General features: G+C 65.6%; 44 protein-coding genes, 8 pseudogenes and 1 other annotated feature (2 of these 53 cut by a window edge). Of the genes and pseudogenes, 32 read left to right on the top strand and 20 right to left on the bottom strand.

Annotated elements, in window-relative coordinates:
• The 7 genes from ABC728_RS10960 to ABC728_RS10930 form a co-directional block, all read left to right on the top strand.
• Positions 1-1252, top strand: partial view of a nitrite/sulfite reductase gene (locus ABC728_RS10960; RefSeq protein WP_416621625.1) — the 3' portion only. It extends 464 nt beyond the left edge of the window; the window shows 1252 of its 1716 coding nt (coding positions 465-1716); the start codon falls outside the window, past its left edge; the stop codon is at positions 1250-1252.
• Positions 1239-1748 carry a DUF934 domain-containing protein gene (locus ABC728_RS10955; protein ID WP_416621626.1) on the top strand — a complete coding sequence of 170 codons (510 nt, stop codon included), beginning with the start codon at positions 1239-1241 and terminating at the stop codon, positions 1746-1748. The genes ABC728_RS10960 and ABC728_RS10955 overlap by 14 nt, the downstream gene beginning before the upstream one ends.
• On the top strand, positions 1745-2473 hold the full coding sequence (locus tag ABC728_RS10950; protein WP_416621627.1) for a phosphoadenylyl-sulfate reductase: 729 nt from the start codon (positions 1745-1747) through the stop codon (positions 2471-2473). The genes ABC728_RS10955 and ABC728_RS10950 overlap by 4 nt, the downstream gene beginning before the upstream one ends.
• On the top strand, positions 2473-3288 hold the full coding sequence (gene cysD / locus ABC728_RS10945) for a sulfate adenylyltransferase subunit CysD (protein WP_416621628.1): 816 nt from the start codon (positions 2473-2475) through the stop codon (positions 3286-3288). Before ABC728_RS10950 ends, cysD begins: the two co-directional genes overlap by 1 nt.
• Before the next feature lie 18 nt (positions 3289-3306).
• Positions 3307-5262 carry an adenylyl-sulfate kinase gene (cysC, locus tag ABC728_RS10940; RefSeq protein ID WP_416621629.1) on the top strand — a complete coding sequence of 652 codons (1956 nt, stop codon included), beginning with the start codon at positions 3307-3309 and terminating at the stop codon, positions 5260-5262.
• Positions 5263-5485: 223 nt separating this feature from the next.
• Positions 5486-6292, top strand: a complete 807-nt coding sequence (locus tag ABC728_RS10935; RefSeq protein ID WP_416621630.1) for an aspartate dehydrogenase — start codon at positions 5486-5488, stop codon at positions 6290-6292.
• 64 nt (positions 6293-6356) lie between these two features.
• Positions 6357-7097: a GntR family transcriptional regulator gene (locus ABC728_RS10930; protein ID WP_416621631.1), complete on the top strand. Its 741-nt coding sequence runs from the start codon at positions 6357-6359 to the stop codon at positions 7095-7097.
• Positions 7098-7300: 203 nt separating this feature from the next.
• Here ABC728_RS10930 and ABC728_RS10925 read toward each other — a convergent pair whose 3' ends face one another.
• The 4 genes from ABC728_RS10925 to ABC728_RS10910 all read right to left on the bottom strand — a co-directional run bounded on the left by ABC728_RS10925 (position 7301) and on the right by ABC728_RS10910 (position 11411).
• Positions 7301-7957 carry an exopolysaccharide biosynthesis protein gene (locus tag ABC728_RS10925; protein ID WP_445376454.1) on the bottom strand — a complete coding sequence of 219 codons (657 nt, stop codon included), beginning with the start codon at positions 7955-7957 and terminating at the stop codon, positions 7301-7303.
• Between the two features lie 206 nt (positions 7958-8163).
• Complete coding sequence (locus ABC728_RS10920; RefSeq protein WP_416621633.1) at positions 8164-8727, bottom strand: DUF2076 domain-containing protein; 564 nt, start codon at positions 8725-8727, stop codon at positions 8164-8166.
• A 198-nt stretch (positions 8728-8925) separates the two neighbouring features.
• Positions 8926-10536 (bottom strand): FAD-dependent oxidoreductase, encoded by a 1611-nt coding sequence (locus tag ABC728_RS10915; protein WP_416621634.1) that lies wholly within the window; start codon positions 10534-10536, stop codon positions 8926-8928.
• A 182-nt stretch (positions 10537-10718) separates the two neighbouring features.
• Positions 10719-11411, bottom strand: a complete 693-nt coding sequence (locus ABC728_RS10910) for a GntR family transcriptional regulator (RefSeq protein ID WP_416621635.1) — start codon at positions 11409-11411, stop codon at positions 10719-10721.
• A gap of 236 nt (positions 11412-11647) precedes the next feature.
• On the opposite strand from ABC728_RS10910, the gene ABC728_RS10905 reads away from it, so the two are divergent.
• The 3 genes from ABC728_RS10905 (at position 11648) to ABC728_RS10895 (ending at position 14975) form a co-directional block, all read left to right on the top strand.
• Entirely contained in the window at positions 11648-12463 is an 816-nt protein-coding gene (locus ABC728_RS10905; protein WP_416621636.1) for a TauD/TfdA dioxygenase family protein, read from the top strand.
• Between the two features lie 465 nt (positions 12464-12928).
• A complete protein-coding gene (locus tag ABC728_RS10900; protein ID WP_416621637.1) occupies positions 12929-13720 on the top strand; it encodes a DUF4198 domain-containing protein in 792 nt (263 codons plus the stop codon).
• A 145-nt stretch (positions 13721-13865) separates the two neighbouring features.
• Positions 13866-14975: a hypothetical protein gene (locus tag ABC728_RS10895; RefSeq protein ID WP_416621638.1), complete on the top strand. Its 1110-nt coding sequence runs from the start codon at positions 13866-13868 to the stop codon at positions 14973-14975.
• A 57-nt stretch (positions 14976-15032) separates the two neighbouring features.
• Here the strand turns inward: ABC728_RS10895 and ABC728_RS10890 are convergent, their stop codons facing one another.
• Complete coding sequence (locus ABC728_RS10890) at positions 15033-15557, bottom strand: cupin domain-containing protein (RefSeq protein ID WP_416621639.1); 525 nt, start codon at positions 15555-15557, stop codon at positions 15033-15035.
• An 86-nt stretch (positions 15558-15643) separates the two neighbouring features.
• Positions 15644-16864, bottom strand: a complete 1221-nt coding sequence (locus ABC728_RS10885) for an FAD-dependent oxidoreductase (protein ID WP_416621640.1) — start codon at positions 16862-16864, stop codon at positions 15644-15646.
• A 338-nt stretch (positions 16865-17202) separates the two neighbouring features.
• Here ABC728_RS10885 and ABC728_RS10880 point away from each other — a divergent pair, with 338 nt between their 5' ends.
• Positions 17203-17544: a non-heme iron oxygenase ferredoxin subunit gene (locus ABC728_RS10880; RefSeq protein WP_416621641.1), complete on the top strand. Its 342-nt coding sequence runs from the start codon at positions 17203-17205 to the stop codon at positions 17542-17544.
• A 110-nt stretch (positions 17545-17654) separates the two neighbouring features.
• On the opposite strand, the gene ABC728_RS10875 is transcribed toward ABC728_RS10880, so the two are convergent.
• Positions 17655-19457 carry a gamma-glutamyltransferase family protein gene (locus ABC728_RS10875; protein ID WP_416621642.1) on the bottom strand — a complete coding sequence of 601 codons (1803 nt, stop codon included), beginning with the start codon at positions 19455-19457 and terminating at the stop codon, positions 17655-17657.
• Positions 19458-19619: 162 nt separating this feature from the next.
• On the opposite strand from ABC728_RS10875, the gene ABC728_RS10870 reads away from it, so the two are divergent.
• Together ABC728_RS10870 and ABC728_RS10865 are read left to right on the top strand one after the other, a co-directional pair.
• Positions 19620-20606: a bile acid:sodium symporter family protein gene (locus ABC728_RS10870; protein WP_445376453.1), complete on the top strand. Its 987-nt coding sequence runs from the start codon at positions 19620-19622 to the stop codon at positions 20604-20606.
• Positions 20607-20771: 165 nt separating this feature from the next.
• Positions 20772-22256, top strand: a complete 1485-nt coding sequence (locus ABC728_RS10865; protein WP_416621647.1) for an NAD-dependent succinate-semialdehyde dehydrogenase — start codon at positions 20772-20774, stop codon at positions 22254-22256.
• A gap of 58 nt (positions 22257-22314) precedes the next feature.
• Here ABC728_RS10865 and ABC728_RS10860 read toward each other — a convergent pair whose 3' ends face one another.
• Together ABC728_RS10860 and ABC728_RS10855 are read right to left on the bottom strand one after the other, a co-directional pair.
• On the bottom strand, positions 22315-23616 hold the full coding sequence (locus tag ABC728_RS10860; protein ID WP_416621644.1) for an MFS transporter: 1302 nt from the start codon (positions 23614-23616) through the stop codon (positions 22315-22317).
• A 156-nt stretch (positions 23617-23772) separates the two neighbouring features.
• Positions 23773-26037, bottom strand: coding sequence for a TonB-dependent receptor (locus ABC728_RS10855; protein WP_416621645.1), 2265 nt, complete (start codon positions 26035-26037; stop codon positions 23773-23775).
• A gap of 217 nt (positions 26038-26254) precedes the next feature.
• Between ABC728_RS10855 and ABC728_RS10850 the strand changes: the two genes are divergently transcribed.
• Entirely contained in the window at positions 26255-27877 is a 1623-nt protein-coding gene (locus ABC728_RS10850) for a tannase/feruloyl esterase family alpha/beta hydrolase (RefSeq protein WP_416621646.1), read from the top strand.
• Positions 27878-27937: 60 nt separating this feature from the next.
• On the opposite strand, the pseudogene ABC728_RS10845 reads toward ABC728_RS10850, so the two are convergent.
• Positions 27938-28108: pseudogene (locus ABC728_RS10845) on the bottom strand (IS110-like element ISCARN57 family transposase); the annotation flags it as partial.
• A 143-nt stretch (positions 28109-28251) separates the two neighbouring features.
• Here ABC728_RS10845 and ABC728_RS10840 point away from each other — a divergent pair.
• Positions 28252-29228 (top strand): annotated as a pseudogene (locus tag ABC728_RS10840) (IS3 family transposase); the annotation flags it as partial.
• A 58-nt stretch (positions 29229-29286) separates the two neighbouring features.
• Positions 29287-30550 (top strand): annotated as a pseudogene (locus tag ABC728_RS10835) (IS256 family transposase).
• A 28-nt stretch (positions 30551-30578) separates the two neighbouring features.
• On the opposite strand, the gene tnpC reads toward ABC728_RS10835, so the two are convergent.
• From tnpC to tnpA, 3 genes and pseudogenes are all read right to left on the bottom strand, one after another.
• On the bottom strand, positions 30579-32156 hold the full coding sequence (tnpC, locus tag ABC728_RS10830; protein ID WP_416622351.1) for an IS66 family transposase: 1578 nt from the start codon (positions 32154-32156) through the stop codon (positions 30579-30581).
• A 42-nt stretch (positions 32157-32198) separates the two neighbouring features.
• Positions 32199-32546: an IS66 family insertion sequence element accessory protein TnpB gene (gene tnpB / locus ABC728_RS10825; RefSeq protein WP_094453379.1), complete on the bottom strand. Its 348-nt coding sequence runs from the start codon at positions 32544-32546 to the stop codon at positions 32199-32201.
• Positions 32543-32872 (bottom strand): annotated as a pseudogene (tnpA, locus tag ABC728_RS10820) (IS66-like element accessory protein TnpA); the annotation flags it as partial. The gene tnpB and the pseudogene tnpA, both read right to left, overlap by 4 nt.
• Positions 32873-32928: 56 nt before the next feature.
• Here tnpA and ABC728_RS10815 point away from each other — a divergent pair.
• The 8 genes and pseudogenes from ABC728_RS10815 to ABC728_RS10780 all read left to right on the top strand — a co-directional run.
• A pseudogene (locus ABC728_RS10815) lies at positions 32929-33860 on the top strand (IS3 family transposase); the annotation flags it as partial.
• Positions 33210-33326 (top strand) — a sequence feature (AL1L pseudoknot). It overlaps the preceding pseudogene by 117 nt.
• A gap of 47 nt (positions 33861-33907) precedes the next feature.
• Complete coding sequence (locus ABC728_RS10810) at positions 33908-35314, top strand: IS30 family transposase (RefSeq protein ID WP_445376422.1); 1407 nt, start codon at positions 33908-33910, stop codon at positions 35312-35314.
• A 4-nt stretch (positions 35315-35318) separates the two neighbouring features.
• Positions 35319-35621, top strand: a pseudogene (locus tag ABC728_RS10805) (integrase core domain-containing protein); the annotation flags it as partial.
• A gap of 46 nt (positions 35622-35667) precedes the next feature.
• Positions 35668-36350: pseudogene (locus tag ABC728_RS10800) on the top strand (IS5 family transposase); the annotation flags it as partial.
• A 237-nt stretch (positions 36351-36587) separates the two neighbouring features.
• Complete coding sequence (gene galE, locus ABC728_RS10795; protein ID WP_416622306.1) at positions 36588-37571, top strand: UDP-glucose 4-epimerase GalE; 984 nt, start codon at positions 36588-36590, stop codon at positions 37569-37571.
• Between the two features lie 113 nt (positions 37572-37684).
• A complete protein-coding gene (locus ABC728_RS10790; protein WP_416622307.1) occupies positions 37685-39136 on the top strand; it encodes a DUF6212 domain-containing protein in 1452 nt (483 codons plus the stop codon).
• Positions 39137-39165: 29 nt separating this feature from the next.
• Entirely contained in the window at positions 39166-41808 is a 2643-nt protein-coding gene (locus ABC728_RS10785; RefSeq protein WP_445376421.1) for a glycosyltransferase, read from the top strand.
• 8 nt (positions 41809-41816) lie between these two features.
• A pseudogene (locus ABC728_RS10780) lies at positions 41817-42077 on the top strand (NAD(P)-binding protein); the annotation flags it as partial.
• A gap of 20 nt (positions 42078-42097) precedes the next feature.
• Here the strand turns inward: ABC728_RS10780 and ABC728_RS10775 are convergent.
• From ABC728_RS10775 to ABC728_RS10745, 7 genes are all read right to left on the bottom strand, one after another.
• The gene (locus ABC728_RS10775) at positions 42098-42919 is read right to left on the bottom strand and encodes an IS5 family transposase (RefSeq protein WP_445376420.1); all 822 of its coding nucleotides are present in this window, start codon (positions 42917-42919) and stop codon (positions 42098-42100) included.
• Positions 42920-43180: 261 nt separating this feature from the next.
• Positions 43181-44173 carry an ornithine cyclodeaminase family protein gene (locus ABC728_RS10770; RefSeq protein WP_416621448.1) on the bottom strand — a complete coding sequence of 331 codons (993 nt, stop codon included), beginning with the start codon at positions 44171-44173 and terminating at the stop codon, positions 43181-43183.
• Positions 44173-44934, bottom strand: a complete 762-nt coding sequence (locus tag ABC728_RS10765) for an SDR family NAD(P)-dependent oxidoreductase (protein WP_416621449.1) — start codon at positions 44932-44934, stop codon at positions 44173-44175. Before ABC728_RS10765 ends, ABC728_RS10770 begins: the two co-directional genes overlap by 1 nt.
• Positions 44935-44948: 14 nt before the next feature.
• A complete protein-coding gene (gene argS, locus ABC728_RS10760) occupies positions 44949-46991 on the bottom strand; it encodes an arginine--tRNA ligase domain-containing protein (RefSeq protein ID WP_416621501.1) in 2043 nt (680 codons plus the stop codon).
• Positions 46984-48015, bottom strand: coding sequence for a 4-hydroxy-2-oxovalerate aldolase (dmpG, locus tag ABC728_RS10755; RefSeq protein WP_416621450.1), 1032 nt, complete (start codon positions 48013-48015; stop codon positions 46984-46986). The genes argS and dmpG overlap by 8 nt, the downstream gene beginning before the upstream one ends.
• A 5-nt stretch (positions 48016-48020) precedes the next feature.
• Positions 48021-48917, bottom strand: a complete 897-nt coding sequence (locus tag ABC728_RS10750) for an acetaldehyde dehydrogenase (acetylating) (protein ID WP_445376419.1) — start codon at positions 48915-48917, stop codon at positions 48021-48023.
• Positions 48914-50947, bottom strand: coding sequence for a carbamoyltransferase family protein (locus ABC728_RS10745; RefSeq protein WP_416621452.1), 2034 nt, complete (start codon positions 50945-50947; stop codon positions 48914-48916). The genes ABC728_RS10750 and ABC728_RS10745 overlap by 4 nt, the downstream gene beginning before the upstream one ends.
• 179 nt (positions 50948-51126) lie before the next feature.
• Between ABC728_RS10745 and ABC728_RS10740 the strand changes: the two genes are divergently transcribed.
• The 8 genes in view from ABC728_RS10740 to ABC728_RS10705 are tightly spaced (at most 11 nt apart) and all read left to right on the top strand, a layout consistent with a single transcriptional unit that may run on beyond the window.
• Positions 51127-51888 carry a phytanoyl-CoA dioxygenase family protein gene (locus tag ABC728_RS10740; protein ID WP_416621453.1) on the top strand — a complete coding sequence of 254 codons (762 nt, stop codon included), beginning with the start codon at positions 51127-51129 and terminating at the stop codon, positions 51886-51888.
• Positions 51889-51899: 11 nt separating this feature from the next.
• Positions 51900-52952 (top strand): hypothetical protein, encoded by a 1053-nt coding sequence (locus ABC728_RS10735; protein ID WP_416621454.1) that lies wholly within the window; start codon positions 51900-51902, stop codon positions 52950-52952.
• A gap of 4 nt (positions 52953-52956) precedes the next feature.
• Positions 52957-53520, top strand: a complete 564-nt coding sequence (locus ABC728_RS10730) for a hypothetical protein (RefSeq protein ID WP_445376418.1) — start codon at positions 52957-52959, stop codon at positions 53518-53520.
• A 2-nt stretch (positions 53521-53522) separates the two neighbouring features.
• The gene (locus ABC728_RS10725) at positions 53523-54218 is read left to right on the top strand and encodes a glycosyltransferase family 4 protein (RefSeq protein WP_445376417.1); all 696 of its coding nucleotides are present in this window, start codon (positions 53523-53525) and stop codon (positions 54216-54218) included.
• Positions 54215-55117, top strand: a complete 903-nt coding sequence (locus ABC728_RS10720; RefSeq protein ID WP_416621456.1) for a cupin-like domain-containing protein — start codon at positions 54215-54217, stop codon at positions 55115-55117. The genes ABC728_RS10725 and ABC728_RS10720 overlap by 4 nt, the downstream gene beginning before the upstream one ends.
• The gene (locus ABC728_RS10715) at positions 55114-56340 is read left to right on the top strand and encodes an 8-amino-7-oxononanoate synthase family protein (protein ID WP_416621457.1); all 1227 of its coding nucleotides are present in this window, start codon (positions 55114-55116) and stop codon (positions 56338-56340) included. Before ABC728_RS10720 ends, ABC728_RS10715 begins: the two co-directional genes overlap by 4 nt.
• Positions 56337-57227, top strand: coding sequence for an HpcH/HpaI aldolase/citrate lyase family protein (locus tag ABC728_RS10710; RefSeq protein WP_416621458.1), 891 nt, complete (start codon positions 56337-56339; stop codon positions 57225-57227). The genes ABC728_RS10715 and ABC728_RS10710 overlap by 4 nt, the downstream gene beginning before the upstream one ends.
• Positions 57224-57671, top strand: partial view of a MaoC family dehydratase gene (locus ABC728_RS10705; RefSeq protein WP_416621459.1) — the 5' portion only. It continues 38 nt past the right edge of the window; 448 of the gene's 486 nt are visible here — the first part of the coding sequence; the start codon lies at positions 57224-57226; its stop codon lies off the right edge, out of view. Before ABC728_RS10710 ends, ABC728_RS10705 begins: the two co-directional genes overlap by 4 nt.

The following is a 57671-nucleotide window of genomic DNA, read 5'->3' as shown; positions in this document are numbered from 1 at the left end:
GGCGGATGAGCTGGTGGACCCCCGCGTCTATGCCGAGATCCTGCGCCAATGGTCCACGGCGCATCCGGAATTCACCTATCTGCCGCGCAAGTTCAAGATCGCCATCACGGGCAGCCCCGACGACCGGGCCGCCGTGCAGGTGCATGATATCGGCCTGATCGCCCGCCGGGACGACCAGGGCCGCACGGGCTTCACCGTCTATGTCGGCGGCGGGCTGGGGCGCACCCCCTATCTGGGCGTCAAGGCGCGCGATTTCGTGCCGGTGGAAGAGATCATCGGCTATCTGGAAGCCGTGCTGCGCACCTACAACCAGCTTGGCCGCCGCGACAATATCTACAAGGCCCGCATCAAGATCACCGTGAACGAGATGGGGCCGGAGAAGTTCATCGGCCTGATCGAAGAGGAATATGCCCGGCTGCCGCGGCAGAAATTCCATGTCGATCCGGCCATCGTGGATGCCATCCGCACGCATTTCGCGCCACCGCCCTTCGCCGACCTGCCGGCGGTGTCCGACGGGTTCGAGGCCGCGAGGCAGGCCGATCCGGCCTTTGCCCGCTGGGTACGCAACAACCTGCACCCGCACCGCCAGCCCGGCTATGCCATCGCCACCATCTCGCTGAAGCCCATCGGCGGCATCCCCGGCGATATCGAGGCGGACCAGATGGAAACGGTGGCCGACCTGGCCGACCTTTACAGTTTCGGCGAGGTGCGCGTGACGCACGAGCAGAACCTGGTGCTGGCCCATGTCCGGCAGGATGACCTGTACGCCCTGTGGCAGGGGCTGGAGAAGGCGGGGCTGGGCACGGCCAATGCCGGCCTGATTTCCGACATCATCGCCTGTCCGGGGCTGGATTATTGCGCGCTGGCCAACACGCGGTCCATCCCCATCGCCCAGCAGATTTCCGAGCGGTTCGCCGACCTGGACCGGCAGCACGACCTGGGGGCGCTGAAGATCAAGATCAGCGGCTGCATCAATGCCTGCGGCCACCACCATGTCGGCCATATCGGCATCCTGGGCGTGGACAAGAAGGGCGAGGAGTTCTTCCAGATCCTGCTGGGCGGCAATGCCGGCACCAACGCCGCCCTGGGCGAGATCGTGGGGCCGGGCTTCGGCTATGACGAGATCGTGGACGCCGTGGAAACGGTCGTGAACACCTTTGTCAGCCTGCGCCGGCCCGGCGAGATTTTCATCGACACGCTGGCCCGCACCGGCCATGCGCCGTTCAAGGAGGCCCTCTATGCCCGTGCTTGACCGCGGCCTGCCCATCGACGACCGCTGGACCGATCTGGCGGACGACCAGCCCCTGCCCGCCGACGGCGCCGTCATCGTGTCGCTGGAACGCTGGCGGACCGACCGCGAGGCGCTGACCTCCCGCGGGGCCGCCGTGGGCGTGCGGCTGAAATCATCCCAGCTTGCCACGGAAATCGCCGGCGACCTGGGGTCGCTGTCGCTGGTGGCGCTGGAACTGCCGAAATTCCGTGATGGCCGGGCCTTTTCCGCCGCCCGCGAACTGCGCGAGCGGTTCGGCTACAAGGGCGAGATCCGCGCCTTCGGCCATATCATCCCCGACCAGTACCTGTTCCTGACCCGCGTGGGCGTGGACACGGTGGTGGTGCCGGAGGACAAGGCCGGCCCGGCCTGGGCCCAGGCGCTGAAGGAGATGTCGATCGCCTATCAGCCGGCCCTGGAACCGGACGCCCCCGTCTCCCTGCTGCGCCGCCATCTGAAGGGGCGGGTGCCGGCATGAACAAGGCGCTGCTGACCCGGGCGCGCGAACTGACCGCGCGCTATGGCAACCTGGAAGGGGCCGACCTGCTGCGGCCGCTGGCCGGGACGGAGTTCAAGGACAAGCTGGCGCTGGTCTCGTCCTTTGGCACGGAAAGCGCTGTGCTGCTGCATATGGTGGCCCAGGCCGATCCCGGCCTGCCCGTGCTGTTCGTGAACACCCGCAAGCTGTTCGGGGAGACGCTGCGCTATCGCCGCATGCTGGTGGAACGGCTGGGCCTGACCGGCGTGCGCGAATTGTCGCCGGCCGCCGAGGCGGAAACGGCGCACGACCCCGACGGCATCCTGTGGCGCCGCGACGCCACCGCCTGCTGCGATTTCCGCAAGGTCCGCGTGCTGGATGCGGGGCTGGCGCCCTTCAGCGCCTGGATCACGGGGCGCAAGCGCTATCAGGCGACGACGCGCATCGAACTGCCCCTGTTCGAGGCGGGCAGCGACGGGCGCATCAAGATCAACCCGCTGGCCAATTACACCCGGGCCGACGTGGAAGCCTATCTGGACCGGCACGACCTGCCGCGGCACCCGCTGGAGGAGGATGGCTATCTTTCCATCGGCTGCATGCCCTGTACGGACCGCGTGGCGCCGGGCGAGGATATCAGAGCCGGCCGCTGGCGCGGCCAGGACAAGACGGAATGCGGAATCCACCTGCCGCTTCCTTCATCAACGAACCTGGTGGGAGCCTCCTGATGAGCAGCACCGATCAACATCTCGACCATCTGGACCAGTTGGAAGCCCAGAGCATCTACATCCTGCGCGAGGCGCGCGTGCGCCTGAAGCGCCTGGGCCTGCTCTGGTCGCTGGGCAAGGACAGCAACGTCCTGATCTGGCTGTGCCGCAAGGCGTTCATGGGGGAGCTGCCCTTCCCCGTGGCGCATCTGGATACCGGCCTGGAATTCCCCGAAAGCTATGAATTCCGTGACCGGTACAGCCAGGAATGGGGCCTGAACCTGATCAAGGATGAATGCCCCCCCATCGAGATGACGGACCCGACCCTGCCGCCCGGCACGCGCATCGCGGCCCGCAAGTCGCTGGGCCTGGCCGCCGCGCTGGAGAAATACCAGTTCGACGGGCTGATCACCGGCATCCGCCGCGACGAGCAGGCGACCCGCGCCAAGGAGCGCGTTTTCAGCCCGCGCGGCCTGGACGGCGCCTGGCAGGCCGCCCACCAGCCGCCCGAATTCTGGGACCAGTATACGATCGAGCGTGCGCCCGGCACCCATACCCGCGTGCATCCGCTGCTGGCCTGGACCGAGGTGGATGTGTGGCGCTATATCAAGCGGGAGGAAATCCCGCTGGTGCCGCTTTATTTCGCCCGCGACGGCAAGCGGTTCCGCTCGCTGGGGGAAATCGGCATCACCTTCCCCGTCGACAGCAATGCCAGCACCATCGACGAGATCATCGACGAGCTGGAGAGCACCCGGACGCCCGAGCGCGCCGGCCGGTCCATGGACCATGAGGCCGAAGATGCGTTCGAACGGCTGCGTGCCGGTGGCTATCTCTAAGGATCGGATATAAAGATCATGGCGAATGTCGCTTTGCGGGCCGGCAAACCGTCGGCCCCGACGCCCTCCCCTGCTGTCACCAACACCAATGGCAATGGTCTGACCGTGAAGAAGGCCCCGCTGGCGCCCTATCCCATCGTCATCGTCGGCCATGTCGATCATGGCAAGTCGACCCTGATCGGCCGCCTGCTGCACGACACGGACAGCCTGCCGGAAGGCCGGCTGGACGAGTTGAGGAAAGTGTCCGAGCAGCGCGGCCTGCATATGGAATGGTCCTTCCTGCTGGACGCCCTGCAGGTGGAGCGTGACCAGGGCATCACGCTGGACACGACGCGCATCTGGTTCAAGACGGCCAAGCGCCCCTATGTCATCATCGATGCGCCGGGCCACCGCGAATTTCTCCGCAACATGGTGACGGGGGCCGCATCCGCCGATGCCGCCGTCCTGGTCACCGACGCGGAGCGCGGCATTTCCGAACAGACGCGCCGGCATGCCTATCTGCTGTCGCTGCTGGGCGTGCGCAAGGTGATCGTGGCCGTCAACAAGATGGACCTGGTCGGCCATGCCGAGGAAGCCTGGAAGGGCGTGGCCGGCGATGTCAGCGACTATCTGGAAAAGCTGGGGATCGAGCCGCTCTACGTCATCCCGCTGTCGGCCCGGCATGGCGACAATATCGCCGGCCGCAGCGACAAGATGGGCTGGTATCGCGGCCCGACGCTGCTGGAGGCGCTGGACCTGCTGAGCCTGCCGGGCGCCCATACCGAAACGCTGCTGCGCCTGCCCATCCAGGATGTGTACCGCCGCGGCGACACGCGCCTGGCCGTGGGCCGGATCGAAACGGGCCGCCTGCGCGTGGGCGACAAGGTGGAGATCGCCCCCACCGGCCAGCCCGCCACGGTGGCCGGCATCGATGCCGGCAAGGGCCAGGTGAAGGAGGCGCGCGCCGGCCAGTCCGTGGCCGTCAACTTCATCGAGGATGCCGCCCTGGCCCGTGGCCAGATCATCGCCCCCGCCGGCCAGATGCCGCATATCGCCATGTCGGTGCGCGTGCGTGCCTTCTGGCTGGACCCGGAAAGCCTGACGGCCGGCAGCCGCATCACCCTGCGCCTGGGCACGGCCGAACATTCCGTCGTGGTCGACCGGTTCGAACGGCTGGTCGATGTGCAGAACCTGACCGACGGCGCGGGCGAGGAACTGGGCCAGGGCGGGATCGCGGAGCTGGTGCTGCGCGCCGCGTCGCCCATCGCCTTCGACCCGCATGCCGACCTGCCCATCACGGGCCGCGCCGGTCTGGCGCGGGGTGGGCGCATCGTCGGCGGCTGCGTGATCCTGGGCACGGCACAGCCGTCCAGTGTGACCGGACCGGTCACGGCCGTCACCAGTTCCGTGGACCGCACGGCGTTCGAGGCGCGCAACGGCCATCGCGGCGGCGTGGTCTGGCTGACGGGCCTGTCGGGTGCCGGCAAGTCCACCTTGTCCATGGGCACGCAGCGCCGGCTGTTCGATGATGGGTGGCGCGTGGCCGTGCTGGATGGCGACAACCTGCGCAAGGGCCTGAACAAGGACCTGGGCTTCAGCCCGGCCGAACGGCTGGAAAATGTCCGCCGCGTGGCGGAGGTGGCGAAGCTGATGGCGGAAACCGGCACCGTCGTGCTGGTCAGCCTGATCTCCCCCACCGTGGAACTGCGCGACCTGGCCCGCTCCATCGTGGGCGACGGGTTCAACGAGGTCTGGGTGAAGGCCGACGTCGCCACCTGTGCGGCCCGCGACCCCAAGGGCCTCTATGCCGCGGCCCAGGCCGGGAAGATCCAGCAATTCACCGGCGTGTCCGCGCCGTTTGAAACGCCGGTGAACCCCGAACTGGTGCTGGACACATCCGAAATGGACATCCCCACCAGCTCGGAAGTCCTGATCGCCCATATCCGCCGTCACCTGGCCCTGTCCCAGGCCGACGGGCACGCGGTCGGCATCTGATACTGCTTTGCATTGATCAGACCCTATGGTCCTGATCAATGCATCCCTCATGCGCCGGGCGCCGCCATCCGGCGCCTTCGGGCCTGCGCCTGAAGCCCCCCTTCCCCTCGGGAGGGGGGCTTTTGCGTTCTGCCGGCGGCGTGTGGCCGGCAACAACAGGCTTTCCCCTTTTCCCAGTATATAATATTGTCCGACAATCATACTTTTAAACGGAGAATGCCGCATGTCGGGCAGCCGGACTTTCGCCATGATCGGGTACGGGGCCATCGGGGCCGAGATCGCCGCCACGCTGGACCGGATCGGGGAGGCGGACAGCCTAGTGGCCACCCTGGTCCGGCCGGGCCGGGAGGCACCGGCCGCGGTGGCGGATGCCGATGCCCTGCTGGCTGCCCGGCCCGGCATCGTGCTGGAATGCGCCGGGCATGGGGCCGTGGCCGAATACGGGCCGGCCGTGCTGCGCGCCGGCATCGATCTGGTCATCTCCTCCGTCGGGGCGCTGGCCGATCCGGTGCTGGCCGGGCGGCTGCGCGAGGCTGAACAGGCCGGCGGCGGCCGGGCCCTGTTGCCGGCCGGGGCGATTGCCGGGCTGGACGGGCTGGTGGCAGCGCGGCTGATGGGGATCAGTCAGGCGACCTACACCTCCTACAAGCCGCCACATGCCTGGCGCGGCACGGCGGCGGAAAAGGTGCTGGACCTGGACCATGCGGAGCCCGAGCGCACCTTCTTTCAGGGCAGCGCGCGTGAGGCGGCGCTGGCCTATCCCAAGAATGCCAATGTCTCCGTCGCCGTGTCGCTGGCCGGGATCGGGCTGGACCGCACGCGGGTGCGGCTGGTATCGTCCCGCCATGTCACCGACCCGCTGGGGGTGATCGAGGCGGAAGGCGAATTCGGCCTGTTCCGGTTCGACATCCTGGCCCGCGCCTCGGCCGACAATCCCAAGACCTCGGCCCTGACGGCCTATTCCCTGCTGCAATGCGCCCGGCTGGGCAACGGGCTGCCGATATCACGGCTGTTGTCTGATCTCATATGATATTCGTTCTCAACGCCGGCCGCGGAACTATGGTAAAAGACCCCTGGCAGTCGTGTAACAAATCATGTCAGAGGCGTACCCCGTGGACTACAGCGACCTGAAGATCATCGACAATCCCATGCTGGTCCGCGATCACGCGCTGGACCGGCTGCGCACGGCCATCAGCACGGGGCTTTATCCGCCCGGCACGCGGCTGGTCGAACGCGAATTGTGCGAGGCGCTGGGGATCAGCCGGACATCGGTGCGCGAGGCGCTGCGCCAGCTTCAGTCGGAAAGCCTGATCGAGGTGGGCAAGCGCCGCAACATCGCGGTGGCCATCGTCACGGCCCAGGACGCGCACGACATCTACACCGTGCGGGAAATGCTGGAAACCGACGCCGTGCGCCGTCTGGTCGACCGCAACGACCCGGAAACGGTGAAGCGCCTGACCCGCATCCACAAGGACCTGCAGAAGGCGCTGAACAAGGGCAATGTCCAGCAACTGGCCGCCATGGCCGGCACCTTCTATGAAACCATCCTGCAGGGCTGCGGCAGCAAGGTGATCCACGACGTGGCCCGCCCGCTGCTGGCGCGGGTCAATTACCTGCGCCTGCGGTCGATGGGGGAACCGGGCCGGCTGGAACAGGGCATCCAGGAATGGGACCGGCTGATGGAGGCCATCCAGGCCGGCAATGCCGATGCCGCCGTGGCCGCCATGCGCGACCATCTGATCAATTCCCGCAAGGCCATCGTTGCCAAGCTGGAAGCAGAGAACGGGACCGCCACAGCCGCCGACGCCCCCCCGCGGCGCGGCAGTGCCGCCTGATATCTTATACTATTTTGCGGTGATCAGGACCTGTTGGCTCTGATCACCGCCCAATCGCCGGCGCCCACATGCGTGGGCATGCGCCGGCGCCCACATCCGTGGGCATGCGCCAGCGCCAACATCCGTTGGCTTGGCTGCGCCGCACGAGCGGCGCGGCGGCAGTCGCCGGCCGGGCAGCAAGTTGCCGGCGGGGACCGGTGGGATCAGTCGAAGGCGTGGGCCATGATGAACAGGGCGCTTTTGATCAGCGCGTAAAGCACGCCCCAGACCAGCCCGACCGACAGGATCGCGGCCAGCAGGCCGGCCAGGATCCACACGCCGTCGCGTTCCAGGATGCCCAGCGAGAAAAGGCAGATGGCCAGCGCCGGCATCATGTTGCCCAGCGGGATGGGCAGGAACAGGATGACGGCCAGCAGGAAGCAGAACAGCCCCACCAGATATTCCGCCGGGGGCCGGGACAGCACACCCAGCCGGGGCCGCAGCAGCCGTTCCGCCTTGGCCAGCCAGGGCGCCGTGCGCGTCACCAGGGCCGCGAAATCGGCCCGCGCGATGGACCGGTCGGCAATGACCCGGGGCAGCCAGGGCGAACGGCCCAGCGCCAGTTGTGCCGCCAGGAAGATCAGCGGCGCGCCCAGCACGGCCGACGTGCCGGGCGGCGTCGGCAGCACGTTGGGCAGCGCGAAGATGAACAGCAGCGCGCCCAGGGCGCGGTCCTTCATGATGGCCAGAAGGTCCTTGATCGCGATCCGCTCGCGGCTTTCATCCCCGGCAATGGCCCGCAGGATGTCGGACAGCCTTTGCTGCGGGGCGGCGCCACCCGTGGCGGTCCTGGACGGGTGGTCGGTTTCTGCGGTGGCCATCATCTCGCTTGAGTTTGGGGTGGTCGGGGGACGGCGGGGGATCGGGGGGATGATACAACCTTTGCCGCCCGGATTCCGCTGTCTGGCTTGTGTGGAACCGGCCCCGGACGGAATTGGTTTTCCAGTGTGGCATGCCCGCCGCGTTTGCCGGCCGGCATCAAGGGGGCGGACGAACGGCCCGGCGGTGGGGACGCCGGGCCGCCGGATCAGAATTCCATCTCGTCGCTGCCGAAATCGAAGCCGCCATCATCCATGCCGGGATCGTCCGCCGGGGCGTCGTCCGCCGGGGCGTCGGCGGCCTGGGCGTCGCCCGCGAACATGCTGCCCACGGCATTGGCCAGCAGCACGCCGCCCGCCACGCCCATGGCGGTCTGCGCCGCACCGGCCAGGAAGCCGCCGCCGCGGCCGGGCTGCTGCTGCATGCCCGGCTGCATGCCCGGCGGCATCCGTCCGCCGGGGGCCGCGGCACGCGGGGCCGGCGGCGGGGTGGCGGGACGGCTGGCACCGCCGCCGAACAGGCTGGCCAGGAAACCGCCGGCCGGGCGCTGCTGCGCCTGCTGCTCCAGCGCCTCGATCCGGCGCTGGGCATCCTGCATGGCGTATTCCTGCATGATGACGGTCTGCGCCATGTAATAGGCGGCACCCGGCTGGCTGGCCAATTGCCGCGCGATGAAGGCTTCCGCCTCGGCGTCGCGGGGGCTGCCCTGCTGCTCAAACGATCCCAGGCGGTGGAACAGGCCCTCGATGGCCTGCCGGTCCTGCTGATCCATGGTCTTTTCACTCCGTTGTTATCTGCCGGGGCGGCCTGCCTGCCGCCGTCGCGCCTGCGGCGCCCCCTGGAGATAAGGTGGCGCGGGCCGGTATGTAAGGGGAAATGGTGTCGCGGGGGGCACGCGCCGCAACCGGGGCCGGCTTTTCTGCCTTGTTGCCCCCTGACGGCTGCGTGCGCGCCCCCGGCTCCCTTCGCGTCAGGCGCTGTGCGCCAGCCGCCCCTGCAGGTGGTCACCCAGCCGCAGGCTGAGCGCCACGATGGTCAGTGTCGGGTTCGCCCAGCCGGAGGTGGGGAACACCGAACTGCCGGCCACGAAAAGATTCTCCTTGCCCCACACCTTGCAATCGGCGTCCACGACGCCGGTGCCGGGGCTGTCGGACATGCGGGTGGTGCCGATATGGTGGTGGCCGCCCTGCAGGATATCGTGATGATCGCCCGCGCCGGCCACGGTGGGCCAGCCGTCGCCGCCATCATGCAGCCATTCGTCGATCTCCACCCGGCCCAGGCCCGTGCGCGCCAGTTCCCGGCCCACCACCTCGGTCACGGCCTTGGCCGACAGCTTGTCCAGCGGCGACAGGCGCCAGTCCAGGTCGGCCCGGCGCTTGCCCAGCGGATCGCGCCGGGGCGACAGGCGGACCCGGCTTTCCGGGTTGGGCGCCTGCTCGCCGCGCACCAGCAGGTAAAGGGCCTTGGGCCGGGCGATGGGCGCGCGGCGGCGGACATAGCGCCGGGCCAGGTTGGCCGGCAGCGACGGCAGCACGGGCAAGAGGCGCAGCAGGTTGCGCCCCGCCCCCTCGGGCCAGAGCTGGCCGCGCTTCCAGGCGGCGTTCAATTCGGTCGCCGCCTCCGTCACCCCCGGCCAGGACCGGTAATAGAGCGCGATGGAACTGTTCAGCACGCCCATGTTCGCCTGTGTATCCTCCGACAGGACCAGGCTGGGGCACAGCGGCGGCAGCCCGCGCGGATAGGTGGTGCGCAGCCGTTCCAGCAGCCCGATCGGATCGGGGCTGTGGACGCGCGCCGTGCGGCATTTGGGATGTTCCATGAAGAAACGGCCGACCAGGTCATGGCCATTGCCCACGCCCGCCGTTTCCACATCGTCGGATGCCAGCATCAGGCGCGCATTCTCGATTCCGCCGGCGGCCAGCACGTAATGGCGGGCCGTCACGCGGTGGCCCGTGCCGTCCGGGGTGGCCAGGGCCAGCCCCGTGACGCTGCGCGTGTCACCGGCCAGACGGATGCCCGTCACGGTGCCGTGCAGCAGCACCTGCACCCGCGCGCTGGCCTCCAGCTCCTGGCGGAAGGCCTCGCCGAAGCGCTGGGCGTTCAGGCGCCAGAAACGGGTCTGCACGTGATGCGGGTCGAAGCCGGGATCTTCCAGCCCCGCTTCCCGCCACAGGTCGGTATAGACGGCGTCGCCCACGCCGCAGAACACCGACGCTTCCCTGTAGCCGGCGGCCAGATCCTCGCGCGTGATGGGCCAGCCGCTGTGCGGCACCCAGTTGCGGCGGCGGAAATCGATGGGGTCCAGCGGCACGCAGCGCCCCGACCAGGTGGCCGTCGTCCCGCCCAGCACGCGATTGCGCGTGACATCCAGGGAATAATAGGGAAGGCCCGTATTATCGCCCTCGTTGAAGGCCTGCAGTTCCGCCTCCAGCGCGGTGCCGCCGCTTTCGATCAGGCAGACATGGGTACCGGCACGGGCCAGCCGCAGGGCCAGCGCGATGCCGGCGGCACCCGCGCCGACAATGGCCACGTCGGCCGTGTATTCCTGGGGGGCCGGATTGTTCAGAAGATCGATCAGCATGGGCGGGGATGTCCGCTGGGGGTGGCGCATACAGGTCGTTTACGCGCCAGCCCCCGCCCTATTCCCCGTCCGGCAATTCATTCGCGGGGATGCAGCCCTGCGCACAGGGGCCCTTGAAACGGGGCGCACCCGTGCCCAGGCCGGGCCCGGCCACCCTCATCCCTCACCCCTCATCCTCTCCCCTACCGCTCCCCCGACCCGTCCGCATCGGCCGGGCCGGGACCGGCAGCCGCGAAATACCGGTCCAGCGACCCCAGGAAATCACCCATCGCCGCTTCTGCCGCATCCGGGTCGCGGTTCTGGATGGCGGCCAGCAGCCGTTCATCGCAGGACAGCGTGATGGCGCGGTTTTCCGGCGACTGGTGGATCTGGTTGCGCATCATCTGGAACACATCATCGACCATGCCGGCGCAGCGGCCCAGCAGCAGGTTGCGGCACATGGCGCGCACCATGGCACGGAACTGGTTGTGCGCCTCGATGAATACCTTGGCGCGGCCCGTCTCATGGGCCGTGCGGGCGCGGTTGAAGATGCGGGCCAGGGCCTTCACCTCGTCCGCCGTGGCGTCGGTGGCGGCGTGGCGGACAAGCCGGCAATCCAGCAGCCGCCGCACCTCCAGCCGGTCCACGACATCCTTTTGCGTATCCAGCGGCACGATATAGCCGCGGTCATGCGGGGCCAGCAGCCCTTCGCGCGACAATTGCAGCAACGCCTCGCGCACGGGCGTGCGCGACACGCCATAGCGGGTCGCCAGGTCCAGTTCCACCAGACGCTGGCCGGGCTTGAGCTGTTCACCCTGAAGCTCGTCGCGGATCTGGGCATAGACCTGATCGCGCAACCGCGTGCCCTGACCGATGATGCGGCTGCCACGGACCATTCTCGTCCCACTCCCCTGCAAATCCCGCCGAAACGGCACCCTTATAGACCGCCGCCCCCATTGTGCGTACCGCCTTGTCGGAAAGTCACACGGGATCAGGGCGATAAGATGCTTTTCATTGCATACAGTATGCCGTATGATCCGTTCACAAGCCGCACAAATCCAATGTGTTCCTGCGGTTTGTGCCGCGCAAACCGGAATGTATGACAAAATAGAACCCGGCAAGGAGAAGTGAATTGGCCTATGAAACGATCACCGCGGCACCCTTGACGCCGCGAATCGGCGCGGTGATTTCCGGCATCGACCTGACCCGGCCGCTCAGCGACATCCAGGTCCGCGACCTGAAGCAGGCGCTGGCCGACCATCAGGTGATCTTCTTCCGCGACCAGCGGCTGGACCCGGCCTCGCTGAAGCGCGTCGGCCAGCATTTCGGGCCGTTGCAGGCCCATGCGCTGAAGGGCCTGCCCGACCATCCGGAGGTGCGCAAGCTGCACGCGGACGAGACGTCTAAGCATGTGGCGGGCGAGGAATGGCACTCGGACATGACCTGCGCCAAGGTGCCGCCCATGGGCAGCATCCTTTACATGCACACCCTGCCCCCGCTGGGTGGCGACACGGTGTTCGCCAGCATGTATGCCGCCTATGACGCCCTGTCGGACCGGATGAAGACCTATCTGGAAGGGCTGACGGCCACCCATGACGGCAAGCTGGCCTTCGGCCGCTTCGACCCGACGGGGACGTTCCCGGTGGCCGTGCATCCCGTCATCCGCACCCATCCGGTGACGGGGCGCAAGGTGATCTTCGTGAACCGCGGCTTCACCTCGCACATCAACGAGCTGTCCAAGCCGGAGAGCGAGGCCATCCTTCAGTTCCTGTACCGCCATTGCGAGGACAATTATTTCCAGGTCCGCTTCCGCTGGGAACCGCATTCGGTCGCCTTCTGGGACAATCGCTGCACCCAGCACCTGGCCATCTGGGACTATTACCCCCAGGTCCGGTCCGGCTTCCGCGTCCAGGTGGAGGACACCGCCGTCACGGGCGAGGCCGCGTAATGCCAGCGGCCGAAAATCTTGACCGATGGTCAAGGTTTTCGGCACCACGAAGCGCCGGGCGCCGCCATCCGGCGGCGTGGGCTTGCGGCGCATGGGCGCCGGGCCGGCAGTCGCCGGCCTATACCAGGGGCATGAGTCATAAATTCATGCCCCTGGCATGATACTGCTTTGCGGTGATCAGAACCTGTTGGCTCTGATCACCGCCCTCAGCGAAATGCCGGCGCCAACATCCGGTGGCTTGGCGACGCCGCACGAGCGGCGCGGCGGCCAGACCCTGTCCGTCACACCGCCGTCACCCATGCTGCGGCCGGGGTGACGGGAGAGAGCTGAAAAGGCCCTCCTGTCGCGGCACGGCGAAGCTGTGCAGCCCGGCGGCGCCATGATTTTCCCCGTTGCGCCTGATCTGATATTGATAATCACTATTAATATCATATGATGGCGCGCTTTCAAGCCAACGGGAGAGACATGATGCGCGCAACCCTGGCCGCCGCGGCGGCGCTGACGATGCTTGTGGGGCTGGCCGGCCCGGCCCTGGCCCATACGGCTTACATGAAGCCCAACTATTTCACGACGCCCCAGCGCGGGCATGTGACGGTGGAAGCCTCCTTCGCGGAGGAATTCTTCGTGCCCGACTTCGTGATGAAGGCCGATGACTACCATGTCGTCACCCCGGCGGGGACAAAGGTGAAGCTGTCATCGGTCACCTATCTGCGGGATCTGGCCCTGTTCGAGGTGGACCTGCCGGAGAACGGCACCTACCGCATCTCCACCGGCGTGCGCGAGGGGGCAAAGCGCCCGATGGCGCTGGTGAATGGCCAGTGGCAGCCCGTGCGCGAGCGCGACGGCGCGCCCGCCGGCGCCCGCGTGGCCGAAGCGCAGAGCATCACCCGCGCCGATGTCTATGTCAGCAAGGGTCCCGCCAGCGACACCGCACTGGCCCCCACGGGCGCGGGGCTGGAGATCCAGCCGCTGGCCCATCCCAACCGGCTGGATGCCGGCGGCACGCTGCCCGTGCGCCTGCTGCTGGACGGCAAGCCGGTGGCCGGCGCCACGATCAGCCTGCACGGCCCCGGCCTGCCGGACGAGGAGGACGAGAAGGCCGTGGCCGTGACCACCGACGCCGACGGCCGGGCCGGCATCGCCCTGCCGCAGGCCGGCGGCTTCGTATTGCTGGCCCGCCACCGGGTGGAGGTGGCCGGCGGCCCCGTGGCCGTGAAAAGCCATTCCGTCACGCTGACCGTCAACGTGGAGGGCTGATACCGGATCCCGGTGAGAGCAACTCACCGGGATCCCGTACGGCGGCGACCGCCGCCGCGCCGCCCATGGGCGCGACATTCGGCATATACCGGCCGGCCATCCCTTTCTGCTATAGGTTGGGAAGTCCGGGGCGAGAGATGTGGCGATGTTGACGGGAACGGGCGGCCTGCTGCGGCTGCTGAACAGCGGGGATGCCAGGGGGACCGCCGTCGTTGTGGACCTGCGGGAGGTGCCCTATGCCGAAAACCCGCTGTTCCGGCAATCCATCGTCGACCTGCTGGACCGGTTCGCCAGGCAGTACCACCCCGAAGTGATCGATGTCGGCCGCTTTACCCAGGTCTTCCTGTTCGAACAGGGGGATGCCGCGCCGTTCGTGGCCAAGCTGCGGGCCGTGGCGGCCGATTTCGCCGACCAGCATATGGGCGCGCCGCGCTTCACCATCTATCACCTGCCGCGGGAGGTGCCGCAACTGACCGCGCAATTGCGGCGCGTGGAACCCGAACAGGCGGCGGACCAGCCGCCCCCGGCCCTGACCCCGCTGGAACAGCAGCAACTGGCCGGGGTCCACAAGCTGGCCGTCTATGAACAGGTGCTGTCGGGGGCCGATGTGTCGGCGCTGGTGCGGGAATCGCCCGTCTGGCGTCAGGGAACGGATGCAGCCTGGTCGCTGGAATTTTCCGAGGTCACGGTGGCCATCGACCATCTGGAACGCGCCGTGGGCACGCCGCTGCGCCGCGACCCCTGGCTGTTGCAGCAGATCACCCCCATCCTGGACCGGCGCATCATCCGGCATTTCCAGCATGAACAGTCACGGCTCTACACACCGCACAGCGTGAACCTGCGCTGGCAGACCGTGGTGGACGGGGTCTTTCAGGAATTCGTGCGCGAGCTGACCTATGACCACCGGCGCAACCTGATCGTGGAAATCTCCGCCATCGATCCCGACCTGACGGAGAACGGGCTGGGCGAGGCGGTGGACGTGCTGCGCCTGTGGGATTGCCGCGTCGCCATCGACCATCTGTCCCTGCGCCATGCCGATGCCGGCTATCTGCCGCTGGCCGCGGTGGATTATCTGAAACTGGATATCGGCGGCCTGACGCTGGACGCGGACGGCAATGCCCCGCCCCTGCCCGGCTGGATGCAGGATTTCGGCGCCGACCGCATCGTGGCCATCCATCCGCGCGACCAGCGCCTGCTGTCGGCCTGCCTGGGCATCGGCCTGCGGCTGGTGGAATGCCGCGACCGGCCGGGTTGACGCGGGCCGTTCCCCCCGGCCACGGGCCGGGGAACCCGTCCACCCCGGCCGACTGCATCAGCCCAGATGCGCCTCGCGCCGGTCGAACAGCGACTGGTCGGCGAAGCCGGCGACATCGGGCCGGCCCCGCCCCAGCACGACCTGCAGGTAGCAGGGTTCGTCGGTATCGTTCTGATAGCCGTGGATGACCCCGGCGGGGCAGGAGATCATCTCCCACGGGCCCAGTTCACGCGACACGCGGGTGCCGGCCTCATCCTCGACAAAGACCGTGCAGCGGCCCTGCAGGATGAAGAACACCTCCTCCACCTCGTGCGTGTGGGGGGCGTTGCCCTGGCCGGGCGGCACCAGCATGATGGACAGCGTGAAATTATAGGCCGGCACGATGCCGGCATCATTGTGCTTGCCCGAGGCGCCGGCCCCGATGAACCGGTGCTGGGCGCGGTGATAGCCCTCGATATGGGCGTCGGAAAAGGCGTTCCAGTCGGGCACGCGGTCGCCGAAGCGGGCCACGAACCTGTCCATGATCTCTTCCAGCGAGGCGTTTTCCAGCTCGGGCGGGCGCGGATGGCGGGCGGTGCCCATGGGGTCTCTCCTGTGTCTTCATGACGCCGGCCGGCGGGGGCCGGCGGCCGGTACGGGGTTGGGGGCCTGGGGAAGGCGGTCCGGGGTCAGGCCGTGGCGTTGGCGTCGGCCAGGCTGTCGATCAGGCAGGCGCGGCGGATGAAGGCGTCGTGCCGCTCGGGGTCCAGCGAGGCGGCGCGGATCTCGGCCAGCTTGGCCCGGCGCTTTTCCGGGTCCTTCTCGCCAAGCGTCTGCTTGTTCTGGATGCTCTGCGCCTGGACATAGTCGGTCTGGGCCTTGCGGCGCTGACGGGTGTAACGGTCGAACAGGGCCGGCGCGTCGCCGCCCCGGAACCAGACCTCTTCCAGCTTGTCGGCCAGGTTGACGGCATCATGGATGCCGCCATTCATGCCCATGCCGCCCACGGGGTTGTTGACATGGGCCGCATCGCCGGCCAGCAGCACACGGCCCTGGTTGAAGGTGGCGGCCACACGCTGATGCACCTTGTAGAGCGCGACGGTCACGATTTCGTACCGGCCCGGCTGGGGGCAGAATTTCTGCAGCCGCGCCTCGATGGCGTCGGGTGACAGCAATTCCTCGTCGGTCTGTTCGGGCAGGGTCGGGCTGACGGCGCGCCACATGCCGTCGCCTTCCGGTCCCCGCGCCTTGAACAGGTTCATCCATTCATCGGGGTCGGAGAAATAGTTGCGGTTCGACAGGTCGCCGCGCAGGCCGAAGAAATCGAACCGCGTATCGACCTTCAGGAACCGTTCGGGCCAGGTGAAACCCTCAAACCCGATCTCGGCCAGCTTGCGGATGGTGCTGCGCCCGCCGTCGCAGCCGACCAGATACCGGCCCTCGATGATCTCCATCCCCTCCGGCCCGGACACCACGGCCCGCACCCGGTCGGACCGCTGCTCGATGGCCGTGACGCGGGTGGACATGCGGATATCGGCCCCGTCATCCCCCGCCAGACGCTTCAGCACCGTCTGCACGATCTTGTACTGTTCCCATTGCAGCACATAGGGATGGGCCGGGACATCGCGCATCTCGCGGATGTCGAACCGGCCCACCAGTTCGCCCGACACCCGGTCCAGGTAATGGAACACCGGCGAAACCAGCCCCTGTTCCAGCCCGTCGGGCAGCAGGCCCAGCTCATCCAGCATGGCCACCGTGGGCGGGTGGCAGGAGGCGGCCCGGCAATCGATTTCCGGTTCGGCCAGCGCCTCGATCAGGCAGACGGGGATGTGACGTCGCCGCAAGGCATAGGCCAGCACCGCCCCGATGGGGCCCGCGCCCACGATGATGACCCGATCCGTCGATTGCATGGGTTCCGCGTCCTTCCGTTCCACAAGGCCCGTTCCAGAGGCGCGCAGGATAACTTTTGTATGTTTGTATGACAAACACAAAATCAGGCAAACGGATAATACCCGATCCCGGTGAGTTGCATTCACCGGGATCGGGTACGGCGGCGACCGCCGCCGCGCCGCTCATGCGGCGTGCCCAAGCCCACGGATGGGGGCGCCGGCGATTGAGGCCGGCGATCGGTTGCGATCACCGGGACTTGGTGTAAGAGGGTAAATGGCTGGGACCCGTTGGCATTTTCCGTTGACGGCGGCGGTCATTTTGTATGATTGTATGACAGAATTTTTTTGACAGGGAACTGATGATGCTGACTGTTGCGGATGGGCGTATCCGGTTGTGCGGTACGGATGAGGTGGATCAGGGCGGGATGCTGCGGGTGGAGCCGCCGGGCATGGACCCGGTCCTGCTGTGCCGCACCGCCGACGGGTTCCACGCCGTCGATGATGAATGCACCCACGCCATCGCCTCGCTGTCGGAAGGCCGGCTGGAAGGCACCACCGTGTTCTGTCCCCTGCATGGCGGCAGCTTCGATATCTGCACGGGCAAGGCCCGGTCCCTGCCCTGCAAGCAGGCGCTGCGCACCTGGGCCGTGGCGGTCGATGGCGACGGCGTCTGGTTGCTGGCGAAGAAGAAGCGCGCCTGACCCCTGCCCGGCCGGCCCTGTTTGCGCCGGTCGCCCCCCGGCGGGCGGGCAGGCGGCCGGCCTTGCTGCGCCCGAGCCCCCGCCCCCAGCCCCATGTCACCGCCCCCGCGTCACCGCCCCACGGCATAGGCCTGCATCAGGCGGGGCGTGGCGGCGGCGCGCAGGGTGCCGTCGGGGTCGCGTTCGGCGGCGGTCAGCCGGCCGGCCGACCATTCCGGGGCGATTTCCACCTGATGGCCCCGGCGGCGCAGGTCGGCGATCGTGTCTTCCCCGAAACTGCGTTCCAGCACGGCCACGCCCAGCATGGCCTCCCGCGGGTAGAAGCTGGCCGGGAAATGCACACTGTGGAACAGGGGCATGTCGATGCCCTGCTGCAGGCCCAGCCCATGATGGATGCGGCGCAGCAGCAGGATAAGCTGCCACTGGTCCTGCTGGTCCCCGCCCGGCGTGCCGCAGATCAGCGACGGCCTTCCATCCTTCAGGGCCAGGGTGGGGGTCAGGGTGGTGCGCGGGCGCTTGCCCGGCGTCAGGCTGCCGGGCAGCCCTTCTTCCAGCCAGAACATCTGTGCCCGCGTGTTCAACGCGAAGCCCAGGCCGGGAATGGTCGGCGATGATTGCGGCCAGCCACCCGACGGCGTGGCCGACACCATGTTGCCGAACCGGTCGATGACATCCAGATGCACGGTGTCGCCCGGCTTCACCGTGGGTTTCAGATGGGCGCCCAGATGCGCCATGGTCGGCTCGCCGATGCCCAGCCCGCCGGCCGTGCTGCCGGCCATGCGCACGCCGGCCAGCATGCGGTCCACCTGCGCCCCAAATCCCGGCAGCCGGCCGGGCCGCAATTCATGCGACGCCATGTCCCCGATCAGCCCGCGCCGCGCCGCGCCATAGGACGGGTCCAGCAGCAGGCCCATGGGCACGTCGGCAAAATCCGGATCGCCGTAATAGGCTTCCCGGTCGGCAAAGGCCAGCTTCACCGCCTCCAGCACCAGATGGATGAAATCCGGATCGTTCGGCCCCATGGCCCCCAGGTCGAACCCGCGCAGGATGTCCAGTGCCTGCAGCAGGACGGGCCCCTGCCCCCATGGCCCCGTCTTGCACAGGGTCCAGCCATGGTAATCCAGCGTCACCGGCTTTTCATAGGTTGGCTGCCAGCCGGCCATGTCGTCGGCGGTCAGCAACCCCTTGTGCCGCCGGCCGCTGGCATCCATCAGCGCGTCCCGGGCCGCGAAATCGCCGATCGCCTCGGCCACGAAGCCCTTGTACCAGGCGTCATGGGCGCGGATGATCTGCTGTTCGCGGCTGCCGTCGCCCGCCTCCTTCAGGATGCGGCGCCAGGTGGCCGCCAGCACGGGATTGCGGAACAGGCTGTCGGGCTTCGGCGCCCGGCCGCCGGGCAGCCAGACGGGGACGGCGGTCGGCCATTCGGTGTGGAAGGCCTGTTCCAGATCGGCCAGCGCCCGCGACACGCCCGGCAGCAGCGGGTGCCCCGCCTCCAGATAATGGATGGCCGGTTCCAGCACATCGGCCAGCCGCAGGCTGCCATGATCCAGCAAAAGCCGCATCCAGGCCCCGAACGCCCCCGGCACCACCGCGGCGATCAGGCCCGACCCCGGCACCATGTCCAGCCCCAGGTCGCGGAATCGGGAGATGCTGGCCGCCGCCGGGGCCGTGCCCTGACCGCACAGCACCCCCACCTCCCCCGTTCCCGCCGCATGGAACAGGATCGGCACCTCCCCCGCCGGGCCGCACAGGTGCGGTTCCACCACCTGCAGGGCGAAGCCGGCGGCCACCGCGGCATCGAAGGCATTGCCACCACGCTCCAGCATCGCCATACCCACCTGCGACGCGATCCAGTGGGTGGAGGCGACGACGCCGAAGGTGCCGCGTATTTCCGGGCGGGTGGTGAACATGGGATAAGGTCCCCTGGCCGGGCATTATGGATGCCGGGTGAATGGTGTTGACGGCAACTTTGTATGACAATAATACCATTTAGCCAAGGAAAAGACGATCGGCGGGCCCCCGGTCCCGCACAGGAAGGGCCGGGTCGCCGGTCCCGCACAGGAAAGCCGATGATGAAGCGTTTTCTCACCAGTGTGATCGATCCGTTCCTGCTGGTCCTGCTGGCCACGGTCGGGCTTGCGGCCCTTCTGCCGGCGCAAGGGCAGGCGGCGGATATTCTGGACGTGGTGGCCGGCATCGCCATCGCCCTGCTGTTCTTCTTCCACGGGGCCAAGCTGTCGCGGGAAGCGATCCTGGCGGGGCTGGGCCATTGGCGGCTGCATCTGACGGTGCTGGGCTTCACCTTCGCCATCTTCCCCGTCCTGGGGCTGGGGGCGGGGTTCCTGGCCCCGGCCCTGATCTCCCCCGTCATCGCGGCGGGTGTCCTTTACCTGTGCCTGCTGCCCTCCACGGTGCAAAGCTCCATCGCCTTCGTGTCGATCGCGGGGGGCAATGTGCCGGCGGCCATCTGCTCGGCCTCGGCCTCCAACCTGCTGGGCATCTTCCTGACGCCGGTGCTGGTCGGGCTGCTGATGCACACGACGGGACAGGCCGGCGTGTCGCTGGATGCGCTGCGGTCGATCATCGTGCAATTGCTGGTGCCGTTCGTGGCGGGCCATCTGCTGCGGCCGCTGATCGGCGGGTTCGTGCAGAAGCACAAGCAGGTGATCTCCTATACCGACCGGGGGTCGATCCTGCTGGTGATCTATTCGGCCTTTTCCGCCGCCGTGGTGGAAGGGCTGTGGCACAAGGTCGATATCGGCGACATCGCCATGATCGTGGTGATCAGCAGTGTGATCCTGGGGATCGTGCTGTACCTGTCGGGCCTGGCCGGGCGCCTGTTCGGCTTCAGCCGGGAGGACCGGATCGTGCTGGTCTTCTGCGGGTCGAAGAAAAGCCTGGTGTCGGGCGTGCCCATGGCCAGCGTGCTGTTCCCCGTGGCGCAGGTCGGGCTGATCATCCTGCCCCTGATGATCTTCCATCAGATCCAGTTGATCATCTGCACCTGGCTGGCCGCGAAATACCGGCGGGAAGGCCTGGGGGAGGGCCAGGGCGACTGATCCCCGTTCCCTGCACATCAGACCTTCCGGCCCGTGCCGGCCCTGGTTTTCCGGCCCCCTCCGGCCCACCTGTTCCAGGATCGGATAAACGGCCCGCCGGGACTTTCCATCCGCCCGCATTGGGATAGGATGCGGCGGCCGGTATGGCATGGAAAGGGATGCATGATGGATCAGACGATACGCCCGTCATCGGGATTGCCCGGCCTGAAGGATGCCGGCCTGCTGCGTGACAAGGCGCTGATCGGCGGGCAATGGCTGGGATCGGACAGCGGCGCCACCCTGCCCGTCACCAACCCGGCCACCGGCGGGGAACTGGCCCGCGTGCCCGTGATGGGCGCGGACGAGACGGGGCGCGCCATCGATGCCGCCGCCGCCGCCCTGCCGGGCTGGCGCGCGCTGACGGCCAAGGAACGGGCGCAGAAGCTGTGGCGCTGGCACGACCTGATGCTGGAGGCGGCCGACGACCTTGCCCTGATCCTGACCCTGGAACAGGGCAAGTCCCTGGCCGAGGCCAAGGGCGAGATCACCTATGGCGCCAGCTTCATCAGCTGGTTTGCCGAGGAGGGCCGCCGCGCCTATGGCGACGTGATCCCGACCTACAAGGCGCAGGCCCGCCTGTTCGCCATCAAGCAGCCCGTGGGCGTGGTGGCGGCCATCACGCCCTGGAATTTCCCCAACGCCATGATCACGCGCAAGCTGGGCCCCGCACTGGCCGCCGGCTGTACCGTGGTGGTGAAACCGGCGGAGGCGACGCCCCTGTCGGCCCTGGCCCTGGGCGTGCTGGCCGAGCGGGCCGGCATCCCGGCGGGCGTCATCAATATCGTGACGGGCAAGGCATCGGCCATCGGCGGGGCCATGACGGCCTCGCCCATCGTGCGCAAGCTGTCCTTCACCGGGTCCACCCGCATCGGCAAGCTGCTGATGGAACAATGCGCCGGCACGGTGAAGCGCCTGTCGCTGGAACTGGGCGGCAACGCGCCCTTCATCGTGTTCGACGATGCCGACCTGGACGCCGCCGTGGCCGGGGCCATGGCCTCCAAATACCGCAATTCCGGCCAGACCTGCGTCTGTGCCAACCGGTTCTTCGTGCAGGACGGCATCCATGATGCCTTCGTGGAAAAGCTGACGGCGGCCGTGCGGGACCTGAAGGTCGGCGACGGGCGCGAGGCCGGCGTGAACCAGGGCCCCCTGATCAATGATGCCGCCGTGGTGAAGGTGGATGAACTGGTCCGCGACGCGCTGGACAAGGGGGCCGACGCCGTGACCGGCGGCAAGCCGCATGCGCTTGGCGGCTGCTTCTACGAGCCGACGGTGCTGACGGGCATCACGCCCGCCATGGATATCGCGCAGGAGGAAATCTTCGGCCCCGTCGCCGCCGTGCAGCGCTTCACCGACGAGGCGGAGGTGATCGCCCGCGCCAACGACACGCCCTTCGGCCTGGCCGCCTATTTCTACAGCCGCGATGTCGGCCGCATCTGGCGCGTCGCGGAGGGGCTGGAATATGGCATGGTCGGCATCAACGAGGGCCTGATCTCCACCGAGGTGGCACCCTTCGGCGGCGTCAAGGAAAGCGGCATGGGCCGCGAGGGCAGCCGCTATGGCATCGATGAATATATGGAAATCAAGTACATGAACCTGAACGTGGGGTGATGGCGCCGGCGTTGGGCCCTGATCATGACCTGTTGGTTCTGATCAGGGCCCTATGCCGCTACGTCACCGAAAGGGCGGCACCGCGGCGCTTTTCGGCATAGGGGCGCAGCAGGGCGACCAGGATGATGGCCATCAGGCAGATGGGCACGCCGAGCGCCAGCATGGAATTGTACGATCCCGTGCGGTCGAAGACGAAGCCGAACAGCGCCGGCCCGATGCCCATGCCCATCATCACGGCCCCGAACAGCACGCCGAAAATCTCCGCAAAGCTGCGCAGGCCGAAATAGCGGCTGGTCAGATAGGCCAGCATGTCCACTTCCGCCCCCAGGCTGCCCCCCAGCAGCACGGCCGACAGCATGAAGGCCCAGGTCGGCAGGTCCATGGCCAGCACGCCCAGCCCCACGGCCGACAGCGAAAAGAAGATGAAGGCGATCAGCCGCGCATCGTGCCGGTCGATCAGGAAGCCGATCAGCAGCCGCCCGCCAAAGGTGGCCAGCCCGAACAGCGAGGCGATCTGTGCCGCATCGCGCGTGGACAGGCCCCGGTCGGTCAACATGGGCACCAGATGCGGGATCAGCCCGTACAGCACGAAGGCCAGCGACACGAAGATGACGGCCAGGCTCCAGAAATCGCGCCGGGCGAGCGCCTGGCGCAGGCTGTCGCCCGCCGCGGCCGACGGGGTTCCGTCCGCCGCCCCGGCCCCCGCCGCCGTGCCCGCCGGCGCGCCGTCGGGCAGCAGGCCCATGGCGGCCGGGCTTTCCCGCAGCACCAGGAAGATCAGCGGCAGCGTGCCGCACAGCATGATCAGGCCCAGCCCGGCATAGCCCATGCGCCAGCCATACCCCGTCACCAGCCATTCGGTCAGCACGGGCACATAGGCGAAGCCCAGGCCCGTGCCGCTGCCGGCGATGCCGATGGCCAGCCCGCGCGACCGGTCGAACCAGGCCGCCAGCACACGCATATAGGGCACGCTGTTCGATCCCACGGCCAGCGTGCCCATGGCCACATAGATGGCGATGAACTGCCACAGCGCCGTGACCATGGTCAGCGCCAGAAGGCACAGGCCCATGATGGCCACCGACGGGATCAGCACGCGGCGGACCCCGACCTTGTCCACCAGCCGCCCGATCAGCGGCAGGGACAGGGCCGTGCAGATCATCATGATGGAGACGGCACCGCTGGTCTGGGTGCGGTCCCAGCCGAATTCCTGTTCCAGCGGGCCGATCATCAGCCCCAGCGAGGCCAGGCCGAAGGCCGCCGGCCCCGTGGAAATGCCAAAAAGGCTGACCAGCACGATCAGCCAGCCGAAGAAGGGTCGCCGCGGGCCGGTGGCCGCCGCGGCGCTGTTCTGTTCACCCATGGAAAGCCTGCCCCTTCATGCGTCGGACGGCCAATGGTGCAACGCCCGGCCCGCAGGGGCCAGGGCTGTTTCGCATCTGCGGCGGAGCCAAGCCAACGAATGTTGGCGCCGGCAATTGAGGGCCCCGATGCGTTTCGGCGCACCGGGGCCAGGCGGTCAGAAGGTGGTGGAGACGGTGGCGCCGATGGTGCGCGGCCGCGTCGTATAGACGCGATAGCCGTCACCCGTCACGCGCAGGCCAATTTCCGCCGCCTTGTCGGTCAGGTTGTCGACATAGAGGCTGGCATCCCAGGTGCCGAAGCGCGCACCGGCCCGCAGGCCCAGCAGCAGGTAATCATCCAGCCGCTGATAATTGGCGTTGGTGCTGTTGAACTCCGTGAAGGAGGCGCCGCGATAGCTGAAATTGCCGGTCAGATAGCCTTCGACCGTGTCGGACAGATCGGTTTCGTAGGTGACCTGACCGCCGAAGGACCAGCGCGGCGTATAGGGGATGCGGTCACCGTCGAAACCGGCCGCCGCCGACGTGGCCGGCAGATCCTCCGACAACTGGCTGTCGGTATAGGTGATGCCGAAATTGAACGACAATTCCGACGTGGCGCGGGCATTCACCTGGAATTCCACGCCGTTGACATAGCTTTTGCCGGCATTGGCGATATAGGCGAAGGTGCCGCCGGGATCGGTCACGGAAATCTGCTGTCCCGACCAGTCGATGCGATAGACCGACAGTTCGGCGAAGACCGAGCGGTCGAACAGATAGGATTTCACGCCGGCTTCGTAGTTCCACAGCGTGTCGGACGTGTAGCGGCCGGGCACCGTGACACCATACTGCGCCGCGCCATCGGCATCATTGGCGCCGCCCGGCCGGAAGCCGGACGCCACGCGGGCATAGAAGCTGACATCCTCGTTGGCGGTGTAGTTCAGCGCGAAATTATAGCTGATCTTGTCTTCCGAGGTGCTTTCATCCAGCGCCACGGCGGGGGTCGACTGCACGGGCGAGGTGGGGAAGCGCAGGCCCTGCGTCGTCACCTTGCGCTCGGCGATGTCGGCATTGTAGTAGCGGATGCCGGCCGTGGCCGTCAGCCCCTCCGTCAGGTCGTAATTCGCCTCCGTGAACAGGGCGTACTGATCGATGGACGTGGCGGAGGTGGCGGAGTTGATGTCATCCGTCGCCCGGCCGGCGGCCACGCAATCCAGATGGAAGCGGCAGCGGGCCATGCCCGTGACCGGATCGGCCACCAGGGCGGCGCTGATGCTGTCGGCCCGCTGTTCGGCATAGAAACCGCCGGCCACGACCTGGAACGGCCCGTCGAAGGAAGAGGCAAAGCGCAGTTCCGACGACCAGTTGGTCAGGTCCTGTGCCTGATGGTAATCCAGCAGCGCCGGAATGCCAAAGCGCCGCGCCGTCGGCGAACTGTCGCGCGCCAGGAAGAAATTGCGGTCCAGATAGGAGGTGGTGGCCGTGATCGTGCCGAAATCGAGTTCATAGTCGATGACGGCGCTGTACAGGTCGGTATTGTCGTTGAAGGGCTGCAGCGTGTCAGCCTCGGCAATATAGGGGCCGGCCGAGTAATCGTAATATTGCGTGCCGTCGACCTTGATCTGCTGGTGCAGGGCCGTCAGCAGGATGGACAGCCGGTCCGTCGGTTCGGCCCGCAGGGTGAAGCGGCCGCCCCACACTTCCTGATCGTTGGTGTTGCGCAGGTTGCGCGTGGTGCTGACCTGATCGATATAGCCGCCGCCCGTATCGCCCCAGACCACGGCGCGGGCCGCCAGCTTGTCTTCCACCAGCGGCGCGTTCAGCACGGCCTCGCCCTGGTAGAAGCCGTTGCCGCCCTTCACCCCGGCGCCCGACACGGTGATCTTGCCGGAAACCTCGTCCATCTGCGGCTTGTTGGTGATGATGCGCACCGTGCCGCTCATCGAACTGGCGCCGAACAGGGTGCCCTGCGGCCCCTTCAGCACCTCGACGCGCTCCACATCATGCATTTGAATGTTCGGCTGATTATCCGAGCCGCCATCCAATCCAAGGCCCGTGATAACGGTTTCGTCATAATATAGGCCGACAGTAGGTTTGCCGGCCGACGAAATGCCACGCACGATGATCTGGTTGTCACCGGCGCCACGGTTGTTGATCTGGATGGAGGGGTTCAGGCGGGAGAAGCTTTCCAGGCTGAAGGCCTGGCTTTTTTCGATGCTGTCGCCGGTGACGGCGGCGATGGCGATGGGGGTGTCCTTGTTGGTCGTGGCCCGCTTCGTGGCGGTGACGATGATTTCCTCAAGAACGAGCCCCGAGCCGCCATCCTGCGCCAGGGCCGGCAGCGGGGCCGCCAATGCCGCGATCGCGAGCAGGCCGCCGCAGCGGAGAAGTTGGGCGCGCAGCGGCGCCCGGCAATTGGCGCGGGGGGCCAATGTGGTATTCATACCCGTGTCTCCTTGACTCCAAGCCTCTGTTTTATCGCGAATTTTATTTATTCGTTCTGCATACCGTGTGCAGTATGCAGCATTTCCTCGCCTCGTCAATCTGTATGATGTATGACAAACTGACTTGCCGCAAGCATTGTTGCGTCGCGGCATCATCGGGCGGCCGAAAAATTCGCAAGTGCCGTCCAAACCGACCTCGGAACAGGGGGAAAAGGGCATGAAAGGCTTTACGATCGGGCTGATCCGCGCGGCAGGGGTGCTGGCGCTGTTGTCGGCCCCGCCGGCGGTGCTGGCGGCACAGACGGGGGCAGGACAGAACGGCGCGGTGCCGGCCGTGGCCACGGCCGGCGGCACGCATGCGGCGGCCATGGCCTGCGCGGACCTGGGCCGGGCGGATTTCACGAAGCTGCCGGAATTTCCCACGGCCATCCTGTCGGCCCGGCTGGTCGCGGCCGACGGGGCCATGGCGGAACATTGCGCCGTCACCGGCACCATCCAGCCACAGATCCAGTTCGAGATCAGGCTGCCGACGCAGGCCTGGAACGGCCGCTATTTCCAGGTGGGCTGCGGCGGCTTCTGCGGCGTGATCAACATCCAGAACTGTGCCGACGCGCAGGCCGCGAACTATGTCGTCGCCGCCCACAATATGGGCCATGTCGGCATGGTGACGAAGGACCCGGTCTGGGGCGCGAACCAGGCCCTGCGGGAGGATTTCGCGGGCCGGTCCACCCATGCCATGGCCGTGGTGGGCAAGGCCATCGCCACGCGCTTCTATGATGCGGCCCCGGCATTTGCCTATTTCCGCGGCTGTTCCACGGGCGGGCGCGAGGGGTTGACCCTGGCGCAGCGCTATCCGGGGGATTTCGACGGCATCATCGCCGGCGATCCGGCCTTTGCCGGCCGGCTGGGTGCCATCGCCAACAATTGGGATGCGCGTTACCTGCTGCGCGACGACGGGTCGGAGGTCTTCACCCGCGACAAGCTGAAACGGCTGTCCGACGCCGTGCTGGCCGCCTGTGACGACAAGGACGGGTTGCAGGACGGCATCATCATGGACCCGCGCGTCTGCCGGTTCGACCCGGCCAGCCTGGCCTGTCCGGCGGCACAGGACGGGGCCGACTGCCTGACGGGCGAGCAGGTGCATGCGGCACAGATGCTGTACCAGGGGCCGCGCAATGCACAGGGCCGCTCGCTGATGCCGGGCGCCACGCCGTTCGGCAGCGAGCTGTCATGGTCGGGCGCTGGCCGCCGCGCCCTGGCGGAAGGCTATCTGCGCTATCTGGCCTTCGCGGAGAACCCGCCGGCCGATTACAATTACCGCAGCTTCGATTTCGACCGCGACATCGCGGCGGTGGCGGCGCAGGCCGCCCTCTATGATCCCGTCGCCCCCGGTCAGGCCCCCGATCTGTCGGGCTTCGCGGCGGCGGGCGGCAAGCTGATGATCTATCATGGCTGGGCCGATGCCGGCGTGTCGCCCATGGCGCTGCTGGACTATCACGCCCATGTCGTGGCCCGCGCCGGCGGTCCGGAGAAGGCCCGCGACTGGATGCGCGTCTTCATGGTGCCCGGCATGTTCCATTGCCGCGGCGGCGACGCGCCCAACAGCTTCGACATGCTGCCCGATCTGGTGGCCTGGGTGGAACAGGGCAAGGCGCCCGACCGTATCCTGGCCACCCAGCGCGACGGCGACCGCATCGTGCGCACCCGCCCGCTATTCCCCTATCCCGCCGTCGCGACCTATACGGGCCGCGGCGACGTGAATGACGCCGCCAACTGGAAACCCGTCTCCCCCCGCCAGTATCCCGACGACCGGATCGACTGGATCTGGGCGCCGCGGTGACCCCTCCCCCGCCCGCGCGCACGGATGTGGGCGCCGGCGCTTGAGATACCGTGTTGGGTGTCAAGCGGGTTGGAAGGGTTTTCGGGTTTTCAGGACGCCATAGGCAATGACGAGTAGCTTTCTGGCGACGGCGACCAGTATGGCTTTGGGGGCCTTGCCATTTTCCTTGAGCCTGTCGGCGAAGGCCTTCAGGACGGGGTTGTGGCGTCTGGCGGACAGGGCGCACATATAGAGCATCGCGCCTTTAATCGGACGCATACCCGGCGGCCTTGAGGTAATTCCAGCATTCGTCTGGGTCATAGAGGTCGCATATGGACTTGCCCTGGAAAAGTGGAGAGCCATCACCCTAAAATTCGGGATTGATGGAGGATTTGATGGTTCGGGTAAAACAGGACAAGATCACGGCGGCCTTTAGGCAGGATGCGCTTCGTATTTTGTCGACAAGCGGTCGGACGGTGGCCGAAGTGGCCGCCGATCTTGGGATTGGGAAATCGACACTGCAGCGATGGAAGTCGGACGCGACGGAGATGGAACTTTTGTCTGGACCCCATCCGGACGTGGAGAAGGAACTGGCACGGCTTCGGCTTGAGAACAAGATTCTGCGTCAAGAGCGGGATTTATTAAAAAACGCGGCGGCCTTCTTCGCCCGGGAGACAAGTCGATGATCTACCGGCTCATCGATGCGAAGAAGGCGACAATACCGGTTGGTCGGAGCTGTCGTTTATTGGGCGTGAGCAGTTCTGGCTATTATGCCTGGAAGCGGCGGAAGCCCAGTCTTCGGCAATATGCGGATATGATACTGCTGGCGCATATCCGTCAGCACTTTGCGCTGTCGCATGAGACATATGGTAGCCCGCGTATGCATGCAGAGTTGAAGGCTGCCGGTCTGTCCTGCGGACGACACCGGATTGCCCGGCTGATGCGGGATAATGGACTGAAAGCGTTGATGAAACGGCGCTATAAGAAGACAACCGACAGCACCCATGGCGGGCCTGTGGCTCCCAACTTGCTGGATCAGGATTTCAGCGCCGAGGGTCCGAACCAGAAATGGGGCGTCGATATTTCGTACATTTGGACGGCGGAAGGCTGGCTGTACCTGGCCGTGGTCATCGACCTCTACTCCCGCCGGGTAGTCGGCTGGGCGGTCAGCGATCGAATGAAGAAAGATCTGGCCATAACAGCTTTACAGCACGCCATCGCCACGCGCAGACCAAAGCCCGGCCTGATCCACCATTCGGACAGGGGAAGCCAATATTGTTCTGATGAGTATCAGAAAATCCTGAAAGCCCATGGCATGCAGATTTCCATGAGCGGCAAAGGAAATTGCTATGACAACTCCATGGTGGAGACGGGGACTATCGGGAATTTCGTGCTCGGCTGGGCCATAGTGATGCGAAAGGAGCTTCACGATGGCACGACGCAAGGACCCTGTTATCCCCGACGCGCTTCTGGACCAGTTGCTGGCTGGCGGCGACGCGAAGGCAGCTTTTGACCAGAACGGCCTGCTTGATCAGTTGAAGAAGGCGCTGGCGGAGCGTGTGCTGAAGGCGGAGATGGATCACCATCTTGCCGGCGACGAGAGCGGCAACCACCGCAACGGCTATGGCCGCAAGACGGTGTTGACGGATACGGGGGCAGTGGAACTGTCGGTCCCGCGTGACCGGGCCTCGACATTTGATCCGCAGTTGATCGGCAAGTATCAGCGCCGGTTTCCCGGGTTCGACGAGAGCGAAGAGTATCAGAAAACGATCCAGTGGATCGTTTTCCCGATGAGCCATCTCGATGTATGCGCGGGGTATGTCGACACGGGAAATCACCGGCCATCTGCGGGAACTGTATGGGATCGAGGTGTCTGCGGACCTGATCTCGGCGGTGACGGACGCGGTGCTGGATGAGGTGGCGGCTTGGCAGATCCGGCCGCTGGAAGCCGTTTACCCGCTGGTTTTCCTGGACGCGCTGCGGGTCAAGATCCGGGACGAAAGTCTGGTGCGCAACAAGGCGATCCACATCGCCATCGGGGTACGGGCGGATGGCACCAAGGAGGTGCTTGGCCTGTGGATCGAACAGAACGAGGGGGCGAAATTCTGGCTGCGGGTTCTGAACGAACTGAAGAACCGGGGCGTGGAGGACATCCTGCTGGCCGTGGTTGACGGGCTGAAGGGCTTTCCGGAGGCCATCGCCGCCGCCTTCCCGGAGACATCTGTGCAGACCTGCATCGTCCATCTGCTGCGCCACAGCATGGAATTCGCGTCCTGGAAGGATCGCAAACCGGTCGCTGCTGCGCTCAAGCAGGTTTACGACGCATTGGACGACACGGAAGCGGAGAAGGCCCTGACCGCATTCGAGCAAGGCCCCTGGGGCCAGAAATATGAGGCCATCGGCAAGGCCTGGCGCCGGGCCTGGCAGGAGGTCATCCCGTTCTTTGCCTTTCCGCGTGAGGTCAGGCGCATACTCTATACAACAAACGCCATCGAGGCCCTGAATTCAAAGCTCCGACGCGCCGTCCGTGCCAGGGGGCATTTCCCCAATGACGAGGCTGCGCTGAAATTGCTGTTCCTGGTCTTGAACAGGGCCGAGAAAGAATGGAAGATGCCCGCACGTGAATGGACGGCAGCCAAGGCGCAGATGGCCGTCCTGTTCGGCGACAGGTTTACAAAGGCGATGAACGCCTGATTTCAGTAAGCATCCGGCGTAGGCCCCTTCAGGCCTTTGCCTTCCAGTTCCAGGGCAAGAGGTCGGCGATGGCCTTTGCGGGATGATCGTGGATGCGGGCGAGGGTGTCGGCAAGCCAGGCTTGGGGATCGACGTCGTTGAGCTTTGCGGTCTCGATGAGGGTGTAGATGGTGGCGGCCCTGTCGCCGCCGGCATCGGAGCCGCAGAAGGTCCAGTTCCGGCGTCCAACGGCGATGCCGCGCAGGGCGCGTTCGGCGGCGTTGTTCGACAGGCAGATGCGCCCGTCCTCCAGGAACCGTGTCATCGCTTGCCAACGGTTCAGGGCATAGTCCATGGCCTTGGCAGGATCCGACTTGGGCGACAGACTGGCACGGGCGCGGCGTAGCCATTGCTCCAGATCGTCGATCAGGGGACGGCTTTTCTCCTGTCGGGTTTCGGCACGTTCCGCGATGGCGCGGCCGTTGATGGTCCGCTCGATGGCGAACAACGCGTCGATGCGCTTCACGGCCTCGGCTGCCAGGGGTGACTTGCCATCCTTGGCCAGATCAAAGAACCGGCGGCGGACATGGCTCCAGCATCCGGCCTCCAGGAGGGGGCCGGGCTTGCGGGCGGGGTCGTAAAGGCCGGCATAGCCGCTATAGGCGTCGGCCTGGAATATCCCGGCCCAGCCGGCCAGGTGGCGCTGCGGATGCTCGCCGGCACGGGTGCGGGCATAATGGTAGAGGGCGGCGGGTGGATCGCTGCCGCCGAACGGCCGATCATCCCGCACATAGACCCATAGTCGGCCGGTGGCGGCCTTTCCCTTGGCCAGAACCGGCACCGGCGTGTCATCGCCATGGAGACGATCAGCCGCCAGAACATGGGACCGTATCGCCGCCACCAGCGGGGCCAGGGTTGCCGCCGCCGCGCCGACCCAGTCGGCCAGGGTGGAAACGTCCAGGTCGATCCCTTCACGGGCATAGGCGGCACTCTGCCGGTGCAGCGGCAGATGCTGGGCATATTTCCCGGCCAGCACCATGGCCAGCAGGTTCGGTCCGGCCCGCCCACGCCGGATCGGATGGGAGGGGGCCGGCGCCTGGCTCACCGTCTCGCAGGACCGGCAGGCGAACTTCTCCCGCACATGCTGCACCACCTTCCAGCGGCGGGGTTCGCATTCCAGGCTTTCCAGCACATCCTCGCCGATCTTACGCAAGGCATCGCCGCCGCAGCGGTCGCAGACACAAGGTCCCGGATGCACGATCCGCTCCCGGGGCAGCGCCTCCGGCAGCGGCCGCCGCGCCGGCTTGCGCGGTGTAACGGCAAGGGTGGGGGCGGGCGTGCTAAGTTCGCCGGCCACCTCGTTCTCGGCGCTGGTCTCCTCCAACTCCTCCAGTTGCAGTTCCAACTGCTCCACCAGCAGCCGGCCCCGCTCGGAGGATTGGCCGTAAAGTTCCCGCCGGGCCTTGGCCAGGGCCAGACGCAGCCGTTCAATCTCGATCGCCCGTTCACCGGCCTGTTGGCGCGCCGTCGCCAACTCCCCCTGCAACGCCAGGATCAGCGCATGGGCCGCCGCCAGATCGGCGGGCAGGTTGTCGGCAGCGGGGGCGGCAGGGTTGGAGCTGGACATGGGGGTATTGAATCATGCTCACGCCCTCCTGTCTGCAGCTTTTCAACCCGCCCGTTCGGGCCGGGCCGTGTGCTGCGGCAGCCGCCAGTCGATTCCCTCCAACAGATAGCCCAGCTGGGCCGGGCTCAGCGTCACCGCCCCGTCAACCACCGACGGCCAGATGAACCGGCCACGCTCCAGGCGCTTGGTGAACAGGCAGGCGCCCTGGCCGTCATGCCAGATGACCTTCACCAGATCGCCGCGGCGGCCACGAAAGACGAACAGGTGACCGCCATGGGGATCGCGCCCCAGAACCTCCTGGACCTGTCGGGCAAGGCTGTCGAAACCCTTGCGCATGTCCGTCCGCCCCGTCGCCAGCCACACATGCACCCCCGGCGGGATCGGGATCATCCCGCCCCTCCGGCTGCCCGGATCACCGCCCTGGCCAGCGCCAGATCCACCGACCCGCGCAGCCGCACCTCGACCCCGCCCGGCAGAAGCACCGAGATCTCCGCGACCGATGCCGTGGGTGGGCTGAGGGCCGGCATTGCCGCCTCCACGACCGGCACGGCCATCGGCTCATCCACAGGTGCAAGCTGGACCGGCGCGAACCCCGGAACCGGACTGTCGATCGCCGGAACCGATACGCCCAATTGCCGGCGCCACCGGTACAACAGGCTCTCATGGACCCCAAACCGCCGGGCAACCTCCTTGACCACGATGCCCGGCCTGAACGCCGCTGAACCGGTCCGGGATTGTCGGCGGCTCCAACTCCTGAGAGGATGGGGCTACGATGAGCAAGACAACGAACAAATTTTCGGCTGAGGTCCGCGAGCGGGCTGTTCGGCTGGTGCTGGACCACGAGAAGGATCATCCGTCGCGATGGGCGGCAGTTTCATCCGTGGCATCCAAGATCGGGTGTTCGGCGCACACGCTGAATGAATGGGTCAAGAGAGCCGAGGTAGAAAGCGGCAGCCGTGCTGGCATTCCGCTGGATGTGCTGGAGAAGTTGAAGGCGCAGGAGCGGGAGATCCGTGAGCTGCGCCAGGCGAATGAGATCCTGCGCAAGGCATCGGCATATTTCGCGATGGCGGAGCTCGACCGCCGACAGAAATGATGCTGGGCTTCATCGATGCCCACCGCCAGGAATACGGGGTCGAGCCGATTTGCGAGGTTTTGCCAATCGCCCCGTCAACTGTGCGTCGGCATGCGGCCCGCGCCGCTGATCGGGCCAAACTGCCGGCGCGGGCACAGCGCGATATCGGCTTGAAGGCCGCTATCCGCCGGGTGTTCGAAGAGAATTTCCAGGTCTATGGGGTGCGCAAGGTGTGGCGGCAGTTGCAGCGCGAGGGCATCCAGGTGGCGCGCTGCACGGTCGCGCGGCTGATGCGGGAGATGGGCCTGCGCGGTGCCATCCGTGGAAAGCCGGTGAAAACCACCATTGCCGACAAGGCCTTACCCTGTCCGCTGGATCGGGTGAACCGGCAATTCCGGGCGGACAGGCCCGATCAACTGTGGCTTTCTGATTTCACGTATGTGTCCACCTGGAGCGGGTTCGTCTATGTGGCTTTCATCATCGACGCCTTTGCCCGGCGGATCGTCGGCTGGCGAGTGTCCCGGACGGCCGACGCCGGTTTTGTCCTGGATGCCCTGGAGCAGGCCCTGCACCAGCGCCGACCGAAGGGGAAATCCGGACTGGTTCACCATTCGGACCGGGGCAGCCAAGGCGGTCTCAACCGGTCGTCGCAACAGCCCTTTGAGAGGAGGTTGCGATGGCCAAACGGAAGCGTCGATCAGCCAGATCTGGACGCGCGCCTGTGTTTTCACCTGGACGCCCTGGTATTGCCCGCCGTGAAGATCGCCGGCGCTTCTGGGGTTTGATTGCCCTGGGCCGTTCCAGTGAAGACGCCGCCATTGAGGTTGGGGTATCAGCGCCTGTCGGCTCCAGATGGTTTCGCGAGGCTGGCGGCATGCCCCCTACACATCTTTCCCCGACGGCCCCATGTCCGGTCGGACGCTATCTATCCTTGTCAGAGCGGGAGGAGATCGCGCTGATGCTGGCGCGGGGATGTGCCTTGCGAGCGATTGCACGGCATCTGAAACGATCCCCCTCGACGATATCCCGCGAGGTCCGTCGCAATGCGGCGACGCGTTCGGGCGGGTTTGAGTATCGGGCAACCACAGCCCAATGGCATGCAGAACGAGCAGCGCGCCGGCCCAAGATCGCGAAGCTGGCCTCGAACGAGCGGTTGCGACACTATGTGCAAGAACACCTTGCCGGCCTGGTCCAGCGATCAGATGGAGGCAAGGTCGCCGGGCCGCAGGCGCCCTGGAAGGGGCGACGCCATGGGCGCAGGCAATCACGGCGGTGGGCAACGGCCTGGAGCCCGGAACAGATTTCGCGAAGGCTGTTGCTCGACTTCCCCGAGGACAAGACCATGCGGATCAGCCACGAAGCCATTTATCAGGCCCTCTACATCCAGGGGCGCGGTGCCTTGCGTCGGGAATTGACAGCATGCCTGCGCACCGGCCGGGCGCTACGCGTGCCCCAGGCCAGGACCGGCCGCCGGGGAAAATCCTTCATCACGCCTGAAATCATGATCAGCGAACGCCCAGCCGAAGCCGATGACCGCGCCGTTCCTGGACATTGGGAGGGTGATCTGATCATCGGGCTGAACAGTTCTGCCATTGGCACCCTGGTCGAAAGAACGACACGTTTCACGATGCTGTTGCATCTGCCAGCGATGCCGGGCCATGGCGAAGGGGCACGGCCGAAGAACGGCCCCGCCCTTGCCGGTCATGGCGCCGAAGCCGTGCGCGACGCCATCGCGCGGACCATTGTCCAACTTCCTCAGCACCTCCGGCGATCTCTATCCTGGGATCAGGGGGCTGAAATGGCACGGCACGCGGAACTGAAGGTTCTTGCCGATCTGCCTGTCTATTTCTGCGATCCTCACAGCCCTTGGCAACGTGGGACCAACGAGAACACCAACGGGCTGTTGCGACAGTATTTCCCCAAGGGCACGGACCTCGGCTTGCACCCGCCCGAGGAACTTGATGCCGTTGCCGCAGCACTGAACGGCCGGCCGCGTAAAACCCTCGCCTGGAAAACTCCCGCCGAAGCACTGGACGAACTCATCGCGGAAACGCAAAATCACCCTGTTGCGACGACCGGTTGAGACCGCCCAATATTTGTCCATCCGATACACCGAGCGGCTGGGGCTGGCCGGCATCGAACCGTCGGTCGGCAGCGTCGGCGATTCATACGACAATGCCTTGGCCGAAACCGTCAACGGCCTCTACAAGGCGGAGGTCATTCACAGGCGAGGACCGTGGAAATCCTTTGAAGCCGTGGAATACGCAACCCTCGAATGGGTCGACTGGTTCAACAACCGACGCCTGCTCGAGCCTATCGGAAATATCCCGCCCGCAGAGGCCGAACAACGCTATCATGACGCCGTGAGCATTCAGCAAATGGCAGCATGACTCACGAACTTTTGCCGCCGACAATCCCGGCGCGGTTCATACCGTTGGTGCGCCGCGTGTTGATGACCGGCGTGTCATCAGCGGGATTATTCATGTACTCAAGAGCGGCTGCCGCTGGAAGGACTGCCCGCCGGAATATGGCCCGCCGACCACGATTTACAATCGCTTCAACCGGTGGTCTGGCCGCAAGCACTGGCACCGGATATTGCAGGCGCTGGCCGCCGGGCAATGGATCACGACCAGTGTGGCCATGGATGGCAGCTACGTGAAGGCACATCGATGCGCTCACGGCGGAAAAGGGGGGCCAAGGCGCAAGCCATTGGCATTTCCAGAGGCGGTCAGACCACAAAGGTCCATGCCCTGACCGACACGCTCGGCCGCCCGGTGGCTTTGCATGTGACGGCGGGCAACGTTTCCGACATCACTATGGCCGAGACCCTGCTGGCCGAAGTTGATGATTGCCGCTACGTCCTGGCCGACAAGGGCTATGACAGCGACAAGCTGCGAGCCAAAATCCGGGAAAAGGGCGCCAAGCCTGTCATCCCCGGCAGAAAGTCACGCAAGAAGCCGATCCGCTTCGACAAGATCCGATACAAGTTCCGATGGATGGTCGAGGCCGTCTTCTGCCGCCTCAAGGACTTCCGACGTGTCGCAACCCGATACGACAAGCTCGCCAGAAATTTCCTATCCACGCTGGCCATCGCAACCATCGTGGCCTACTGGACCTGATTGAGTCTGGACCCTAAGAAGTTGTGCTGGTCAAACCTAGCTGGCTGAAGGTAATATATAGTGGATTGAGTTTCAAAATGGCTCGATGGAGCGGGTGGGATGGCGATGAAAAGCAAGGGTATGCAAACTGCCCAACGGACAGTTCCTAAATATACTCCTGTCCTAACCGATGCTGGGTGAGTTGCTCAAGTGTTACCTCTCAAGAGTGCGATGTCAAAACACGTGGATTGTTCGCTTATGACTAAGCCTGTTATATTGGTCACTGGTGGAGCGGGATTCGTTGGAAGTCACACATGCAAGGCTCTGGCTCGAGCCGGATACTTGCCTGTAGTCTACGATAATTTATCCAATGGTGTGCAAGAGGCCGTTCGATGGGGGCCTCTTGAAATTGGCGCGCTTGAAGATGAGGTGCGTCTAGCCGCTGTCATTGCACATTATAAGCCCGTTGCAGTTGTGCACTTTGCGGCTTTCATCGAAGCCGGAGAATCCGTACGAGAGCCAAAACGGTTCTATCGGAACAACGTGGCTGGGACACTATCCCTCCTTCGAGCTATGCGCGAAGCGAATATCAAACGGATCGTATTCTCTTCGACGGCTGCAGTCTACGGTGCTCCCGAACGTACCCCAATTCCTGAGGAGCACCCGCTGCGCCCGATGAACCCATATGGTCGCAGCAAGCTGATGGTTGAGGAAATATTGGCTGACATAGCGGCTGCTTATGGTGTCAGCTATGTTGCTTTACGCTACTTCAATGCGGCTGGTGCTGACCCAGACGGTGAGCTTGGAGAGAACCACCAGCCAGAGACGCATCTAATTCCGCTGGTGCTACAGGCTGCCTACGGCCTGCGCTCTGACATAGCCATATTCGGAACGGATTATGATACCCCGGACGGAACCTGTATACGTGACTACGTTCACGTTACCGACTTGGCTTCGGCTCACACCTTGGCGGTCCACCGACTGATCAGCGGTGGCGATAGTTTGATCGCCAATCTGGGGACGGGGTGCGGTTTTTCGGTCAGAGAGGTAATCAATACAGTTGTTAGCGTGACGGGCCACAAAATTGCCATCCGCTATGCGGAACGTCGAGCTGGCGACCCTGCTGTTCTCGTAGCTAACGCTGGTCGAGCGCATAGCGAACTTGGCTGGGCGCCACGATTCGCGAGTCTCAATGAGCAGGTACTACATGCTGCAAATTGGCTAGTAAAAGGTAAAAATTGATGCTATAGAACGCCATCTATCTTGAATCCAAATGGATGGAATGAATTCTATAGTTGAGAAGCTAGAAAATAAGTGAATTTCAGTTTATTGTTCATGGAAACGGAGGTTAATAAATGGTGAAGAAAGAATTGAAAAACACAGGTGATCTTGGGTCAAATTTAACAGATGCGAGCCCTAAAATTGGCGTTTCTGTAATAGATTTTGCAGATGCAGTGCGTTTTCCTTGGATCGAAGGCGTTAGGATTTTAGCCTTTTCTGCTAAAGGTGATGCACTCCAGGTTGTTGATGGTGGCTGTATTATTCCAGTCAAAAACGTGCCGGTCCAAATGTTGGGGTTTTTGGTGCTTTCAGAAAGTGGCGATGAAGAAATCGCGCAAGTACGTTTGGATTGGAATAATAAATTTTGTTGTATGCCGCCGCCCGTCTTCAATGCCAAAATGGGGATAGACCCTGTTAAGGTCCTATCGTGGCAGAGCGAGCAGCTTATTGCTCTCCAGCGTGATACTGCCAGACGAAACGTCCGCCTTATGCGCGATCTGGCTGTTATACGCGTCGCCCACGAGGAGACGCAGGAGGCCTTTCGTCGCCTTGAAGCCTTCGCCATGGCGAACCTAGTTTTGATACAACAAGAGGCACTCACTCTTGAACCCATGCGTCATAGTGTGCGCTTGTTTGGTGATGCCACTGGACTTGTTGAGCAACTGATACCTATCGGCAGTGTAGGTGTATCCGATATCGCTATTCATATCGACCATGCTCCCGCTGATGTGACAGGATTCCTGAGAGTGCGCCTATGCACTGTTGAGAGTGACCAGGTTGTCGGAACCTGGACGGTGCCCGCTTCGAAGCTGCAGCCGGGTTGGGTGCGCCTCAGCTTAAGAGAAGCCTTGGGTGTTGATGAACAAAGCCTTAAATTGCTTGTGGAATGGGAGGGGGGAGATCAGCTGACGCTCTCACTGAGTTATCAGCACCCAGATGGACGTTGGTGCACACGCCAGGGTAATCATTCCTTCGGGCGGGTGCTGGCCCTTCAAGCGTGGAGGGGGGTGCCTGGTACCCGTACCAATCGGGCGCTAAACGCAGTTCCCGTCGATGAAGCATCTACAGAACCCCAGTGGGTATTGGATGCCCAAACACTCCGTACGGCCGAACTGGTTAACGGTCCGGAAGGTTATGTACGCTTTGTCGAGGATCGTCGCGCTGTCCTCGTCCACCCGACAGACCATACGCCTACCGTTGCGCGCCTTGCTGGTGCCTGTCCTGCTGGGGCCAAGCACATTTGGGCGCAGGTTGAGACTATTCATCCTGAGGCGGGAACGGTGGAGTACGCACTCGTTGTGGCTCCCACTCCCGAGATCGGTGCATCCCGTCCTAAATTGCCCTTGCCGAGTGGACACATTTCCGAATGGTGTGCAGTGCCGCCGTGCAAGAAGACTGAGGTCCACCTATTTCTACCCAAGCCAATGCAAATGTCGGCCGATTTGTATTTGGTAACTCGAATGGCCCCAGGTGATTCCAACGCCAATTGTCAGGCTCTGTTCAGCCTGGTCCGTGCCAAGGCCTAAGCACCGCAAGAATTAGGATGATCATAGAAATGCATGCTCCCGCCCTTTCGCTGAACGATCATCCAACTGTCGCTGTTATTACTCCCATCTATAAGCACAGTGTGCTGGTATCGGAAGCCGTTGAATCCGTGCTGACGCAGGAAACTAACTTTCCGATCCATATTGTGTTGGTGAACGACGGGTGCATGCACGCGGAGACAGAAGCAGTTTGCCTAGATTATGCGCTGACCTATCCGGAACAGGTCACGTATCTTCGTAAGGCTAATGGCGGCCTCAGTTCTGCACGCAATCACGGTATCGATTACACTTTGAAGCGGTGGCCTTCGGTCGAAGCCATCTACCTTCTAGATGCCGATAACCGCCTGCGTCCTAAGGCCATAAAGCGGGCAATGACGATTCTATTCGAACACCCAGAATGCGACTGGGTATATCCAAATGTCGACATGTTCGGTTTAAATTGGGCTGGCGACTATGGTGGTGACTATTCTCTCCTAGTCCACACCGCCATGAACATCTGTGAAGCCGGCAGCATGATCCGTCGCCGTGTTCTTGAGCGCGGGGTGCGTTTTGATGAAGCAATGCGGTTAGGTTACGAAGATTGGGACTTCTTTCTATGCGCTGCGGAAGAAGGGTTTCGTGGCCGAAATCTTGATACCTTCGGCTTTCGATACCGCAAGCGACCTGAGAGCATGCTCGCCGACTCACACCGAGATGATGAAGAAATCAAGGGCAGCTTGCTACGCAAGCATAAGGCATTGATCTCTCCACGTAATTTAGTGCGGTTAGAACAGGAGGAGGCTCCGCGTTATGCATTCTACTTAACCGATGAGCAAAGCTATGTACTTACTGTCGATCCAAACCTAGACGGCCGACGGCTGTCACGCGATCACTATGAACGGTTGCTGTGGGCCTTTTGGACTTCAGGGCGCTTTCATGCTCCGGCATTCCTGGTCGTCACAACCCGTGTAGCGCTTGAAGGACTGAAGGCGGCCGGGGTGTTACACTGGCTACTTTGGCGTCTGGAAGATGGCGTCCGTGATCGCCACATCGCCACAGCATCGTTCAAAGAGGCGGTTGATGGACGCTATACCGTTCGTGAGAGCACCAAAAATGATGGGTATCATCTGAATTCTTTGTTGCTCATGATCTCACCAAGTTGTTTTGCAGACGTGCTGCGTGACAAGCTTTCTCTCTGGATCAATTCTCTTGTACGACCCACTTGCGACCCACTCCAGTTCAACATTGAACTGGAATGTCCGGTGCCTAACGGGCACGAAGGGGGACTACGTTGTTCATCGGCTCCTGTCTACATGTTCTTAGCGCTTCTCCACGAACTGCGGGCCTCGGCATATCGATCCGCCTCCCAGCGCCTTTGGGATTGGCGTAGTAACGGTATCCCAGAGCGCCATCACACACACAACGTGGTTCGTCGTAGCTTTGGTGGTGCTCCAGCCTACCCACGCATCACCTCTAGCGACCGACATATTGGGTTCATGCTGCCACTGGTCGAGTTTGGCGGTGTAGAAAAGGTGGCTCTGCACACGGCCGCAGCTTTGCGTGCCCGAGGCTGGATACCGCATCTCGTTGTGCTTGAGCGGGCATCGGCTGTTTTCTCTGATGAGTGGCGTCAGACTTTTGAAACTATTAACTTCCTGATGGACGAGAGTATCTCTACCTGGAATAATCAATCATCATATCATGGAACAGTTATCCCCGCTTGGGCACAGAACGGGAAGCACGCACGCGCGCTCGGTTTGCTCTATTGGATGGACGCCGTCGTAAATTGTCACGGAGCAGCCCTGCATGGGCTTATGGGCCAGTTGCGGCGTTTGAACGTTAAGACGATCGCTTCTCTGCACTTGAACGACATTACAGAGCATGGGAGAGCTGTGGGGAATCCCTATCTAACAGTGGCTTACGAGCATGCTTACGATTTGGTAACTACCTGTTCTCTCCAACTTGCCAACTGGTGCCATGGTATGGGCATCCCAGAGGAGAAGATTATCCCGGTGGTCAATGCCCCCGGCTATCCGTTGCCGAACGCTGCCATCGACCGGATTCTGGAACAGCGGCGGAAGCCATCCGGCGACCGGCCGCTACGCGCCCTGTTCCTTGGACGACTTGACCGGCAAAAAGGATGTGATCGGCTTGCGGCAGTTGTGTTCGCTTCGAAACAGCAGGGGTTGCCGGTACAGTGGCGTATTGTCGGCAAAGCAGTAGTCTCGGAGGGCGAAGATCAGATCCCTCCGGAACTCAAGCCGCTGATCGAACCTCCTGCCACAACACCTGAAGAGTTAACATCCCTTTATGAATGGGCCGACGTGTTAGTGATGCTGTCCTATTACGAGGGGCTTCCCCTGACCGTCCTGGAGGCGATGCGGCTGGGGGTAGCCGTGGTCGCCACCGATGTCGGCGCCGTCGGTGAGGTGATCCGGGATAGCGAGACAGGCTTCCTGCTCGACCCCGGCAATCCGGAGGCCGGTTGCATCGACATACTGCGCCGGCTGCAGGGCGACCAGGAAGAACGGGGCCGTATCTGCCGCAATGCCGCTGCTTTCGCCCGACCTATAGACTGGCAGTCTCGAAGCCGGGACTTGGCGGACTGGCTGGATGAGCACGCGCCCATCCAGCCCGCCGCAGACCGGGCAGCAAAAACAGGAGGAATTCCGTGAAGATCGTCATGGTTGGCGCCGGGCTTTCCGGTGCCGTGATCAGCCGGGAGTTGGCCGAAGCCGGACACGACGTCCTCGTTGTGGAGGCGCGCAGCCATATCGCCGGCAATTGTCATACCGAGCGCGACCAGGAAACTGGGGTGATGGTGCATGTCTACGGGCCGCACATCTTCCATACGGACGATGCTGAGGTGTGGAGCTACGTCAACCGGTTCGAGACCTTCCTGCCCTACCAGAACCGGGTGAAAACCACCTCTGAGAGTTTGATTCGAAATTAATCTGAATTGCATCAATGCCTTGCGATACGCCTGACGAAGGTTTGTACGGAGGCGATGAAGATCCAGGCTGTTGCGGAAGCGATAGTCTGCTCGAAGTCTTTGGCCAAGCGTCGGTTTCGGTTGAGCCATGCCAGGGTGCGTTCGACGACCCAGCGTCGTGGCAAGACCTGGAAGCCTTGGGCTGTGTCGGATCGCTTGATGATGTCGATGGTCCATTTTCCAATGCAGCGCAACGCGTCTTTGAGCTTGTCCCCGGCATAGCCGCCATCGGCGAAGACGTGCCGCAGCCACGGGAAGGGTTTGACGATTTCGGCCAGCACCAGCGGTGCGCCATCACGATCCTGGATATCGGCGGTATGGATCACGGCATGGACGAGATTACCTTGGGTGTCGGTGAGGATATGGCGCTTACGCCCCTTTATCTTCTTGCCCGCGTCATATCCCCTCGGGCCGCCGGATTCCGTGGTTTTGACGCTCTGACTGTCGATCACGCCGGCGGTTGGGCTGGCATCACGGCCTTGTTGCTCGCGCATCGCCATCAGCAAGACATGGTTTACCGTGAGCCACAGACCATTGTCACGCCACAGGTAGAACCAGCGCCGCACCGTCGAGACCGGCGGGAAACAAGGTGGCAGCATCCGCCACGGCAGGCCGCCCCGAAGCAGATAAAGGATTGCCTCGACGATCCGGCGCAGCGGCCATTTGCGTGGCCTGCCTACGGCGGACGCAGCAGGCAGCAGCGGTTCCAACAAAGACCATTCCGCATCGGTCAAATCGCTTGGCAAAGCCAGGCCGTTGCGGGCATGAAGGGCGCGGGTGGTATCAGTCCACATCGGAGATGCACGGTTGTTTTTGGCGAAACCCCTAAATCACCGATAGGGAACGCTGTCAAGCTAACCCGCTGATACCACTCAACTTAATTTCGGATCAGGCTCCAAGGGGAAAACGCGGTTCGGGTGATTTTCTGTATTCGCCTGCGATCTGCAAATTATTGAACATGTTGATGCCAATTTATTGTGCAAGTTCAGGCCATTCGCTGCTCACCGCGTTGATTTTATGTTCGCTTCGGAGCATCAAAGACTTGGCTTCGATAGCTACAACGGGCCGCCCCCCTCCCCGCCCATCGCCTCAAAGACCGCGTCGGCCACGGCGAGGTCTTCTGCGGCGTGGCCGACGGATCGGAAGATGGTTGCCGGTCGGTCGGCGGGGGGTGGGTGGGGGGCGGTGGCCAGGGTGGGCAGGTCCAGCAGGTCGGCCGCGTGCAGGAAGCCGCGCGCCAGGGCGGCCCGTATCTCCCCGGCTTCGGCCAGGGCGCCGTCCACCGTCTCCACCACCACACGCGCGCCGCGCAACAGGTCCGGTGCGATCTCGCAGGCATGCTCGGTCGCGCCGCCGATGACGGCATAGAAAGTGCCCGGCCGTGCCATGCCGGGCGTGACCAGGGGGGTAGGGTCTTCCGTCGATGTCGCGGTGCAAAGAATGTCGGCCCCGGCCACCGCCGCCCCGACATCGTCATGGACCCGTACATCCACCCGCCGGCCCCAGCGCGACGCGACCCAGTCCGCCAGCCGGTCGAGCCCCGACCGCCCGCGGGAGGCCAGATGCACGGTCCGGATGGGGCGCACCGTCAGCATGGCATCGATCAGCGCCCGCGCCTGGACCCCGGCGCCGATCACGGCCAGATCGGCGGCCCCCGGGGCGGAGAGGCGCTGTGCCGCATAACCGGCCGTCGCCCCCGTGCGCAATGCCGTAAGGCCGCCGCCTTCCAGCATCGCCCGTGGCTGGCCGGTTTCAAGGTCGAGCAGCAGCACCAGCCCCTGGATCAATGCCAGCCCGCGGGCCGGGTTGGCAGGCGTCAGCGTGGTGACCTTGACGGTCGCCCGGGCCCGGTCCGGCCAGGCGACCGGGCTGACCAGCAATTGCCGCAGGGGCGGCGCGGCGCCGGTCTGGATCAAGGTGCGGTCCGGCGCCTGCAGGCCGCCGCCGGTCAATGATGCGAAGGCCGGGCCGATGGCGTCGATGGCAAGCGCCATCAGCCGGGGATCCGCCAGCCGCTCGCGCGTGATGAAAGGGATGGCGGGCGGCATCAGATGACGCTGTCCCCGCCATCGACCACGATCTCCCCGCCCGTCATCCAGGCGGACTGGTCGCAGGCCAGGAACACGGCGGCCCCGGCCATGTCCGCCGGTGTCCCGGCCCGGCCCAGGGGAAGGTCGCGCCCCCTTTCCTGCCACAGAACGGGATTGTCGCGCCATTGGTCGGCATTGCCCTTGGTCGCCGTCAGGCCCGGCGACAGGGTGTTGACGCGCACGCCCCAGGGCGCCAGCTCGTAAGCCGCGCCACGGGTGAGCATCACCAGCCCCGCCTTGCTGCATTGATAGGCGCTCAGCCGGCTGATCGCCTTGGTGGCGCTGACGGAGGCCACATTGATGACGCTGCCCGGCCGGCCATCGGCCACGCAGGTCCGGGCGAAACGCTGCGTCGTGAAGAAGGGGAAGCGGAGATTGACCGTCATGGTGCGGTCATATTCCGCCTCGCTCATCTCCAGAAAGGGTGTGCGGGCCGCCGTGGCGGCATTGTTGACCAGCACGTCGATCCGGCCCAGGCAGGCCTGCGCCGCGGTGAACAGGCTTTCCACGGCGTCGGGCGTTTCCGCCTCCATGACCAGGAAGCCCGTCTGGCGGCCCATGCCGGCAATGCCGGCGCAGACGGCGGCGGCGGCGGCGGGATCGGCCCGGGAGGTGATGAAGACATCCCCGCCTTCGACCGCGAACGCCTCGGCAATGGCGCGACCGATGCCGTTGGCACCGCCCGTCACGAGGCAGCGTTTGCCATCAAGTCGCGCCAAGTTCCCCCCTGTCGTCAGATCGCCTCCGGGCACTCCACATGGCAGAGCCTGAGGCCGGCGGTCAGCGAATGCTGAACCGCCTTGGTGATCAGCAGGCGCGCCGGATCGGCCTGGCCGTCCCGGATCACCGGCACGCGCGCATAATAGGAATTGTAGATCGCCGCGATGCCCAGCAGGTGGCGCACCAGGATCGCGGGATTGGACTTCTCCGCCGTGATCCTGATCTTCTCCACGATCTCCTGGATCGTCAGGAGCATGTGGGCTTCCTGCGCGTCGATCTCGAACGTGTCGATATCCTTGGCCGCCGGCGGCTCCTTGCCGTGGCGCCGCAGGATGCTGCGCGCGCGGCAGGCCGAATAGACGACATAGGCGCCGCCCGACTTCTCGAAGCCGGCGATGGTGGCCTCCAGGTTGGCCGCATCGATCTCGACCGACCCCTTCATGTCCTGCTGCAGGTCGTTGAAGACGACCGAGCCGATGGACAGTTCCTGCGCCGCCTTCTCGATCTCCTCCGGACCCTGGTCGACCCGGTCGCTGAGGCGATCGCGGAAATGGCGCTTCGCTTCCACCAGCATGTGATTGACATTGGCGACGGTGTCGCGGCTGGACAGCTTCCTGCCGGATTTCGCATCGACATAGAAGCCGAACCAGAGATGCTGGAAGCGCGGATCGCCCGGCGATGCCAGCCCCAGCCGCAGGGCCGCCCGGAACAGCCGGTCGAAATGGACCTGCTGTTCCTGTCCGACGACATAGATGATGTCGGTCGGATTGAATATCTGCCGCCGCAGGCTGATGGCCCCCAGGTCGCGGGTGGCATAGATGCTGTTGCCGTCCGCGCGGCGGACGACATACCGCTCGTTATTGTCCAGCGGCACCACGACGGCGCCGATATCCTTGCGCACCAGCTTCGAGAGCGTATCGCGCTCCACCTCGGTGATCTTGCCTTCCGCCTGCTGCGCGTCCAGGGCGGCCAGCGCCTCCCCGGCGATCGCTTCGGTCAGCACCAGCGCATCGCCGGTTTCCAGCCCGCGATCGACGACCGCGTCCCCCGCCTCCGCATAGAAGCTCTCGCCGATGGTCAGGTCGAACTCGACATCCAGCGCCTGATAGAACCTGTCGAAGTCGGCAAGGCTCCATCCCACCATCTGCGCCCAGAGCCCGACCTCCTCGGGCTCGCCCCTCTCCAGCGCCGCGAAGCGGGCGTCGGCGACACGGACGAAGTCGCGGAACCGGCCCTCCAGCGCATCGGTGCTGTCCACACCGAAATAACGGGTGATGATCTCCCGGTCCTCGGCCGGCACCTCGTCCAGCGGCACCCGCTTTTCGATGATCCGCTCCGCCGTGCGGCGGATGCGATAGATTTCCAGCAGGCGGTCATTCTCCCCCATTGCCGGGGGGAACAGGTCCTTGAACCGGCGATAGCCTTCCAGCGTGAAGCCGAACCCGCCGAAATCGTTGATATGGTTGACGCGATAGACCAGCGCCCCGCACGCCTCGAACAGGTTGGACAGGACATGGCCGATGATGGTCGACCGGATATGGCCGGCATGCAGCACCTTGGCCACGTTGGGGGATGAATAATCCACCACGTATGTCGTCGGGCGCAGCGCGTCGTTCAGGCCGAAATCCTCGCCGCGCTCCACCACATCCTGCGCGCTTTGCAGCAGCCAGCGGTCGCTCAGCGTCAGGTTGACATACATCCCCTTGGCCTCGATGCGCGCGATGGCATCGGCGAAGGCGGGCTGCGACAATTCCTCCACGATCCAGGGCAGGTGCTTGGCGATGAAGCCCTTCGGCCCTCCGTCGCGCAGCAGTTCGGGCACCTTCACGACCAGATCGCCGCCATAGCGCTCGCGCTCGATCAGCTCGATCTGCGGGTTCAGCCGGCCCTTGCCCCACCGGGCGGACAGGGCATCGGCGATCCGGCGCTTCAGCATCGGGATCGGATAGGCGTCAAAGGCCGGAAAGGACGACGCCGCATGCGCGGCGCGGCGGTCGCGGCAATAGGCTTCGACTTCCAGACGGCGGAGCCTGTTCCTCTCGGCAAGTTCATTCATCAGCGTCACGCCGCATTTTCCCGTTCATAAGAGCATCGGCAACGTCATAGATGACATCCTCCTGCCCCGCAATGACCTGCCGCCGGCCCAGTTCGAAGAAAATGTCCCGTGCATCGAGCCCGCGCTCGCCCGCGATTGCCGCCACCCGGGACTTGAAGCCGGAGAAGACGCCGGCCAGTCCGCTGACGATGCTCAACTGGTCGATACGCGGCAGATTGGCGCCGATCAGGTCCCGTTCCGCCAGTTCGGCGGCGTCCAGAAGGGCATAGAGATCGATGCCGAGACGGTAGCCCAGCCGTTCCAGCACGGGCACCAGCACTTCAAGCTGTGCGTTGCCGGCCCCGGCCCCGAACCCGCGGGCACAGGCGTCCAGGATGGTGGCGCCCGCCTCGGCCGCCGCGACGGCGTTGGCGACGGCCATGCCCAGATTGTTATGCGCATGGAACAGGATGGGCACGCCGACTTCGCTGCGGATCGCCGCGATACGCTCCGACACGTCCTTGGGAAGGTAATGGCCGGCGCTGTCGAACAGCCCGACCGCATGGGCCCCGAACTCCACCATGCGCCGGCATTCCCGGGCCAGCCGCTCCGGCGAGGCCATGTGGCTCATCAGCAGGACCCCCTGGGCCTCCAGCCCCATCCGGTTCACATGGCCCAGATAGCGTTCGGTCACGTTGGCCTCGGTGCAATGGGCGCCGATCCGGACGATGTCGGCCCCCTCCCCGGCGGCGGTATCGATATCGCGGGTCACGCCCCAGCCGGGCAGCATGAAGACGGCCATGCGGCTGTTGCGCAGGGCCGCGCGCACCGTGCGCAGCATCTCCCGGTCGGTCAGCGCCGCCCGCCCCGCCTGCAGGGAGGAGGCGCCAAGGCCGTTGCCGTGCCCCACCTCCACCACCGGAATGGCCGCGCGGTCCGCCGCCGCGGCATAGGCGGCCAGATGCCGTTCCCCCAGCTGGTGCCGCACGGCGTGCTGGCCGTCGCGCAGGGTCGGATCATAGATGCGGATCGACGGTGGTTGCATGCCGTTCATGCCCTGTGCCCCGCGGGAATGGAAAGATCGGCCAGGCTTTCCGCCACCGCCACCGCGGCGTCGTTGATGATGTCCAGGTTGCCGGCGAAGAAGGGCAGCCGGTCCCCCCGCCCGGTGACGCCGATGGCGATGAAGATTGTCCCGTCCGCACGGATGTCGCAGGTGGTGACGGCATAGCCGGGGCAGAAGCGGCGCACGCCGGCGGCGGCCTGTTCGATCGCCTGCCGGACCTCCGTGGCGTCCGCCCCTTCCAGCAGGGCGGTGATGGCGACCCGGAAGACCGGGGCCGGGCTGGCCGGGCTGAGATTGACCAGCGCCTTCACCTGTGCCGCCCCGGAAAAGGCCTGCACCGCGCCGCCCGTCACATCGATGAACTCGTCCAGGTTCATCCGCGTGCCCTGGCCGACGCTGCGGCTGGCCGCCGTGGTCACCACCTCGATATAGGGGATGCGCGCGGCGACCCGGCCCAGCGCATGGACGATGGGCACGGCCGCCTGGCCACCGCAACTGATCAGGTTGATGTTGCGCGACCGGGTGACGGCCCCGCCATTGACCGTCGGCGCAATCATCACGCCCGACGGGCTGGGCGTCAGATTGACCAGTATCTTCCCCAGCGGGTCCAGCAGGCGCCAATGGTTCAGGTTGGCCCGCGCGTCGGTGGCATCGAAGACGAGATCGAAGCCCTCCGGGTCGGCCAGCAGGGCGGCCACACCCTGATCGGACACACGGTAGCCGTTCCGGGCCGCCCATCGCAGGCCGGTGGAATTCATGTCCCGCCCCACGACATGGACGCAGCGCAGCTTCTGCGACCGGCCGATCTTGATCAGAAGATCCGTGCCGATGAACCCGGCACCGATGAGGGCGACACGCAGCGGCACAGGTTCCATGATCATCCGGTCACTCGGGGCGTTGGGGCCGCAGGGTCCATGGGGGCCATGGGGCCGTCGGGGCGGAGCACCAGCAGGCGATGCCCGTCGATCAGGTCGCGCAGGGCGGCCAGGGCCTCCGCACGCCGGGGACCTTCGATGCCATGTGCCGCCAGCAGCGCCCCCACCCTGTGCCCCGCCGTCGCGTCGGCCAGGCACAGGAACAGCGGTCTTGGAACGGCCACGGGCCGGTTCCCCTGGGCCTGCGCGGCGACCGTGCAGATGATCCCGTCCCCCCGCCCCTCGGCATGAAGGGAGCAGCCGGGGGCCAGGATGACGGCGTGATCCTCGATCCGGCCGGCCGGGCAGACATAGCGCGTCAGCAGCCGGTCCTCCATGACCAGGCAATCCATGCCGGTGGACAAAAGCATCTCGATGGCCTGGGAAGGGGTTTCCACCATGGGCTGACCCCGGACATTCATGCTGGTATTGACCAGGATGGGCACGCCCGTCAGGCCGGCGAATGCCGTCAGCAGCGCATGCAGGCGTGGGGTGCGGATGCGGTCCACCGTCTGCACGCGGGCCGATCCGTCGGCATGCGTCACCGCCCCCAGCCGCGGCCGCCATTCGTCCCTCACCCTGACGACGCGCAGCATATAGGGGCTTTCCGGGTCCGGCCCCATGTCGAAGAAGGTTTCCGCCGCCTCGGCCAGGACCAGGGGGGCATAGGGGCGGAACTCCTCCCGGTACTTGATCGCCGCGTTCAGGTGGCGCCATGTCTCCCGCTCGAACGGGGCGGCCAGGATGGACCGGTGGCCGAGCGCGCGGGGACCGAACTCCGCCCCGCCTTCGAACCAGCCCACGACCTGCCCGTCCCGCAGGCGCTGTGCCACTGCCGCGATGGACATCGGTTCCACCGTCATCGCGGCTTGATGGTCGGCGATGGCCGACGCCACCTCGTCAGGGCGATAGCCGCGGCCCAGGAAATCATGGGTGACCGGCTGCCCCTTGCACTGCCCCGTGGCGAAATAAAGGGCCGCCGCGGCGGCACCGATGCAGATGCCGGCATCGTGACTGGCCGGCATGGCATAAAAGCGCTCCACCCCCGGCAGTTCCACGATCCGCTGGTTCGCGACGCTGTTCAGCGCCACGCCGCCGGCATAGGCGATGCGGGCGGCGCCGGTCAGCCCGATGGCGTGGCGCGCCCGCTCCACCAGCGCGGCTTCCAGGTCGCGCTGGACCCGCGCGGCCAGATGACGGTGTGCCATCGGGTCCAGGCGGCGAACGGCGTCGGTCTGCGCGGCCTTCCAGCCGCTGGAAAAATGCAGCAACCCGTCCGCCGCGGTTTCCAGCAGGCTGGGGCCGAACGCCTGCGCCTGGCCATAGGGTGCCAGGCCCATGAGCTTTCCCCCCTCCATCCAGTCGCCGAACACATGGTGGGAGACGGCGGCATAGGTCTCGCCCAGGGAGGAGGAGCCGCACATCGGATGGAAGGACCGCGCCACGTGCCGCCGGCAGAGCCGGTAGCCCTCATCGGTGAAATGATAGATGGATTCCGCATGATAGCCGGGGCGCGGCACCGGCACCGGGCGGGCGATATAGGCGGCAAGGCCCGGCCCGTCCAGGATCAGGTCGTCATCGCCGATGACGCTGCCGCCGGACCCGTCGATCACCATGACGGTCGCATCGCCGAACGGCGCGCAGAAATAGGCGGCGAACGCATGGGCCAGATGGTGGGTGACGAAGACCGACCGGTCTCCCAGCGGGTCGAACAGGTCGAACCCGCCATCGGCCAGGGGAAAGCCCAGCCCGACCTGTCCGGGCAGCAGGTTCTGGGAATTGAACGCGAACAGGTCGACATCGTCCGGCGTCAGCCCCTCCGCCTCCAGGCAGTAATCGACGGCCGCCCGGCTGGACAGGAACGGCCGGCCATCATGCTTCACGCGGGTCAGCCGTTCCAGTTGCACGGCCCGCACGAGCCTGCCGTCGACCAGCAGGCAGGCGGACGCATCATGGGAACAGGAAATGCCGACGATGATCCTGGGGTTCCGCGTCATCGCACCCCCACGAACGTGCAGGCCGCGAACGGTCCGTTCCTGATGGGAGAGACCCCTGCCGCCACACGACTCAACGATTGCATTATATAAAGCCTCTTTCGCATTTATATCGATGCATCATGGACTCTTACCTACCAATAAGAGTATAAGCCAGCATTCTTTCAGAGGAAAGCGCATCAATGGGCTTTATTCCGGATATGACCTTTTTCCGGGAAAACGGCTATTGCGTCGTCCCCGGTCTTCTTGACCCCGCGCAATGCGAGGCGTTGAGGCTGCTGCTGACCCAGGCCCAGGCAAAGGCCGACCGTGGCGAGGGGGAGGAGCGCTGGCGGCAGGATGGCACCGCATGGGAACCGGCCGACGGGGACGGTGCGGCGCGGATCGTGCGCCGGGTCCCTGCCCCGTTCGAGCATTCGGCGGTTTTCAGGTCCATCTTCGGCGGCGACCGCGTCCTGGACCTGGTCGAACGGTTCATCGGCCCCCGGATCTATCTCCATTCATCCAAGATGCTCTACAAGCCGCCGTTCCAGGGCCGGCGCAAACCCTTCCACCAGGACCTTGCCTATTGGCCGGACATGACGGGTGCGCAGGTGACCATCTGGTGTCCCATCGACCCGGCAACGGCCGGCAATGGCTGCATGGAGGTCGTGCCGGGGTCGCACAGCCGGGGCATGCTGGAACATCACGAGCTTGAGGACTGGCAGATCGAAGACGGCCGCATCGATCCGCAGAGCGTCAGGGTGATCGAGATGGCGGCCGGGGACGCGCTGTTCCTGGATGTGCTGACCATCCATGCCAGCAGGCCGAACCGGTCGGACCGGGGCCGTCTCGCCGCCATCGTGAACTATATCGCCGCCCCGCGCGCGGCCGGCCAGCATTCCCGCTATGGCACGACCACGCCGTTGCGGCCGGCCGGGCTTCCGGCCGCGGCGGTCGGGTGAACGGGCACGCCATGCACATGCAAGCCATCACGCAGATACCGGAAGTCCCCGCCGCGGCACGGACCGATGACGAGATCGAACGCCATGTCCAGGATCTTGCGACCCTGCTGCCGGCCGCCGCGCTCGACCGGCTGACCCTCGATCTCTGCGGAGAGGATCCGGGATACCGCGGCCAGGGGGCCCTGGCCGCGGCCCTGGCCTTTCAGCGCCGGACCCTGGCCGATCTCCGGTCGGGGCGACTGGACCGGGGGGTGCTTCGCCGGGCCGTCGCCGGACTGCAACCGCCGGGCGGGGCCCCCGCCCCGCTGTTCGACCGGGCCTTCTTCCTGTTCGGCATCCGCCGTTCCGGCAACCACGCGCTGGTCGAATGGCTGTCGCGGCATTTCGCGGCCGGCGAGGTCCTGTTCCTCAACAGCGCGGAACCGGCACTGTTCGAAGGCGGGCCGGGCCGGCTGCGGGTCGATGGCCACAAATACGGGCAGGTCGTGCCGTCCGCCCTGCAACGCTGCCTGATCGTGTCCTATGAGAATTGCGATCCGGCGGTGTTTCCGTTTGCCTGGAACGCCCGCGTCGCCCACCGCGCCGACGCGCTTCTGCTGCTGCGGGACTATCCCAACAACGCCGCTTCCATCGCGCGGAGCGCGCGGGACCGGCCGGCCTTCGCCTATCGCTTCAGGGTCCGGGATTTCCCCGATCTCTGGTGCCGGTATGCCCGGCTGGTCCTGGATGGCTGCACCCCCTTGCGCCCGGTATTGTTCAACCGGTGGGTGGGGGATGCGGGGGAACGGGCGGCCTTGTCGGCCGCGCTGGGGCTTGCACGGTCGCCCGAGGTGCCGGCCGCCATCAGCCCCATCGGCGGCGGGAGTTCGTTCGACGGATTGTCGCGGGATGGCCGGGCCGCGACGATGGATGTGCTGAGGCGCTGGCCGGTCATGCTGGACGATCCGCTTTTCCGGTTCCTGATGCTTGCCGACGAGACGGTGCCGGCCCTGAACGATGCGCTGTTCGGGCCCGGCTTTCCGGATCGGGACGCGCTGCTGTCGGCATGGCGGCACGGGGCATGAGGCGATGAGGATCCTGCATGTGATCCGGGAGGTTACCGATGGCGGCGCCAGTCTGGGCATGCTGCGCCAGTGCATCGACGGCCCGCCCGGCTTCACCCAGACCGTCGCGTCGCTGCGGCGGCCGGAACCGGCGGCACTGGCCCGTTTCGCCCGCAGCGGGGTGGAGGTGATCCGGGACCCGGCCGCCATCATGGACGCGGTGCGAAGCTGCGACGGCGTGCAGATCGAATGGTGGAACAATCCGGAGGTCAACGCCTTCCTGACATCGACCGACCTGCCGCCCTGCCGGCTGCTGCTGCACAGCCGGGGGCATTTCGATGCGCCCTACATGTGCCCGTCGGCGCTGCTTCTGTCCCGGGTCGATCTTTGTTCCGTGACGACGCCCGGTGCGGCCGGCAATCCGGCATTCGTCCGGGCCCGGCAGGCCGCCGGCCTTCCCCCGCCGCCCTGCGTCTATTCCGCCGCGCCGACGGTTTCCCCCCCGACCGGCCGGGGCCGGCAGAGGCGCCAGCCGGCCGGCCGGGGGGAGAAATCGTCTTTGCCTATCTGGGCACGGTGGAGCCGATAAAGATGCATCGCGCCGCCCTGCCGATGGCGGCGGCGATCCTGCGGCAGGTTCCCACGGCACGCTTCAGGTTCGCCGGAGACGGAACGCTGGACGCCTATCGCCGGGAGGCCGAGGCGCTGGGCATCGCCGACCGGGTCGACTTCACGGGCTTCATCGAGCAGGCGGACGCCTTCCTGCAGGCGGCGGACATATTCTTCTATCCGCTCAACCCGTTCACCTATGCCACCAGTGAAAAGGCGTTGCAGGAGGCGATGGCCGCCGGCCTGCCCTGCATCGTGTTTCCCCATGGCGGCATCCGCGATCTGGTGACGCCGGACTGCGCGGCCGTCGTGGATGATTGTGCCGCGTTCGTGGCCGCCGCCGTCGCGCTGGCCCGCGATCCCGGCCGCCGCGCCGCCATGGGCCGGGCCGCAGGGCGCCGGCTTGCAACGGCGGAGCATATCTTGCACTGGCGCGACCATCTGGCCCGGACCTGGGTGCGGCTTGTCGACCGGCCCCGGCGGCCCCGCGCCGCCCTTGCCATCCCGCGCGGACAATTGTTCGCCCGCTGCACCGACACCGCTGCGCATGACCTGGGAAGCCTGGATGCCGAAGCGCAGGCGGATTTCCGGCAGGTGGCCGCCTTCGTCACCGATGCCTACGGGCTGGATGTGCCGTCGCTGCCCGGTGGTGCCCTTCCTGCCGAGGATCACCGATGATGCCCGACGCCGCCCGTCTCATCCTGGGCCAGCCCGTTCCGGTCCTGACCCGCGCCGCCTTCCTGGAACAGGGACCGGCCGCCATCATGCGGCGGGACACGCCCTGCGTGATCGACTGGTACGGCGCCGACGAGGCGCAGGCGGCATTCGACCGGATACGGTCCGGCCTGGGCGGGGAACAGGTCACGCTGTTCTGCAAGCCGGCGGATATCGCCACACGGCAGCGCTCAAGGGTCACCAGCATCCCGTTGGGGGAATTTCTCGACAATCCCGGCTATCGGGCCAGGGACGGGAAGACCCTTTACCGCGTCGTGACCAACATCGCGAAGAATCCCGGCCTGGTGGACGATGTGCTGGGCATGCCCGCGGCACCGCTGTTCCCCTACCGGCGGCCAGGCAACCGGGTGAATGTCTGGATCAATTTCAAGGGGCAGTTCGGCCGCCTCCATTTCGACGAGATGGAGAATTTCAATCTCCAGCTTGCCGGGGCGAAGCGCTTCATCTGCCTGCCGCCGGGCTGGCGCCGCTACAGCACCCGCCCCGTTCTGAAAGGGTTCGGCCACCATTCGGCATTTCCCGACGTGACCCGGCTGGACCTGACGGCCTATCCCGCCATGGCGGCGGAACTGCCCAAGGCCCGCGAATGCGTTCTGCGGCCCGGCCAGATGCTGTACCTGCCAACCGCCTGGTGGCATCAGGTCGACCCCCTGGGGGAAGATGCGAACGTCAACATGAACTTCTGGCTCTACACGCCGAAGGTGCTGCGCCATCCCTATGTGCTGTTCGACGCGCTCTACAAGGATGCGTTCCGGCGCTTCATGAAGCTCTACGACTACCGGCCGGCTGCCCGCAGCCGGCCGGCCCCCCAGCCCCAACCGGGAGCCAGCGACGCCCCATGACCAAAGTCACGCCGGAAAACCGTTACCGGAACAATGCAAAGGCGATCGAAATCGGCAATGCCTTCTGGAACCTGTCCGAAAAGCACGGGCTGGCCGGGATCGTGGCCGATCTCGATGGCGGGGAACTGCGCAGGGCCGACGGGCACCGTTTCGTCAATTTCAGTTGCTGTTCCTATCTGGATCTGGACCAGCATCCGCGGGTGATCGACGGCGCCATCGCGGCGTTGCGCCGCTTCGGCGTGCTGGACCATTGCATTCCCCGCGCCCGGGTCCAGTTACCGGCGCTGCTCGAACTCGAAGCCTCGCTTGGCGAGCTGTTCGAGGTCCAGGTGGTCAGCGCCATTTCCGCCAGTGTCGCCTCGGCCGGGCTGCTGCCGCTGCTGGGGTCGGGCCATCTCAGCGGCGGCCGGCGGCCCCTGATGATCTTCGACAAGAATTGTCACGTATCGATGAGCCAGGCCAAGCCGGCCTGCGCCGACGAGACGGAGGTGCTCACCTGCCGCCATCACGATCTCGACTTCATCGAGGATATGTGCCGCCGCCACCCGACGGTCTGCTATGTCTGCGATGGCAGCGACAGCCTGGGCGGCTATGCCCCCGTCGCCGACCTGTCCCGCCTGCAGGAAAGGTACGGGCTGTATGTCTATTACGATGACAGCCATTCGCTGAGCATTTCCGGCCGGCGCGGCGCCGGCCACGTGCGCAGCACCATGGCCGGGCTGGATGAGCGGACGATCATCGTCGCCACCCTGAACAAGGCCTTTGGCGCCAGCGGTGCCGCCATCATGTTCGGCGGGCAAAGCCATGAGACGCTGCGCATCGTCGAGCGGTTCGCCGGCGCGCTCAGCTATTCCCAGCCCATGAACACCGCCGCCGTGGGCGCCAGCATGGCTTCGGCCGAGATCCACCGGACGGGGGAACTCTCCACCCTTCAGGCCCGGCTGCGGCAGAAGATCGCCCTGTTCGACAGCCTGGTGCCCACACCGCAGGCCGGGGCCGGCTTTCCCATCCGGCTGGTGTCCGTCCCGGACACGCAGGTCGTGGAACTGGGGCGGGCGCTGTTCGCGGCCGGCTATTACGTCTCCCCCGTCTTTTTCCCGATCGTCGCGCGCGGCACCGCCGGCCTGCGGGTCATGATGCGTGTCGGCCAGGGTGACGAGACGATCCGGGGCCTGTGCGGCATGATCGCCGGCTTCGCCACCCGCGCCGGGGACGCGGCATGAGGCGGGATGCAGCGCCCCGCCGGGCCATACCGCGCAGCGTGCTTTACAGTTCGGCCCGCAACCCGGCGCATCTGGCACAGGCGCGGACGCATGATGCCGACCTGTACCTGATCGATCTGGAAGATTCGGTCCCGCGGGACGGCCGGGACGCGGCGCGGGCGGCCTGCCGGCAGGCCCTGGCCGGCGGCGGCGATCCGGGCCGGATGGCGGTCCGCGTCAATGGCTGCCGGACGGCCGATCATCACCGGGACATGGTGATGCTGATGGGGGCGCCGGTGCGCCCGGCCTTCATCTTCATGACCATGGTCGAGGATGCCGCCGAGCCGGCCTGCCTGCGGGCGGCGCTGGCGGATGCCGGGTGGCACCCGGCCCTGTATGCGACCATCGAGACGGTCCAGGCCGTGCAGCGCATCGCCGAACTGGCGCATGCCCTGGACGGGATGATCCTGGGATCGGCCGATCTGGCCGCAACCATCGGCGTGGATATCGGTGCGGCCGCGCTGCGCGCCGCGCGCCAGGCGATGGCCCTGGCCGCGGCGGGTGCCGGCATCGGCTGCCTGGATACCGGGAATTTCCGCCTGGATGATCCCGGCGCCCTGGCCGCCGAGATCGAGGAGGCGGTTTCGCTGGGTTTCCACGGCAAGGGAACGGTCCATCCCGGCGAACTGGCCGGCATCAACGCGGCCTTCCGCCCGCGGGCGGCGGAACTGCATCAGGCCCGGCGCATCATGGAAGCCACGGCGGCGGCCGGGGGCGGTGTCTGCATGCTGGACGGGCGCATGATCGGCCCGCCTTTCGTCAGGCGCGCACGCGACCTGCTTGGGTCGGCACAGGCGTGGCAGGCGGCCTTCGGGGCCGGCAACAGGGACGGGAGCGGCAGGTCATGACCCTCGTGCGTATCGCGGAGAACGAGTATCAGGAATGCCATGGCGGCGATTTCGAGGATTTCGAGGTCGGCATGACCATCAACCACTGGCCGGGCCGGACCATCACGGAAACGGACAATACCTGGCTGACCCTGCTGCTGATGAACCAGCACCCGCTGCATTTCGACAAGGCCTATGCCGAGGGCAGGGAATATGGAAGGATACTGGTGAACAGCTCCATCACCCTGGCGCTGGTCGGCGGCATGACGGTCCAGGCGCTTTCGGCCCGCGCGGTGGCCAATCTGGGCTGGGACAAGGTTCGCCTGCGCGATCCCGTCTATGTCGGTGACACGCTCTATGCGCGCAGCCGCATCATCGAAAAGCGCCCCTCCCGGTCGCGGCCGCAGCAAGGCATCATCGGCGTGGAGACCACGGGCCTGAAATCCACAGGCGAAACCGTGATCA

This window comes from Niveispirillum fermenti (assembly GCF_052474395.1).
The sequence above is the reverse complement of the archived record's forward strand: the minus strand, read 5'-3'. Positions and strand labels throughout refer to the sequence as shown.

Bases quoted from the DNA above. Each gene is read 5' to 3' on its own strand.
- ABC728_RS10880 (WP_416621641.1), top strand. From the start codon at position 17,203: ATGATGCTGACTGTTGCGGATGGGCGTATCCGGTTGTGCGGTACGGAT.
- ABC728_RS10850 (WP_416621646.1), top strand. From the start codon at position 26,255: ATGAAAGGCTTTACGATCGGGCTGATCCGCGCGGCAGGGGTGCTGGCG.
- ABC728_RS10810 (WP_445376422.1), top strand. From the start codon at position 33,908: ATGGCCAAACGGAAGCGTCGATCAGCCAGATCTGGACGCGCGCCTGTG.
- ABC728_RS10865 (WP_416621647.1), top strand. From the start codon at position 20,772: ATGGATCAGACGATACGCCCGTCATCGGGATTGCCCGGCCTGAAGGAT.
- cysD (WP_416621628.1), top strand. From the start codon at position 2,473: ATGAGCAGCACCGATCAACATCTCGACCATCTGGACCAGTTGGAAGCC.
- ABC728_RS10875 (WP_416621642.1), bottom strand. From the start codon at position 19,457: ATGTTCACCACCCGCCCGGAAATACGCGGCACCTTCGGCGTCGTCGCC.
- ABC728_RS10790 (WP_416622307.1), top strand. From the start codon at position 37,685: ATGGTGAAGAAAGAATTGAAAAACACAGGTGATCTTGGGTCAAATTTA.
- ABC728_RS10860 (WP_416621644.1), bottom strand. From the start codon at position 23,616: ATGGGTGAACAGAACAGCGCCGCGGCGGCCACCGGCCCGCGGCGACCC.
- ABC728_RS10715 (WP_416621457.1), top strand. From the start codon at position 55,114: ATGACCAAAGTCACGCCGGAAAACCGTTACCGGAACAATGCAAAGGCG.
- ABC728_RS10775 (WP_445376420.1), bottom strand. From the start codon at position 42,919: ATGTGGACTGATACCACCCGCGCCCTTCATGCCCGCAACGGCCTGGCT.
- ABC728_RS10730 (WP_445376418.1), top strand. From the start codon at position 52,957: ATGAGGATCCTGCATGTGATCCGGGAGGTTACCGATGGCGGCGCCAGT.
- cysC (WP_416621629.1), top strand. From the start codon at position 3,307: ATGGCGAATGTCGCTTTGCGGGCCGGCAAACCGTCGGCCCCGACGCCC.
- ABC728_RS10885 (WP_416621640.1), bottom strand. From the start codon at position 16,864: ATGCAATCGACGGATCGGGTCATCATCGTGGGCGCGGGCCCCATCGGG.
- ABC728_RS10735 (WP_416621454.1), top strand. From the start codon at position 51,900: ATGCACATGCAAGCCATCACGCAGATACCGGAAGTCCCCGCCGCGGCA.
- ABC728_RS10920 (WP_416621633.1), bottom strand. From the start codon at position 8,727: ATGGATCAGCAGGACCGGCAGGCCATCGAGGGCCTGTTCCACCGCCTG.
- ABC728_RS10725 (WP_445376417.1), top strand. From the start codon at position 53,523: ATGCATCGCGCCGCCCTGCCGATGGCGGCGGCGATCCTGCGGCAGGTT.
- argS (WP_416621501.1), bottom strand. From the start codon at position 46,991: ATGAATGAACTTGCCGAGAGGAACAGGCTCCGCCGTCTGGAAGTCGAA.
- ABC728_RS10950 (WP_416621627.1), top strand. From the start codon at position 1,745: ATGAACAAGGCGCTGCTGACCCGGGCGCGCGAACTGACCGCGCGCTAT.
- tnpB (WP_094453379.1), bottom strand. From the start codon at position 32,546: ATGATCCCGATCCCGCCGGGGGTGCATGTGTGGCTGGCGACGGGGCGG.
- ABC728_RS10770 (WP_416621448.1), bottom strand. From the start codon at position 44,173: ATGCCGCCCGCCATCCCTTTCATCACGCGCGAGCGGCTGGCGGATCCC.
- ABC728_RS10785 (WP_445376421.1), top strand. From the start codon at position 39,166: ATGCATGCTCCCGCCCTTTCGCTGAACGATCATCCAACTGTCGCTGTT.
- ABC728_RS10870 (WP_445376453.1), top strand. From the start codon at position 19,620: ATGAAGCGTTTTCTCACCAGTGTGATCGATCCGTTCCTGCTGGTCCTG.
- ABC728_RS10895 (WP_416621638.1), top strand. From the start codon at position 13,866: ATGTTGACGGGAACGGGCGGCCTGCTGCGGCTGCTGAACAGCGGGGAT.
- dmpG (WP_416621450.1), bottom strand. From the start codon at position 48,015: ATGCAACCACCGTCGATCCGCATCTATGATCCGACCCTGCGCGACGGC.
- galE (WP_416622306.1), top strand. From the start codon at position 36,588: ATGACTAAGCCTGTTATATTGGTCACTGGTGGAGCGGGATTCGTTGGA.
- tnpC (WP_416622351.1), bottom strand. From the start codon at position 32,156: ATGTCCAGCTCCAACCCTGCCGCCCCCGCTGCCGACAACCTGCCCGCC.
- ABC728_RS10855 (WP_416621645.1), bottom strand. From the start codon at position 26,037: ATGAATACCACATTGGCCCCCCGCGCCAATTGCCGGGCGCCGCTGCGC.
- ABC728_RS10910 (WP_416621635.1), bottom strand. From the start codon at position 11,411: ATGGTCCGTGGCAGCCGCATCATCGGTCAGGGCACGCGGTTGCGCGAT.
- ABC728_RS10955 (WP_416621626.1), top strand. From the start codon at position 1,239: ATGCCCGTGCTTGACCGCGGCCTGCCCATCGACGACCGCTGGACCGAT.
- ABC728_RS10745 (WP_416621452.1), bottom strand. From the start codon at position 50,947: ATGACGCGGAACCCCAGGATCATCGTCGGCATTTCCTGTTCCCATGAT.
- ABC728_RS10750 (WP_445376419.1), bottom strand. From the start codon at position 48,917: ATGATCATGGAACCTGTGCCGCTGCGTGTCGCCCTCATCGGTGCCGGG.
- ABC728_RS10935 (WP_416621630.1), top strand. From the start codon at position 5,486: ATGTCGGGCAGCCGGACTTTCGCCATGATCGGGTACGGGGCCATCGGG.
- ABC728_RS10900 (WP_416621637.1), top strand. From the start codon at position 12,929: ATGATGCGCGCAACCCTGGCCGCCGCGGCGGCGCTGACGATGCTTGTG.
- ABC728_RS10740 (WP_416621453.1), top strand. From the start codon at position 51,127: ATGGGCTTTATTCCGGATATGACCTTTTTCCGGGAAAACGGCTATTGC.
- ABC728_RS10915 (WP_416621634.1), bottom strand. From the start codon at position 10,536: ATGCTGATCGATCTTCTGAACAATCCGGCCCCCCAGGAATACACGGCC.
- ABC728_RS10925 (WP_445376454.1), bottom strand. From the start codon at position 7,957: ATGGCCACCGCAGAAACCGACCACCCGTCCAGGACCGCCACGGGTGGC.
- ABC728_RS10890 (WP_416621639.1), bottom strand. From the start codon at position 15,557: ATGGGCACCGCCCGCCATCCGCGCCCGCCCGAGCTGGAAAACGCCTCG.
- ABC728_RS10710 (WP_416621458.1), top strand. From the start codon at position 56,337: ATGAGGCGGGATGCAGCGCCCCGCCGGGCCATACCGCGCAGCGTGCTT.
- ABC728_RS10720 (WP_416621456.1), top strand. From the start codon at position 54,215: ATGATGCCCGACGCCGCCCGTCTCATCCTGGGCCAGCCCGTTCCGGTC.
- ABC728_RS10930 (WP_416621631.1), top strand. From the start codon at position 6,357: ATGTCAGAGGCGTACCCCGTGGACTACAGCGACCTGAAGATCATCGAC.